The following is a 43841-nucleotide window of genomic DNA, read 5'->3' on the forward strand; positions in this document are numbered from 1 at the left end:
GAGGGTTTGCCGGTGTCGATCTGGCAGAAGTCGCAGCGCCGGGTGCATTCGGAGCCGCCGATCAGGAAGGTGGCTTCCTTGTCTTCCCAGCATTCGAAGATGTTCGGGCAGCCGGCCTCCTCACACACGGTGTGGAGGCCCTCCTTCTTCACGAGGTTTTTGAGCTGGACGAACTCCGGGCCCATCTGGACCTTGGCCTTGATCCATTCCGGCTTCCGTTCCACCGGTGTGGCCGCGTTTCGCTGCTCAATGCGCAGCATCTTCCGGCCTTCTGGTGCCAGTGTCATTAGTTCTCTTTCCTTCAGCATTCGACGACGTTGACGGCAAGGCCGCCCATGGCCGTTTCCTTGTATTTGGAGGACATGTCCTTGCCCGTTTCGCGCATGGTCACGATRACYTCGTCSAGGGAGACCCGGTGCGTGCCGTCGCCCCAGAGCGCCATYTTGGCGGCGTTGATGGCCTTGGCGGCGGCGATCGCGTTGCGTTCGATGCACGGGACCTGSACSAGCCCGCCGATCGGATCGCAGGTCAGGCCCAGGTTGTGTTCCATCGCGATTTCCGCGGCGTTCTCCACCTGCTGGGGCGTGCCGCCCATGACTTCGGCCAGGCCGGCGGCCGCCATCGAGGACGCCGAGCCCACCTCGCCCTGGCAGCCGACTTCCGCCCCGGAGATCGAGGCCTGCTCCTTGTACAGCACGCCGATGGCGCCGGCGGTCAGCAGGAACTTGACGATCGTCTCGTCCCGGTCGGCCTGGGTGGCCTGGTCCATGCCGGGGGCGAAGTGCAGCGCGTAGTAGAGCACGGCCGGGATGATGCCGGCGGCGCCGTTGGTGGGGGCGGTGACGACGCGGCCGCCCGAGGCGTTTTCCTCATTCACGGCCAGCGCGATCAGGTTGACCCATTCCTGCCAGTACTTCGGGTCCCGGTAGTCGGGGTCCTGGCCGCGGGTTTCCTTCATGAGCCGCTCGTGCCAGTCGGGCGCGCGGCGGCGGACCTTGAGCCCGCCGGGCAGCAGCCCCTCGCGCTTGAGGCTGACCTCGACGCAGCCTTCCATCACCGAGTAGATGTGCAGCAGCCCCGCACGGATCTCGGCCTCGGTCCGGCTGTCCTCTTCGTTGATCCGCATCACCTCGCTGATGCTCAGCGAGGTCTTCCGGCAGTGTTCCAGCAGTTCGGCGGCCGTGCGGAACGGCAGGGGAAGTTCCTTCTTGGATTCGTCGAGTTCCTTCAGGGCCGCGTCCTCCTCGCCCTCGCGGACAATGAAGCCGCCGCCGACGGAGAAGAACGTGGCGCGGTGGAGGACTTCGCCTTCGGCGTCGGAGACGGTGAAGGTCATGCCGTTGGTGTGCCGGGGCAGGATGGTCAGGGGGCGCAGGACCATGTCCTGGACGCCGTACGGCAGGGCGACCGAGCCGGCCAGCTGCAGGGTGCCGGTCTCGGCGATCGTGGCGAGCCGTTCCTCCACTTCCTCGGGCAGGATCTGCTCGGGGTGGAAGCCCTCGAGTCCGAGCAGAATGGCGGTCATGGTGCCGTGCCCGTGGCCGGTCGCGGCGAGGGAGCCGTAGAGGTCCACCCGGAGCGACGCCGCCTCTGCCAGCTTGCCGAGGGACTTGAGTTCTTCAGCAAACACGGCGGCGGCCCGCATGGGGCCAACGGTGTGGGAACTGGATGGCCCTATTCCGATGGAAAAGAGGTCGAAGACTCCAACTGCCATGATGCGTACCTTCCGCGGAGAAAGAGAATGATGGTCAATGACTAGAGGCGGGGCTCACCGCACCGGTCCCGGCCCCCCAATGACCCTGGACCGGTGCGATGATGCGCCCATTGAGCGCTAGGCGAGGTTAGCAACCGAGGGGTAGAGCGGGTGGGCGGCGGCGAGGGCCTGGACCCGGGTGCGGAGACCGGAGAGGTCCGCGCCGGCGTCGGCGATCAAAGCCTCGGCGATGATGTCGGCAACCTCGGTAAAGGCCGCCTCGCCGAAGCCGCGGGTCGCCAGCGCCGGGGTGCCGATCCGCAGCCCGGAGGTGACCATCGGCGGACGCGGATCGAACGGCACAGCGTTGCGGTTGACCGTGATGTCGATCGCCGCGAGCCGGTCCTCGGCTTCCTGCCCGTTCAGCTCACACTCGCGCAGGTCCACCAGGACCAGGTGCACGTCGGTGCCGCCGGAGATCACGTTGATGCCCTTGGCGGTCACGTCCGGCTGGACCAGGCGCTCGGCGAGGATCCGGGCGCCGGCCAGGACGCGCTCCTGGCGTTCCCTGAACTCCTCGGACGCGGCGATCTTGAACGCCACGGCTTTGCCGGCGATGACGTGCTCCAGCGGGCCGCCCTGCTGGCCGGGGAACACCGCGGAGTTGATCTTCTTGGCGATCTCGGCGTCGTTGGAGAGGATGATGCCGCCGCGCGGACCGGCAAGGGTCTTGTGCGTGGTGGAGGTCGTGACGTGCGCGTGCGGGACCGGGGACGGGTGCAGCCCGGCCGCGACCAGCCCGGCGAAGTGCGCCATGTCCACCATCAGGTAGGCCCCCACGGAGTCGGCGATCCGGCGGAACTCGGCGAAGTCCAGCTGCCGGGCGTACGCGGACCAGCCGGCAACGATCAGCGCCGGCTTGTGCTCCTGGGCCAGGCGCTCGACCTCGGCCATGTCGATCCGGTGGTCCTCCTCACGGACCTGGTACGGGATGACGTTGTAGAGCCGGCCGGAGAAGTTGATCTTCATGCCGTGCGTCAGGTGCCCGCCGTGCGCCAGGTTCAGGCCCATGATGGTGTCGCCCGGCCGGATCAGGGCGTGCATCACCGAGGCGTTGGCCTGCGCGCCGGAGTGCGGCTGCACGTTCGCGAACTCCGCACCGAACAGGGCCTTGACCCGGTCGATCGCGAGCTGTTCGATCACATCAACGTGCTCGCAGCCACCGTAATAGCGCTTGCCCGGGTAGCCCTCGGCATACTTGTTCGTCAGCACGGAACCCTGCGCCTGCATCACGGCTTTGGCGGTGTGGTTCTCCGAGGCGATCATCTCCAGCCCGTCCCGCTGCCGGGTCAGTTCGGCGTCGATCTTCGCGGCGATCTCCGGATCCAGCGCGGACAGGTCCGCGTCCAGGCTCGCGGAGACGACCTGCTCAAACGGGGCAATCCCCGTTGAGGGGCTCACAGCTCGCCGCCGTTCTTGGACGCGTACTCTTCAGCCGACATCAGTGGGCCTTCTTCGGTCACGGCGACCTTGAACAGCCAGCCGGCCCCGTACGGATCGCTGTTGATCAGCGCCGGATCGGAAACGACGGCGTCATTGATCTCCACCACCTCGCCGGTGACCGGCGCGTAGAGGTCCGAGACGGACTTGGTCGACTCGACCTCGCCGCAGGTCTCCCCCGCGGTCACCGCGGAACCGACCTCGGGCAGGTCCACGTAGACGATGTCGCCCAGGGCGTCGGCGGCCACGGCCGAAATCCCAATTCCTGCAGGGCCAGATCCGTCGGCAGCAACCCACTCGTGTTCAGCGGAGTACTTCAGTTCGGCTACAACTTTGCTCATTTATCTCAATCCTTAAGTTCGTATGTGGTTTCGGCAGGCTCAGCCAGCGGCGGCCGGCTACTTTTGGCGCTTGTAGAACGGCAGTGCGACGACTTCGAAAGGCTCCCTCTTGCCGCGGAGGTCAATGTCCAGGGCTGTGCCCGGTGCGGCGTGTTCGATGTCGACGTAGGCCATCGCGACCGGGTAGCCGAGGGTGGGGCTGGGCTGTCCGGAGGTCACTTCGCCGACGACGTTGCCGTCCTTGAGGACCGGGTAGTGGCTGCGGGCGGCACGGCGTCCGAGGCCCTTGAGCCCGACGAGTTTGCGGCCGGTCGTGGAGCCTGCGCCGGCTGCCTTGAGCTCGCTCAGGGCGGCCTTGCCGACGAAGTCCGACTCCTTGGCGAGCGAGACGACCGGGCCCAGGCCTGCTGCGTATGGGTTGCCTTCGCGGGAGAGTTCGTTGCCATAGAGCGGCATGCCGGCTTCCAAACGCAGCGAGTCACGGCAGGCCAGGCCGGCCGGGATGAGCCCGTGGCTGGCACCGGTTTCCAGCAGTGCTTCCCAGAGACCTGCCGCATCCTCGTTCGAGATGTAGATCTCGAAGCCGTCCTCGCCGGTGTAGCCGGTGCGGGCGAGGAGCAGATCTTGTCCGTTGATCTGAACCTCAACCGCAGCGTAGTACTTCAGCTCGGTGACCAGGACATGCTGCTCGGCCGGGACCAGCGTCAGCAGGATGGCTTCGGCGTTCGGGCCCTGGACGGCGATCAGCGAGATCTCGGCGGAAACGTCTTCCACCGTCACGTCGAACCCGCCTTCTTGGGCAGAACCGGCCCTTTCGGCCAGTGCCGCGGCCACGACCTTGGCGTTGCCTGCGTTGGGGACCACCAGGTACTTGTCCTCACCGCGGCGGTAGGAGATGAGGTCATCGATGATGCCGCCGTCTTCCTGGCAGATCAGCGAGTACTTCGCCTTGCCGACGGCCACGGCCGACAGCTTCCCGGCCAGGGCGTAGTCGAGGAACGCCGCGGCGTCCGGGCCGGTGACCCAGACTTCGCCCATGTGGGAGAGGTCGAACAGGCCCGCGGCGTTGCGGACGGCGTGGTGCTCGGCGAGTTCGGAGCTGTACTTCAGCGGCATCTGCCAGCCGCCGAAGTCCGTGAAGGAGGCGCCGGCCTTTTTGTGCTGCTCGTAGAGAGCGGTGTAGTTCTCACTCATCAGAAAATCCTTAGTTTTCGAATTCGGAAAGCGGCGGGCAGGAGCAGACCAGGTTGCGGTCTCCGGCGGCGCCGTCGATGCGTCCGACCGGCGGGAAGTACTTGTCCTGCCTGAGTGTGTGGACGGGGAATGCGGCCTGCTCACGCGGGTACTCGCGGGTCCAGTCGGTGCTGACGACGGCGGCTGCTGTGTGGGGTGCGTTGCGCAGCGGGGAGTTCTCCACCGTGAAATCGCCGTTGGAGACCTGGTCGATCTCCTGGCGGATGGTGATCATCGCCTCGATGAAGCGATCGATCTCCGCAAGGTCCTCGGACTCGGTGGGCTCCACCATGAGGGTGCCCGCCACGGGGAAGGACAGTGTGGGGGCGTGGAAGCCGAAGTCGATGAGGCGCTTGGCCACGTCCTCGGCGGTGACGCCGGTCCTGGCGGTCAGTTCACGCAAATCCAGGATGCACTCGTGGGCCACCAGGCCGCTCTCCCCCGTGTAGAGCACCGGGAAGTGCTCATCCAGCCGGGATGCGATGTAGTTCGCCGCGAGCAGCGCGGACTTGGTGGCCTCGGTGAGGCCCTGGCCGCCCATCAACTTCACGTACGCCCAGGAGATCGGCAGGACACCGGCGGATCCGTAACGTGAAGCGGAGATCGCAGCACCAGTTCCTGGTTCGATAGCGCCGGCGTCGTGCGCCTTGTTCGCGTCCCCTGGCATGAACGGCGCCAGGTGGGCTTTGGCCGCGACCGGGCCGACGCCCGGTCCGCCGCCGCCGTGCGGGATGCAGAAGGTCTTGTGCAGGTTCAGGTGCGAGACGTCACCGCCAAACTTGCCCGGCTGGGCCAGCCCGACGAGGGCGTTGAGGTTGGCGCCGTCGACGTAGACCTGCCCACCGGCCGCATGCACGGAGTCGCATACCTCGCGGACGTCTGTGTCGTACACCCCGTGGGTGGACGGGTAGGTGATCATGATGCAGGACAGCGCGTCCTTGTTGGCCTCGATCTTGGCCGTCAGGTCCGCGTGGTCGATCGTGCCGTCCGAGGCTGTGGCCACGACGACCACCTTCATGCCGGCCAGCACGGCGGAGGCGGCGTTGGTGCCGTGCGCGGAGGCCGGGATCAGGCAGACGTTGCGCTGGGCCTCCCCGCGGGAGTGGTGGTAGCCGCGGATGGCCAGCAGGCCGGCGAGCTCGCCCTGGGAGCCGGCGTTCGGCTGGATGGAGACCTGGTCATAGCCCGTGATTTCGGCGAGGTCAGCTTCGAGGCCGCTGATGAGTTCCCGCCAGCCCTCGGTCTGGGAGTCCGGCGCGAACGGGTGGATGGAGGCGAACTCCGGCCAGGAGATGGCTTCCATCTCGGCCGTGGCGTTCAGCTTCATGGTGCAGGAGCCCAGCGGGATCATGGTGCGGTCCAGGGCAAGGTCGCGGTCCGAGAGCTTGCGGATGTAGCGCAGCAGCTGGGTTTCGGAGCGGTGCGTGTTGAAGACCGGGTGCTGCAGGTAGTCGGAGGTGCGCAGCACGGTCTCGGGCAGCTCGAAGCCCTCGGCCTCCACCACAGGGCCGGCACCAAAGGCGACGACGACCGCGGAGAGGACCTCCGGCGTCGTGGTTTCATCGACGGACACGCCAACTGTGTCCGCGTCGATGAGCCGCAGGTTGATGCCCCGGGCCTCGGCGGCGGCGATGACCTTGGCGGCCTTGCCGGGCACGCGGACCGTGAGGGTGTCGAAGAAGGAGTCGCTCACCAGTTCCCGGCCGACGATCTTCAGCGTGGCGGCAAGGGCGCGGGTGTTGTTGTGGACGGTCTGGGCGATCGCCTTCAGCCCGTCGGGGCCGTGGTAGACGGCGTAGAACGAGGACACGATGGCCAGCAGTGCCTGCGCGGTGCAGATGTTGGACGTGGCCTTCTCGCGGCGGATGTGCTGCTCGCGGGTCTGCAGGGCCAGGCGGTACGCCGGGACGCCGGCGTTGTCTTTGGAGACGCCGACGATGCGGCCGGGGAGCGTGCGTTCCATGCCCTCGCGCACCGCCATGTACGCGGCGTGCGGGCCGCCGAAGAACAGCGGCACGCCCAGGCGCTGGGTGGAGCCGACGGCGATGTCCGCCCCCTGCTCGCCCGGAGGGGTGATCAGGGTCAGGGCAAGCAGATCCGCCGCCACGGTGACCAGTGCGCCGCGTTCTTTGGCCTCCGCGATCACGCCGGACTGGTCCCACACCCGGCCGGAGACGCCCGGCTGCTGGAGGACGAGACCGTTGATGTCGCCGTCGGGCAGACCGGCGGAGAGGTCAGCGACCTGCACCTCGAAGCCCAGCGCCTCCGCTCGGCCCCTGACGATGGCAATGGTCTGCGGGAGGCAGTCGGCGTCGAGGACGGTCTTGGCCCCGGCAGCGGACTTGTTTTTGTTGGCGCGGCGCATGAGAAGCACGGCCTCGGCAACCGCGGTGGCCTCGTCCAGGAGGGACGCATTGGCGACCGGGAGCGCGGTGAGGTCCTGGACCATGGTCTGGAAGTTCAGCAGCGCCTCGAGGCGTCCCTGGGAGATTTCCGGCTGGTACGGGGTGTAGGCGGTGTACCAGGCGGGGGCTTCGAGGATGTTGCGGCGGATCACCGGCGGGGTGACGGTGTCGTAGTAGCCCTGGCCGATCATCTGCACGGCCGTCTTGTTCTTGTAGGCGAGCTTGCGCAGTTCGGCCAGCACCTGGACTTCGCTGAGGGCGCTGTCCAGGGTGAGGGGCTTTTCCTGGCGGATGGAATCGGGGACCGCGTTGTCAACGAGGCCATCAACGCTGTCGTAGCCGACGGCCTTGAGCATGGTGTCGATGTCGGCCTGGCGGCGGGCGCCGATGTGGCGGTCTGCGAAGGTGGACGGGGACGATTGAACCGTCATGAGAGGAACTCCATAATTCAGGTGGCATCAAGACGCCACGATGATTCGGGTTCCTCCCCGCTCTGTATTGGACCTGAGAGTTTCCGTTTTGCCCTGCTGATAGCAGCGCGCCACTTGCACCGTCGGTGAGCCCGGTTGCCCGGACTGCTTTCCAGAGTTGCCTTGCCGCGGCGGTACGTGGGCCTGAGAGATTCCTGGGGAGGATTTGCTCCTACGGCGCCTGCTGAACGTACCGGCAGGACTCTCCCGCCGCAGATCATAAGCTGTGCCACTGGTCGGTGACACAGCTCACAATTTATCCGGTTCCCGGGCAGGATGCAAAATTTATTTCAATTGAGTCGCTGTCCCGCGGACGACGGCGGGAGCTCTTCGCCGTCGTCCGCTTGCGTGGGTGAGGCGCATGAGGGCCGTGTCGTTGATCCGGAACACGCGGTCCCAGAGGTCGTCGTCCACCTCGTGGATCGGACCCAGGGGGTTAGTCCATTCGGTGCATTATTCTGAACGGGATACTTTACATTTTCATGCGCGTCCCTCCCAGAGCGCTCATACGCAAGGAGCCTCCGTGAGCCTTCCGGATCAAGCGATGGAACAGGCAGCTCCCAGCAGACCACCAAGCAGGACTCCCGCCGGGGATGCCGCTTGGGGGTGGCTGATCGGGATCCTCGCAGGATTGCTCGGCTTGGGCCCTTGGCTGGTATCCGGCGCACAGCTCCCGTTGCAGAACTTGTGGGGCGCAGAGGTCGTTCCAGACCAGATGCCTGTGTCGTTACTGCCGCTAAGCCAGTACGAACTCACCACGATCGTAGCCCTCCTCACCGTAGGAGGTGCAGCGGCCGGACTCGCGGTGCGCATCTGGTCCCCCGCCCGACGGCGACTGGTGACGTGGTGCGCGGCAGCCGGCGTTCTTGTGGTCCAGTTCACGGCTGCCGTCCAGTCCTTCACAGTGCTCGACGGCGGCTTGGCGGGCGGAACAATGGCGAGCCTGTACTTCGCCGGGCTGCTCGCGGGCGTGACCGCATCCCTCGCTGCTGCCCTCGTGGCGCACCTGCTGCTCTGTTCAAGGACCCGGAGCCTGGCGGCATTGGGCGCCGGACTCGTGGCGGTGCCGTTCGCTTCGTGGACGGTGGAGTGGGTTGTCGGCTTCGTTGGGCACATCAACGTCCCCGTCGCAGTGCCGTCAATCGCTCACTGGATTCCCGCCATCCTCGTTGGTTGCGCCCTGGCATGGTGCGGCCTTCGTCCTGCGCGGCGGACCGCGGTGTGGGCCGTGAACCTTGCGCTGTTGTGGTTGGTTCCCGCCGTGTTCATCTCGGTCAACTACGTCCTGGGGACCCGTATCCTGGCTGGCGACCTGCAGGAGATGCTGTTAATGAGTCGGCAAATCTTGGCGGCAACACTTGGACCCGAGGGCGGAGCAGCTCCCAAAATCTTGCTGGCCCTAGTCATCGCATCGGCGGGGCTGGGTGCCAAATCCATTGCCGCTCGCCGGCGACCGGACGCGCCCACCTTCCCGTCTTCGTAAAATCCGGACTCACCCGCGACGTGTGGACGTGATTGCACCAGCGGATCCGATGGTGCAATCACGGATTTGATCCCAATCCAGCGGACGACGGCGGGACCTCCCGCCGTCGTCCGCTTGCGTGGGGTGCCGCTCCCCTACAGGGCGGACCAGCCGCCGTCGGAGGCGAGGATGGCGCCGTTGATGTTGGTGCCGTCGTCGCTGAGCAGGAAGGTGATGGAGGCGGCGAGCTGCGCGGCGGTGGCGGGCGGTGGCCTGCATCAGCGGGCCGAGGCGTTCGGCCGCGAGCTGGGATCCCCAGGTGGCCACGATGTTGGCGATGGTGGGGCCACGGCGCAGGCCCCTGGGCCCGTACATCACGGCCGAGTTCTTGGTCAGGCCGACGAGGGCGTGCTTGGACGCGGTGTAGGCGGCGCCGGCCGCGGACCCGCGCAGGCTGGCAAGCCACCCCACAACGGCCGATATTGGACGTTATGTCAAGTAAAACCGTGATTATTGCATCCGATGCAAGATCACCCCTTCTCCGCCCATTGCCACCGATACCGCGTCACTTGAAGCGGGAAAATGCCCATGACCTGAGGGAACACCGTACCGTACGACTGATGGGGCTGGGCTACTCGCCGGTCCACCAGGCAGCCCTCCAAAGCCGGAGTGCATCAAACTCGAATGGCCCTCACATCCGCGGATTTGCGCGCATTCTGCATTAATTGCATGATTCTTGCCTCCGATGCAATGGATCAGGAGGGTTCGTGGCGGTCGATCCAGCGGTGCCTCACCATTCCAAGCGGGTTCTTTGACTGGAAACTTTAGCGACGAGTTTCATCAGTGCAGGATGACTAGCCATTGCTATGACGCGCGGCTGGTCGCCAGGGGGTCCTGGCCACTGGTTTGGTGGATTGCGTCGGCTCTGACCGGTAGGACGTCGCCGGTCTGGCGGCTGGGACGGCGGCGGTTGTACCAGCCCTCGATGTAGAACATCACCGCAGTTCGGGCGGCCAGCCTGGATTCGCCTGCCACCATTGTCGGGGTAGTCTCTCCCGGTGAAGAGAATTTGGGGTGGGGCTGAACGCTGGTTGGAACGCATCGGCATACACCTCATAGCCGTCCTCTCCCTCGGCACCCTGATTTACACAACCGTTGCGAGTTACTCCCCGCAGGAAGTGCCACAACCGGGTACCCAGCAGGTTGACCCGGAACCATGGCTGTATGACCTCAGCCTTGGCCTCCTGGCCGCCTACGCCTTCAACTTCCTCGTGGTGGTCCTTCCCGCCAAGAGAAAGCAGGAGTCCCGCTTCATCACGCTCAGGACTCCATTGAGGATCATTGCGAACAACGGGATGGATGTCATCCGGGACCTGGAACGAATCGCCAAGTGCCCAGCCCGCAGGATTACCGAGGAACACCTCAAGAAGGTTCTGACAGCGATCAACGACAACCCTCACGTCAAAGCCCATATAGCCGAACGTCTCAGTCAGGCTGAGTCCGCGTACGCTGACATCATTCCCTATGCAGCCGACCTGCCTTTGGACTTGCAGGAATGCCTCCAGCACGAGAACCAGGACTTCCTGCACATGGCATTCAGCGAGCACAAGAAAACCGGCTATTCCTCAAGCGTCTCGGTTAATGAACTCAGGCAGATGAGTGGACGGCCCACCCATGCCTTCACGAGCCGCAATGAATTCACGCTCAAGCGGCAGCATCTCGCCGGCTGGACTGCATCCTTCCTGTCCTACTACAAGGCCACCGAAAGCGTTAGGGAATTGGTGGATAAGTACACGCTGCCCACACGCCAGGAACGGATGGGCAAGGATCGTCCGAGAGCCAGCCCCATCGTGTACTGGTTCGGCATTGAAGCCAATGACCCTGAGTTTCCGTACAGGGACTACCCGCCAACCGCTACGAACGATGACTATGTGCAAGAAGGCAGTAAGTAGTCGTTCCTTCCCTCCGTGCAGGTTTGTGTCCCCGTGAGGAAAAGTGAAGCCATCCCCATCCATTGCGCTCCCGACTCCTGTGCCTTCACACCGCAACAACAAACCTCTCCGAGCCAACCTCCCCTGCGGTGCTGGGCCGCTGGCCGGACCTCCGTTCCTTGGCTTCGGCGCGCGCAGCGACTCTGACGGCCTTGACGCGCCGGCTGCCCAAGGTGCTCTTGGCGGCTGCAACTCGCAACCTTCGACGCGACCGATACAAGGGGCTGACCCACAAGCTTCGAATGGGGTCCAGCGTGAATGGCCGCAACCCACCGTTGGGGACTTCACAACGCCCCTACTAAGATTTGTGGCTTCGGCAGAAGGATTTACACGATGTTGAGCCGCGCAATCAGAACGAGCTTCATGGCGAATAGCGGGCCGGAATGCACGGCAACGGCTCACGATAAAGTATCTATTGCTGCCTGCAAGCTGATGCTAGGACGTCCAGGAATAGAGCGCAGCTTTACCGCAAGCTGATTATTCCGATTTGACCAACCGTCAGAGTTGGCGTCAGCCCATGCACGGCTAAAGCTCTGCACTTTGCGCAGGCCTTCCATCGGATCACGCTCGCCGCACTTAACCAGAAAGAATGCATCTTCGACTGGCATTCGCCGGAGGGTGGGCACCGGCAAAGAACTTGCTTCCACAATCCCTTTGCTGGTAACCCACATATCAAAGCTGATTCTTCGGGCTAGACTCACGGCTACCAGTGGGGCTGCGGGGTCCTCATCGTGCAGCTGGGTCAGGGACACCCGGGAGATCAGTTGCCTCCAGTCACTAAGCGGGGTGTACCACCGGTGATAGTCGCCCCTGTGGAGGGCCGCGCCCAGTCGTAGGGCAAAGGCTGGGCGTGCCGCAAAATACGCGTCATGATTATTCACCCCTCCAATCGCCGCATCCACTAATCTGTGAAGGGACGTACCCATTTGGGCGTCCACCAGGACGTTGACGACCGAAAAGAAGGTGTGACGATCATCGGGCGGGGCGCTTATCGTGAGCTCGACAAGTTGTTCGATTGTTGACTTTTGAAAGTCATCAATAATTGCCGAACTCACAATGAGTCTCAAATGCTTTCGTAGCCACGCGTGGCATATGGAGCTGTCGATCATGTAAAGCAGCGCTGCTTCTGCAAGATCTTTTGATAATCCTCCCGCGCCTGGATTCTCAAACTGGTAGAGGAGGTCTTCGATGTCAAAATAGAAGCGCCCTTCTTCGCCCGCGAGAAAATATTGTTTCACACTAGGGGCAACGATTCCCCTAAAACCAACGTCGGTCGAGGCAGTTATGAGCTCCAAGGATGTTTTCGCTAAAGGCGACTCCTCCCGAATCGCCTGTAAGGATTCCGATAAGGTTTCCGCCGGAGCAGGAACTGGCTGTGGATGATACCTACTACTAGTCGCAGGGGCCAAGAAGTCTAAACCAACTTCAACGTCTTCGTCGTTCCGCGCCGATAACAGTGCGCTCGATCTCGCCCAAAGCACCTGGCTCAACTGCTCCCAGGCTGATTCCTCAAGTTGCGACTTCCATAGAAAAACGAGTCTGTCCCAGTCGCGGGCAGTGCGCACGATCGCTCGAACCATTCCCCCATCAGGGCGCGGTAGCGGTGGCATGCAGCACGCAAGCAGAAGCAGGTTGCAGGTATATGTGGCAAGCTTGGCGGCTCTTGTCCTGTCTGCAGGCCTATACTGCTCCTGACTGGATAAGTCGTCACCCCCTGCTTTCACTCGTGCGACCGCTAGGGAGACTAACAATTCGGACATATTGCTGTTCTCAGCTGGCTCCGCAGCCAACTCTGAAAAAAACTCCAGAATCTGAGTCCTCTGGCTTAGCGGTTCGAAAGAGAACAGTAACGAGGCCCACTGATCAGCATTACGACCCTGAGTGAATCGTGAACTCATCATACGTTCGGCCTCATCACGCACCTCACTCAAAATTTCATAAGCTAGGTGGGCAACTAGGTATTCCCCGAATGTGGAGTGGAGGAACTCATAAGCACTTTGCGAACCGTCAATTGCCTTGGATTGTGCTTGGTGAACGAAAAAAAATCGACCTAGCAGCTTTTGCACCGTATCAATTTGGGTAGTCCGGCCGGAATCGCTCGCCAGTGCCGCAAGATCCTCTGCAACTTGCTTCGTGCTCATCATCTGCACACCTCTATTGAACATGCCAAGGGCAATGTAAGAGAGCATCAATAGCTCTCGCTCGACAACCCCTTCCGCCTCGTGATCGTCCATACGAGGTTGATGCTTTAGAACTTCACGTCCGATGAAAGTTGAGAGTATTTGCCGGTAGGTGGAAGCTCTTGTTCTTGTGGCGGCGTCGCTTTGCAGGGAGTTATTCTCAGCATCAAGCAAGGCCAACAGCAGTAGCAAAAGTGGTTGACCCGCTAATTGCGCTACTTCCCTTGGCAACTCTTCAGGAAGCGGCCGTAGACCAACCCGGCAGAAATAGGCATCGTTTGAGGCGTTCCAGGTGCGAATAAAGGCTGAGATTTCCGGCATACCAAAGTCATCGATTTTCAGAACTAGCGAATCCGGGGGAATTCTAGCCTGATCGGCAACGACGGTCCTACTGGTTACGATTACAAAGGCGCCCCCGCTAGAAAGTTCCCGTTGCTGAAACGATTGGACCTGTTCGAGGTAGTCGGCCTGCTTTTCATCGCTGGCCTGTATCAACTCATCCAGTCCATCTAAGAAAATGACAGGCGTTAAAGATGTTGAGCGCCGGAACTCAGCCCACGTTGTAGTTCTGCCCAAGAGTGTAGAAAGACCCTCTTCGATTTGCACCTCGATGCCTTGCGAGGGCGTGACCCTTCGCAACTCCACGCGCACTGGCACGAAGGACGTTCCAGATATTCCAGCAGCAAGCACCCGGGTCAAAGATGACTTACCGGACCCAGGATGGCCGAGAACCAGAAGAGGCTTGGTGAAGGCAGCAGGAGTAGCGGTCAAGTAGGAACTGAAAAAGTCGTCGAGGTCGTGGCGAGCGTCAATAGACGCCCACCATGCCTCTTTGCTGACGTGTGTCTGGCTATCGCTGCTAATCACCTTGAAGGGAGGCTCGATATACAACTCAGACAGGGCCGGAATCGACGCACCTGATTCGCCCTTGAGTCGCGCTACATCCGGCGGAATTAAGGAAAGTTGTGTGACGGAGTTTATCTTGCCGACAAGATCAAATTTTCCCACAGAGGGCGTTTGTAGATCAGTAGCGAGGTGACGAAGGAAACGCTGCAACTCATCAAACTTCTCAGCTGCGCTCCTTTGCGCAAGTAGTACACGCCCGAGCTTCTCGGATGCCTCCTCACCCTGCTCACGGATCGAGCTTCTGAGACCTTGAACGGCAAGTAGGTTTAGCCATATTTCGAATTCGCGAACCTCAGTGGCGAGTTTACGCAGGGAATTCTGATAAGAGCGGAGTGCGAGCTTGGGAACCTCAAGCTCAAGATAGTCTGACACTATACGCCGCTTTCGGTCATCTAGGTCGTCCCAGAAAACGAGACCTTGACAAAACCTCGAAAGGCTGGCAGCTAAATTGACGTAAAATTCGCTCAGATGAGCCTGAAGCTCACCGCGAGCTAACTCAGGTTTAGGAAAAGGAATCTCTGTAGAGACAAGGAAATCGACTAGACCACCCATTCTTATCCCGCTTTTGTCCCTTTTCGTCATTTGAAGCTCTTCTTTACCCGTGAGTTCGACTTCAGCTTCCGCGATCTGGCCCTGTATTAGGGACGCTGCGTCGAAAAAACTGGTGATGACAATTATGGAGTGGGCAGCGATGAGTAAGTTGGTGCGATCTACACCACGGCTCTCGGAAACTTCGCTAGGGATTTTCGCCTGCAATTGTTCACATAGCTTGACAACCGCGTTCTTAGGACCCAGCAGGCTAAATGCGCCCGGATAGCCGACGACACCTGCGGTCAGAAGGGTAGCCGTTGCAATCCGATCACCAATTTCAACAGCGGGGGATGTCTTGCCCTCTAGTAACTCCACAGCGTCGCTAAACACGAACGGTCGATGATTTGCGGCATGTGGACGGTTCAAGAGTCGGGTCCAATCACTAAAGAACTTCTGCAGGTACTTCATGTGGTGCTTGGATAGTACAGCCAGGGACGCTTTCGCTGGCTTCGATACACTCCCGTTGCCGAAAACTTTATGATCTGGCCAAAGCCGCCGCACCCTCACAGGTGACCCGTGCCCGACGGACACGGGTTGAAGTGCGCCGCAGCGTCGATAGAGTCCTGGCCGGGATGGCCGGGACACGCCGCCTACGTCCGGAATGCTCGCATGCACACCGTGCCCGCGGACAACCGGTGCTTCGCCCTGTACACCGGTACCCCCAGCCCTGAGACGCTTCCGCTGAACCTTGCCCACTTCATGTTCCTTGACCCACGGTCCAAAGACTTCTTCGTCGACTGGGACGCTCTCGCCGACAACATCACCGCGGCAATGAGCACCGGATCCGGCCGCAACCCCCGGGACAGGGACCTGAACAACCTCACCGGTGACCTGACCTCCGGCAGCACAGAATTCTTCACCCGGTGGGCCCGCCACAACGTCCGCTTCCACCGGATGGCACGCAAAACCATGCGAAACCCCGCTCGTCGGGGAAATTGAACTCAACGGCGACGCGCTGGAGCTAGGAGTGGAAGACCTGGACTGGATTGGTGTTCGAGGGCTTCCAGGGTTCACGGCGCCCACCTCGAAGGGGCTCGTGGTCAGGGGCGAAGGCAAAACTCCCACGTCGCCGCGGCCCGGCTTCCTTGCCCAGCGGCAACGCCACCTCGGCATGGACTTCCGGGCCGTTCTTCACGTCGGCTCCGGGGTAGGCGGGATCGCTGTGCGGAACGCTGAAGACAACTGGTTTGCCATCGAAGCCGTCCCCCTCGGGGACGCGCTGAAGGCTACGGCGCCTGCCGTCGTGGCCTGCATCGATTGCACATGGGAAACTGTCCTGCCGGCCAGCCGGCGACGTTGAGCTGGCAGTCGTGGTCACGCCGCCGCCGTCCGACTTCAGCGAAGGGGCCGTGGGCGGCGACAGGATCCGCCTGCTCGCGAGGGCGGCCGGTTCCGCAGGCAGCGACGATATGGTGCTGGCTGACCTCGACGGCAGGCACTGGACCTTCGAAACGGCCAAGGCCTTCACTGGACGGACGTTCGGGGTCTACGCCGTTGACAGGGAAGTCCTGGTCCACACCGCTTTCCTACCGTCGCTGCGACTGAGGGCCCTAGAGCTGCAGCTTGCGGTAGGAAGCCTGCCCTGGTTTCCGATCCGGCTGGTCAGATCGAGGGAGGGCAGGCGGCCCGTCCGGATGGGATTTGGAAGTTGCAGTTGGCATGCAAAGGAGGCTCAAGACGTCGACCTAAGCACACCCCAACCTGACGTCCGGCAGGCGGCCGAAAGCTTGTCAGAATAGGGTTTCATTCGGACTTTTCTGACACTGGCCAGAGAAGGTCTCAGACTCATCCCTGACGACAGCCGACGGAGCAGCTAAGCGAACGCTGCAGTTTCTGAGGGACGCCGCCCGGCCGGCGGACAGGCTCGCCCTACCCGAAGCTCTGTTACTACGGAAGTCTCTGCCTCCGTGCCGGCGACCGATAGCGGATATTACGTAAAGTTGATTTGCGCAAGATGCTAATTGTCTCCGTCTTGAGGCCGACAGACGAATTGTTGTTTTCCCTAAACCTCCGCAACAGGAGCCGCGAACTGCGCCGCGTACAGCGCCGCATACGCCCCGCCCGCCTCCAACAATGAAGCGTGCGTCCCCTGCTCGACGATCTGCCCGGCCTCCATCACCAGGATGAGGTCGGCGTCGCGGATGGTGGAGAGGCGGTGGGCAATGACAAACGACGTCCGGTCGCTCCTCAGCGCACTCATCGCCTTCTGCACCAGCACCTCGGTCCGCGTATCTACGGAAGAAGTCGCCTCGTCCAGGATGAGCACGGACGGCCGGGCCAGGAACGCCCGGGCGATCGTGAGCAGCTGCTTCTCGCCGGCGGAGACGTTGCCGCCTTCGTCGTCGAGCACGGTGTAGTAGCCCTCCGGCAGGGACCGGACGAAGCGGTCCACGTACGTCGCCTTCGCGGCCTCCAGAATCTCGGCCTCCGAGGCGCCGGGCCGGCCGTAGGCGATGTTGTCCCGGATGGTCCCGCCGAACAGCCAGGTGTCCTGCAGCACCATGCCCATCCGCGAGCGCAGCCCGTCGCGGGTCATCGCGGTGACGTCCACGCCGTCGAGCGTGATGCGGCCGGCGTCGAGCTCGTAGAAGCGCATCATCAGGTTCACCAGGGTGGTCTTGCCCGCGCCGGTCGGACCCACAATGGCCACCGTCTGCCCCGGTTCCGCCACCAAACTCAGCGAGGAAATCAGCGGCTTGTCCGGCGAATAGGAGAAGGACACGTCCTCGAACACCAGCCGCCCCCGGCCACCAGAAGGCGCCTCAGACGGCGAAGGATCCTGCGACTGCTCGTCCGTATCCAGCAGCTCAAACACCCGTTCGGCCGAGGCCACACCGGACTGCAACAGGTTCGCCATGGACCCCAGCTGGGCCAGGGGCTGGGTGAACTGCCGGGAGTACTGGATGAACGCCTGCACATCTCCCAGCTGCATCGCCCCGGAGGCCACCTGCAGCCCGCCCACCACGGCGATCCCCACGTAGACCAGGTTCCCGATGAACGTCATGGCCGGCATGATCAGGCCCGAAATGAATTGCGCGCCGAAGCTCGCCTGGTACAACTCCACGTTCTTCTGCCGGAACCGCTCCTCCACCTCACGCTGCCGGCCGAACACCTTCACCAGTGCGTGCCCGGTGTACGTCTCCTCGATCTGCCCGTTTAGCTCGCCGGTGTGCCGCCACTGCAGCACGAACAGCTTCTGCGAGCGCTTGGCGATCACCGCCGTCGTCACGAGCGTCAGCGGTATGGTCACCAGCGCGATCAGCGCCAGCGTGGGCGAGAGCAGGATCATCATCACCAGCACGCCGGCCACAGTCAGCACCGAGGTCACCGCCTGGCTGATGGACTGCTGCAGGCTTTGGGAGATGTTGTCGACGTCGTTTGTCACCCGGCTGAGCAGCTCGCCGCGCTGCACGGAATCGAAGTAGCGCAGCGGCAGCTTATTGATCTTCGCCTCGATCCGCTCGCGCAGCCGGAAGACCGTGCGCTGCACCACGCCGTTGAGGATATAGGCCTGCATCCAGCCGAACACCGAGGCCAGCACGTACAGGACCAGCGCCCAAAGCAGCACGGTGGCCAGCGCGGTGAAGTCGATCCCGGTGCCGGGGGTCAGCGTCATGGCGCTGAGCATGTCCGCCTGCTGGTTCTGCCCGGCGGCGCGCATCTGGGCGATCACCTGGGCCTGGGTCTCCCCGGCCGGCAGCTGCTTGGCCACGACGCCGGCGAAGATCAGGTTGGTGCCCTCGCCCAGCAGCCGGGGCCCGATCACCGAGAACGTAACGCCGACGACGGCGAGCAGCAGGACCAGCACCAGCCACAGCCGTTCGGGCCGCAGCTCCCCCAGCAGCCGCCGGGCGGAGGGGCCGAAGTTCATGGCCTTCTCGGCCGGGATGTTCATCCCGGCAAACGGGCCGCCGCGGCCGGGGCCACCCGCCGGGCGGGGAATCCGCAGCGGGGTTTGCGCCGCGGGAGCCCCGGGCGCCCCGGGAGCCCCGGCAGCGGGAGCGGCTGCGGGAGCCGGCGTCGGCGCCTTGTCGGTGCGGCTCATGCTGCCTCCTCCGCCGCGAGCTGGGAGTTCACAATCTCCTGGTACGTCTCCGATGCCTCCAGCAGTTCCTCGTGCGTGCCGTGCGCTACGATCCTGCCGCGTTCGAGCACCAGGATCTGGTCCGCGTCCACAATGCTGGAGACCCGCTGGGCGATGATCACCATGGTGGCCCCGGCGGTGTGCTGCTTGAGTGCCTGCCGCAGCCGGGCGTCCGTAGCGGTGTCCAGCGAGGAGAAGGAGTCGTCAAAGATGTACAGCTCGGGCTGTTTCACCAGCGCCCGGGCAATCGCGAGCCGCTGCCGCTGGCCGCCGGAGACGTTGGTGCCGCCCTGCGAAATCGGCGCGTCCAGCCCGCCCTCCAGCTCCTCCACAAAATCCTGCGCCTGCGCAATCCTCAGGGCCCGCCAGAGCTCGTCCTCGGTGGCGTCGGGTTTGCCGTAGAGCAGGTTGCTGCGCACCGTCCCGGAGAACAGGTAGGGCTTTTGCGGGACCAGGCCGATGTGCCCCCACAGCAGGTCCGGGTGGAGCTCGCGGACGTCCACGCCGTCAATCCGGACCGAGCCGGAGGTCGCGTCGAAGAGCCGCGGCATCAGGTTCACCAAGGTGGTCTTGCCGGAGCCGGTGCTGCCGATGATCGCCGTCGTCTGCCCCGCCCGGGCGGTGAAGTTCACGTCCGACAGCACCGGCTGCTCGGCGCCCGGGTAGGCGAATCCGACGTCGCGCATCTCCAGCTCGCCACGGGCTGCCCGCCCGGCCGCGCGCGAGACCGGGCGCCGCGGGGGCCGGACGCTGGATTCGGTCCCGAGGACCTCGCCGATCCGGTCCCCGGAGACGGCGGCGCGCGGGATCATGATCGCCATGAAGGTGGCCATCATGACGGACATCAGGATCTGCATCAGGTAGCTCAGGAACGCGATCATGGTCCCCACCTGCATGGAGCCGTCCTCGATCCGGAACGCGCCGAACCAGATCACGGCTGTGCTGGAGACGTTGAGCACCAGCATCACGGTGGGGAACGCGAGCGCCATGAGCCGGCCGGCGCGCAGCGCGGTGTCCGTGACGTCCTCGTTGGCGCGGGCAAAGCGGGCCGTCTCCACGTCCTCCCGGACGAAGGCCCGCACCACGCGGATACCGGTGAGCTGCTCGCGCAGCACCCGGTTAACGGTGTCGATCCGGGCCTGCATGACCCGGAACAGCGGCACCATCCGGAAGATGATCGAACCCACCGCGGCCAGCAGAACCGGGACGCTGACGGCGATCAGCCAGGACAGCTGCAGGTCCTGCCGGATGGCCATGATCACCCCGCCAATGCAGAGCATGGGCGCCGTGACCATGAGCGTGGCGGACATCAGAACCAACTGCTGGACCTGCTGGACGTCGTTGGTGGAGCGGGTGATGAGGCTGGGCGGGCCGAACCTGGTGACTTCCTGCTCGGAGAACGCGGCGACCCGGCTGAAGATGGCGCCCCGGACGTCCCGGCCCAGCGCCATAGCGGCCTTCGCCCCGAAGTACACGGCCACCACCGTGCAGATGACCTGCAGCAGGGTAACCGCCAGCATGAGCCCGCCGATGCGCAGGATGTACTCGGTGTCCCCCTTCGCCACGCCCTGATCGATGATGTCCGCGTTCAGGGTGGGCAGGTAGAGGGATGCAATGGACGCCGCCAGCTGGAAGACGATGACGGCGAACAGCAGCCGCCGCTGCGGCCTCAGGTATTCGACGAGCAGTTTCCAGAGCATCCGGTCTCCACTTCACGCGTCACAGACTGTCTCACACAGAACGATGTGAGGGTCAGTTTACGTCCCGAACCCGGGAGTGGGCCGGGTTCCTCTGAGGGCGAATCGGGGGGGCGGGCCTGCGGCGATGCTCAAATGCGCGGTTTGCTTGCCGACCCGGGCCGCTTGCCGGGCTGCGTTTGCTTGCCGGGCCTGCGGCCCGGGTGTAGCTTGATCCGGATGCTGCGCATTGGCTCAATCGTCATCCGGGTGGACAACCTCGAACGCCAGATGAGTTTCTGGCAGGCAGCCCTGGGCTACGAGCCGCGGTACGAGCCCGACGGCGACTTCGTGATCCTCCAGCCGCCGGGCGGGGTGGGCACCTGCATCTCCCTGGACCGGGTCCCCGCGGCCGTCCAGATTCCCCCGCGCCTGCACCTGGACCTCTACACGGACACCCAGGACGCCGAGGTGCAGCGCCTGCTGGCCCTGGGCGCCACCCGGGTCGAATGGAGCAAGCGGCCCGCGGACGCCGACTACGTGATCCTGGCCGATCCGGAGGGCAACAGGTTCTGCGTGGTGGACACCGCCGGGAGCCGTTGAAACCTGTTGCTTCGCAGGGGAACGGTGTGCCAGCCTCGAAGTGATCCCGTCGCCGCGGCGACGACGGGCGACGGAGAAGGAGCACGGCATGGGACTCATCCATATCGACCTGTTCACCACCCTCGACGGCGTTGCGCAGGCGCCCGGCGGGCCGGACGAGGACCCTGCCGACGGCTTCGCGTTTGGCGGCTGGCAGGCGCCCCTCATCGACGAGGTCGTCGGCGGGCAGGTCGTCTCCGGGATGGCGGGGATGGACGCGCTGCTGCTCGGGCGCCGGACCTACGACATTTTCGCCGCGTACTGGCCGCACGCCAACGGTGACATCGCGCGGCTGTTCAACCGCATCCCGAAATATGTGGCCTCGCGCAGGACGCCTGACCTCGAGTGGGCCGACTCCACGCTCCTCGGTCCTGATACCGCCGCCGCCGTGCGCGAACTGCGCGACCGGCACGAGAACATCCACGTGATCGGCAGCCTCGACTTCGTGCAGACCCTGTTCGCCGAGCGGCTCTTCGACCGACTCACGCTCTGGGTGTATCCGATCCTTCTCGGCGGCGGAAAGAAGGTCTTCGCGGACGGGGTGGTTCCGACGAACCTCAGGCTCATCGAGCCGGTCGTCGCCTCACCGAAGGGCGCGGTGCTGCAGCGCTACGCGCTCGCCGACGGCACCCCTGGCGTCGGCGACATGTCGGCCGTAACCCAGGAGGGCTAAAGCGACACGCCCCAGCCGTTGCCCGCGCCCAACTAGCCGTTCAGCACCACGTTCGCCGGCGGCTCGCCCGCCAGCATGATCTCGATCTGCCGCTGCAGCAGCCGGCCCATACGCGGGCGCATGGCCGAGCTCGCGCCGCCCACGTGCGGGCTGATGATGACGCCCGGGGTCCGCCAGAGCGGGTGGTCCTGCGGCAGGGGTTCGGGATCAGTGACGTCCAGCGCGGCGCGGATCCGGCCGGAGGCGGTGTGCCGGACCAGGGCCTCCGTGTCCGCCACCGGGCCGCGGGCCACGTTCACCACCAGGGCGCCGTCCGGCATGGCCGCGAGGAAGGCGTCATCAATCAGGTGCCGGGTGGAGTCGCTGAGCGGAACCCCCACCACCACGATGTCGTGCTCCGGCAGGAGCGTGTGCAGCTCGGCGATGCCATGGATCCGGCCGCGGTCATCGGTCCGTTCGGTGCTGGCCACCCGGGTCACGGTGGTCTCGAACGGCAGGAGCCGGTCCTCGATCGCTTTGCCCACCCCGCCGTAGCCAACGATCAGGACGCGGCGGTCGGCCAGGCTGGCCGTGGGCCGGGCGTCCCACCGTCCTTCCTGCTGGTTCTGGATCAGGCGGGGCAGTTCGCGCTGGCTGGCGAGGATCAGGGCGAGCGCCAGCTCCGCGGTGGAGGTCTCGTGCACGCCGGACGCGTTGGCGAAGACCCGCCCGGCCGGCAGGAACTCCGCCACGCCGTCGTACCCGATCGACTGGCTCTGCACCAGGGCCGTGTCCACCGCTGCCAGGCTCCGCAGGACCTCCGGGCCGCCCATGTACGGCGGGACCACGATGTCGATCCGCGGCAGGGGCGGCTCACCGGCGAGGTCCCACTCCAGGACGGTGACGTCCGGGTGCGGCTGAAGATACTCACGCAGCGCGGCGTCCGGGAGGCTGACAGTTATTTTCCGGGTCATGAATGCCAGCGTAGTGGACCCGCATCTGGGATTTTTGTCCCACTTGGGCCGCGCCCCGCGCGCTCCGTGGACTTCGCCCCCGGCCCGGCCTAACGTCGGAGGCACCACCCAGTCGAGTCCGGAAAGGCCCACGTACATGACGAATCCGGGCCCCCGGCCCGCCGCTCCCACCCACCGCAGGAACGTGGTGCTCGTCTGGGCCGCCGCCGTGCTGGTGCTGGCCGCCGTCGTGGTCCTCGGCGCGATCCGCACCGCACCCGGCAGCGATTCCCACACCCGTGACTTCCTGACCCGCGACTTCCTGACCAGTGACGTCCTGACCGTCGCCCAGCAGCAGGAGCCGGCGGAGACCGCACCGGCAGCCCCGGCGGCCGCCGCCGTCGACCTTCCCGCCGAGATGCAGCGGATCATCGGCGCGCACCCCGACCACCGGATCGGCGTCGCCGTGCTGGACACCCGCGACGGCCAGCTGCAGAGCTACGGCGACGTGGCACCCTACACGGCGGCGAGCACCGCGAAGGTCCTGACGGCCGCCGCCTACTACCACCTCGTGGAAACCGGCGATAAGTCACTCGATGCTCCCCTGGGCGCGTTCAATGCCGCGTTCCAGCTCAAAGCCATGATCAACACCAGCAGCGACGACTCATGGCTCCTGCTGATGCGGGACATCGGCTACCCCAACCTCACCGCCTACGCCGCCACCCTCGGCATCACCTACGATCCCGAACAAAACCTGCTGGCACCGACGGACATGGCACGGCTCCTGGCGCAGCTCACCACGGGCAAGCTGCTCAACGCCGATCACACCGCGGAGCTGCTCGGCTACATGCAGCACACCAATGACGAGGACCTCATCCCGGCCGCCGTCGCCCCCGGCATCACGGTCCACCACAAGTACGGCGTGGTGCAGGGCTACGTCCACGACGCCGCCCTGCTCAGCGCCGCCGACCGCTCCTACGCGGTGGTCATCTACACGTGGGGCCCGGACGACGCCGACAGTGCGGACCGCCTGGACCTCATCCACGACCTGACTCACCAGCTCACAGGCGCGCTTTTTGGGCAATAACGGGCCGGCAGGGGCCAGCTCCTGCGAGTGAGCTGTTAACAGCCTGAAAATCAACCGATCAGAGGTGGCGCAGGCTCCATTACGGGGGCAGGATGAAAGAAGCGGGAATAGTCTCAGCCGCAGCTGCCCGATGGAACCCCACGCCGTGGGGCCGTCCTCTGGAGGAGCACCAGATGTCCATTCCTTCTGAATCAAGAACGTTCAGTCGCCCCGACGCAGGGGCCTCTTGTCCAGCGCGCGGTCCAGCACGTCCCGCCGCGCCGCCCTGACGGGTCCGCACCAGCTCAACCGCCGGCCCCACACAACGGGGCACGGGTCCGGCCCGCACTCCGGGCTGATCGAGGCTGCTGGGGCCCCGGAATTCCTCCCAGTCACATGTAGGAGACGCCGCAGTATTGGAGCAGGCCCAGGATCCCGCGAAGAGGACCGTGCAGATGCGCGGCTAGGGGAGCCTTCCGGAGCCGGGCTGTCCAGGGAGTCACCTTGACCCGCATCCTCATTGCAGAAGACGAAGAACGCATCTCCCGCTTCATCGAAAAGGGCCTGCGCGCGGCCGGCTACGTGCCCACGGTGGTCGCCGACGGCGTCACGGCCGTGGACTACGCCTCCAGCGGCGAATTTGATCTCCTGCTCCTCGACATCGGACTCCCCCGCCTGGACGGGTACGCCGTCCTCGCGGCACTGCGCCGCGGCCAGGTGGGCATCCCGGTCATCTTCCTCACGGCCCGCGGATCATCCAGCGACACCGTCGCAGCGCTGGAGGGCGGCGCCGACGACTACATCGTCAAGCCTTTCCACTTCGAGGAACTCGTGGCCCGCATCAAGGCCCGGATCCGCAAGTCGGACACCGGCGATGTGCTGGCGGGAAGCGTCATGCGCTACGGGCACTTGGAGCTGAACCTGCTCACCCACTCGGTCAGCGTCGACGGCAGGATGGTGGAACTCTCTGCCCGCGAATTCGCGTTGGTGGAAATGTTCCTGCTCCACCCCGGGCAGGTCCTGAGCCGGCAGCAACTGCTCAGCCATGTCTGGGGCTACGACTTCGACGGCACGTCCAACGTGGTGGATGTGTACGTGCGCCAGTTGCGGATGAAACTCGGCGCGGACCGGATCCTCACCACCCGCGGCGCCGGGTACCGCCTCAGCTAGGCATAGCAAGCTGATCCGCGCAGGAAGGGAACAGAGTGGCCACCTTGGATGAACATCCCAGTGAAGACGGCCAGGCCGCGCCGGCGGTTGCCTTCCCTGAGGCGGAAACCCAGGACCCGTCCGGCTGGGGCGCAAAGATCCACTCGGTGCGTTTCCGGGTGGTGGCCGCCATGCTGGGCATGATGCTCGCCGGGGTGGTCACAGCCGGGATGGTCACGTTCGTGGTCCAGTTCCAGGACTCTGATGCCAGGACCGACCAGGCGGTTCTCGACAAGGCGAATGCCGTGGTCAAGGTCGTCCAGACAAAGAAGAAAACGTCCGGTGACTACGCCAACAGGACGTACGTCAGCGCCCTTCACGAGGCCGCGGAGGATATCGAGCCGCGCAGCAACGAGGTCATGGCAGGGATAGTGGATGGGCATGTGGCATGGACCGTTGAAGGTAACGGAGACAGCAACCTCCTGAACAACAGCATGTTGGCCGATGCTGCCCAGCTCAGCAACCCGGCCGGCGCGTCCTTCGGCGAGCTGAACTCGGACGGCCGTCCACTCAGGACAGTGGTGGTGCCCATGAAGGGCGCCCCCGGGACATTCTTCCTGGTCGGCCGGGACGCCGGCGATCAACGCGAGCACAACGCCAGCTCGGTGCGGACGTATTCGCTGGTGGCCCTCGGCATGCTTCTGGCTGCAGCGGTGATCGGCAGCGTGGTTGCGGGCCGGCTGCTCGATCCACTCCGCCGTATGCGCGAGACGTCCCGGGCGGTGGGCCCGGAGGACCTCACGCAAAGGGTGACGGTGCGCAAGGGCGAGGACGACGTCACCCTGCTTGCCAAGACCTTCAACACCATGCTGGAAAGACTCGATGAGGGCGCCCAGCAACAGCAGCAGTTCCTGGACGACGCCGGCCATGAGCTGCGGACCCCGCTGACCATTCTCCGCGGGCACCTCGAGCTCGTGACGGTCGATGATCCGGACGATGTCATTGCCACCAGGGACGTGCTGCTGGACGAGGTGGACCGGATGCAGCGCCTGGTGGACGACCTCCTGCTGCTCGCCAACTCCGGCGAGATCGGCTTCATCCAGCGTGAACCCGTCCGGGTCCCGGAGCTCCTGGATCAGGTCATGGAGAAGGTGCACGTCCTGGCCGACCGGCACTGGCAGATCGATGAAAGAGCTGACTACGTGGTGGAGGCGGATCCGCAGCGCCTCACCCAGGCACTGGTCCAGCTCGCCGCGAACGCCGTCAAGTACACCGGGCCGTCCTCCACAATCGCGCTCGGCTCCCGGATTGAGCGCCCGACGGCGAACGACGGCACCTCGCTGCCCCCGCAGGACACCCTCGTGCTGTGGGTGCGCGATGACGGGATCGGCATCGCCGCCGAGGACCAGCAACGGATCTTCGAACGGTTCGGCCGGGCGCACACCGGCCGCGGCGTGGAGGGCTCGGGACTGGGCCTTGCCATTGTCGCGGCCATCGCCCAGGCACACGGGGGCGTGGCCACGGTGGAATCCGAATACGGCCACGGGGCCACCTTCCTGATCCGGATCCCCCTGCAGACCTCCGGCGTCCGCGTCTGACCTGCCCCGCCGTCTGACCTGCCCCCGCCCTCTGGCCCGCGCCTCCCCTCTGAACCGCACCCGCTGGTGCCCGTGCCTAAGCGCGGCGCCGCAAAAGCGGGCCCTTGGATGAGGAATCCTTCATCTTCCCCTCATCCCACCCTCACTCTCGGGGCGCACGCTGATGCTTATCATCAGACAGCACCTGCCCGGACACAGTCGCGACCGCGGCCTTGTCCGGGGGCACCGGGGGCGGGGGAGGATTGTTGTGGAGCCACTGCGGATAGTGCTGTACTCACATGATTCAGTGGGCCTGGGACATGTGCGTCGGAATCTGGCACTGGCCCACGCACTGAACAATCAGCTTCCCGGGCTGATCGGCCGCCCCGTCACCGGAATCCTCATCACGGGCACAGCCCTCGCACCGGCGTTCCGGTTGCCCGAGAGGTGGGACTGGGTGCTCCTTCCCGGTGTGGCGAAGGGTTCCGCGGGCTACCTGCCGCGGAACCTGACCCTGCCCATGGGGGAGCTCGTGCCATTGCGGGCCAGGCTGCTGCAGGCAACGCTGGCCGGCTTCTCCCCCCACCTCGTGGTGGTCGACCGGCACGCCACGGGCGTTCATGGCGAACTCGAAACAGCCTTGCGCCATGCCCGCACCGCCGGGCCCGTGCGCGTGGTGCTGGGCCTCCGCGAGGTCCTCGACTCGCCCGCAGCGGCCCTCGCCGAATGGGCCAGGGTGGGCGGTCCCCGCGTGGTGAAGGACCTGTTCGACGCCATCTGGGTCTACGGCGATCCCGCCGTCCACGATCCCGTGGCCGCCGGCGAAATACCGTTCGCCCTCCGAAAGCTCATCCGGTACACGGGCTACCTGGCCGTGGGGCGCCCTCCGGCCTCCGGCACCAGCTGCATGCCCGGGCGGTACTGCATGACGACGGTCGGCGGCGGCTCGGACGGCTATGCCCTGGCCCGCATCGCCGTCGCCACGCCGGTCCCGGACGGGCTGGGACACCTCGTGGTCGCCGGGCCCCAGATGCCCGCCGAGCAGCTCAATGACCTCCGGCAGCGGGCCCGCCCCGGCGTCAAAGTGGTCGCCGCAGTCGATGACATCGTGTTCCACATCCGGCACGCCGGCGCCGTCGTGGCCATGGGCGGCTACAACACGGTGTGCGAAATCATGAGCACCCCTGTCCCGGCCCTGATCGTGCCCCGCACTCAGTCGCGCGCCGAGCAGCGGATCCGGGCCGAGTCCCTCGCCGCGGCCGGGTACCTGGAGCAACACGAGATTGGCACGCTGACGCCGGAGATCCTGGCGGCCTGGCTGGCCGCCCGGTTCGGCACCACCGTGGACCGCCGTCGTGCGGTGCTGGACGGCCTGATCCGGGTTCCGCAGCTGGCCGCCGAGCTGCTGCGGCCGCTGGCCACTACCGAGCTGGCCCAAGCGGACCGGGACAGTGCCGATCAGGTCACCACCGAACGGGCCAGTGCCGAACAATTCAGCGCGGACGAAAGCGAGGCCGCAGCGAGCGTGAAAGGTGCCAGCCGTGTCGCCGTTTGAACCCGGGACGGCGTACGTCCTGAAGATGTACCCGCGGTTCTCCGAAACGTTCATCGTTTCGGAGATCCTGGCCCGCGAGGCCGCCGGGGACCGGATCGAAATCTTCTCGCTCCGTCCCACCGACGACCCCCGGTTCCACCCCGAGCTCGCCCGGGTCCAGGCACCGGTGACGTACATTGACCGCCCCATCAAGACTGTGGCCCTGTGGGAGAGCCTCCGGATGGCCGACGCGGCCGGGCTCACAGCCGCCGTCGGCCGGAATTTGGGCGAACTCGCCGCCGCCTCGGCAGACGACGCCGTGCAGGCCATCAATCTGGCCACCGCGCTGCAGAACCGCAACATCCGGCACATGCACGTCCACTTCGCCTCGGGATCAACCACCGTGGCCCGGCTGACGTCCCTCATCACCGGCATCCCGTTCTCGTTCACCGCGCACGCGGTGGATATCTTCCATGAATCGGTCCAGGACGAGGACCTGCGGCTCAAGCTCGAGCAGGCCCACCACGCCGTGACCATCAGCCAGTACAACATGCGCTACCTGCGCCGCCGCTTCCCGTCCTCGACAGCCCGGCTCCATCTGGTGCGCAACGGCCTGGAGCTGGAGCGCTTCCCGTACCGGGAGCCCCGGCCGCTCGAAGCCACCCTCCGGATCGCCGCCGTCGGGCGCCTGGTGGAGAAAAAAGGCTTCCAGTATCTGTTGCCCGCGGCCGCCGAACTGCTGGACCAAGGAGTCAAACTGGACCTCCGGATCGCCGGGACCGGGCTCATGGCCGAAGAACTGGAGGCCGGCATCGGCCAGCTCCGACTCGACGCCCATGTCCGCCTCCTCGGCCCGCAGACCCAGGACCAGGTCCACGAGCTGCTCCACTCCTCCGATGTCTTCGTGGCGCCCTGCGTGGTCGGCGCCGACGGCAACGCGGACGGCATGCCCACGGTCCTGCTCGAGGCCATGGCCACGGGCGTCCCCTGCGTCAGCACATCCGTCACCGGGATCCCCGAAGTAGTCCGGAACGGCTCCACCGGGGTCCTGGTCCGGCCGGGCAACCCGCACGCCCTGGCCCGCGGCATCTGCACGCTCGGCTCCCCGGCCACGGACAGGCTAGCCATGTCCCGCAACGCCCGCGCCCTGATCGAGGAGGACTACGACGTCCACCGCCAGGCCGAGCTCCTGAGGTCCCTCTCCCGTTCTGAAAGGAGAGTCGCATGACCCGCGTGGCCTATCTCTGCGCCGACCCCGGCGTTCCTGTCTTCGGCACCAAGGGCTCCTCCGTCCATGTCCAGGAAATCGTCCGGGCGTGGCGCGGCACCGGCGCCGCCGTCACCGTCTACTGCACCCTGCTCGGCACCGAGCGGCCCAGCGACCTTGCCGATCTCGACGTCGTCGAAGTCAAGCCGGAATCCGTCCCCGCCTCCGCGCGGGAACGGGCGGTCCAGGACGCCGCGCTGGGCCTGGCGGACGAGGTCCTGCGCAACGGCTGCGGGCTGTTCTACGAGCGCTATTCGCTGTTCAGCCCGGCGCTGTCCGTGGTGGCCCGCATCCTGGACGTGCCGTCCGTGCTGGAGGTCAATGCGCCGCTGATCGAGGAGCAGCAGCGGTACCGCCAGCTGCTCGACGTGAAGAAGGCTGAGACGGTCTTCCGCCGCAACGCCGCGACGGCCGACGTCGTGGCCTGCGTCTCGGATCCCGTGGTCCGCTGGGTGCGGGCGCGGGTGCCGACCGCCAGGACCGTGCTGGCGCCTAACGGAGTGAACGTCGAACGGATCACGGCCCGCCGCCCCGGCCGCCGGAATCCGGACCACCTCACCGTCGGGTTCGTCGGAACCTTGAAGCCCTGGCACGGTGTCCCCGGCTTGCTGCACGGTGTCGCCCTGGCCAACCAGCAGACCGCCGACCCGGGCCTGCGCTGGCAGCTCCATGTGGTGGGTGACGGCCCCGGCCGGCAGGACCTCGAACGCCTCGCCGAATCCCTCGGCGTGCCGACCGTTTTCTCGGGCCCCGTCGCGCCGGCTGCGGTGCCCGGCCTCCTGGCAGAATTCGACGCCGCCGCCGCACCCTATCCCCCGGACGGACCTGGCCAGGACGATTACTTCTCGCCGCTGAAGGTTTTTGAGTACATGGCGGCCGGGTTGCCTGTGATCGCGAGCGCCGTGGGCCAGATCCCGTCCATCATCCAGGACGGCCGCACCGGGATCCTCGTCCCGCCCGGGGACCCCGCCGCGCTCGCGGACGCCCTCCTCCGGCTCGGCCAAGACCCGAATTTGCGGGAAAGGCTGGGGCTCGAGGCCCGCACCGACGCCGTGCAGCGGTTCAGCTGGAGCGGGGTGCTGTCCCGGATCACCGAGGCGCTGCCGCCTGCACGCAGACTGGCCAGGCAATGACCACTACTGCCAGGCATTCGCACCCCCGCAGCTGGCGGACCTTGTGGCGACGGACCCGCACCAGCGCACCGGCTGAACTCTCACCGCTGCGGCGGACCTTGCGGTGCGTCCGCCCGCATTTGCGCGGGCACAGGCTGCTCATCACTTGGGGATTCATTGCTATGGCCGTGGAAATCCTCTTCCGGCTTCTTGAGCCGTGGCCGGTGAAAATCGTCCTGGACTCCGTCTCACACTCACTCGGCGCCAATCTGCGCAGGTCCCCGCTCAGCGTGGAGGCGAGCGCGGAGGTGTTGATCCTCTGCGCCGGCGCGGTGGTTGTCATCTGCCTGATCCGGGCCGTGGCCGGCTACGTGTCCGCGATTTCGTTTGCCCTGGTGGGTACCCGGATTTCCTCCGAATTGCGCGCCCGAACCTTCCGCCACCTCCAGGGCCTGTCGATGCGCCACCACAGCCGCGCCTCCACCGGCGACACTGTCCAGCGGCTCGTCGGAGACGTGTCCCGGCTGCAGGATGTGGCCGTCACTGCGGGGCTCCCCCTCATCGGCAATTTCGTGTCGCTGATAGCAATGATGTTCATTATGCTTTGGCTCGATCCTTTGATCGCACTGGTGACGTTCCTGTCCATCGGGATATTCGTTTTGGTGTCCCGCAAGAACTCGGGATCGATTACTACCGCGGCCCGCAAGTCACGCAAGGGTGAAAGCGCCCTGGCCACCACCGCCGCCCAGACGTTGGGCGCAATGCGCGAAGTCCAGGCGTATGGACTCGAAGACACCCTCAGCTCGGGCTTCAGTAAGAGCAACCAGTCGGCACTTGGCTCCGGCGTGGTCACGCTGCGGCTGGCCGCCAGCCTGCAACGGAAGACCGACGTCCTGACGGGAATCGCGACGGCGGTGGTCCTGGCTGCCGGCGGATGGAGGGTGATGCAGCACGTGATGACCCCGGGTGATCTGGTCGTCTTCCTCACTTACCTGAAAACCGGGCTGAGGCCACTCAAGGATGTGGCCAGGTACACGAGCCGCATCGCCCGCGCGACGGCCTCCGGGGAACGGGTTGCGGACCTGCTTGAGGCCCAGAGTGACGTGCCCGAGTCACCGCACGCCGTCGCCCTCAGGAACCCGCACCCGGACATTGTGTTCGAGGACGTCTGGGCCGGCCATTTCGAGGAAACCGCGGTGCTCAAGGGAATCACCCTGACCATACCGGCAGGTCAGCACTGCGCCGTGCTGGGGCCCTCCGGGGCCGGAAAGTCCACGCTGGCAAGCATGATCCTCCGGATGGTGGACCCGTGGAAGGGGAGTGTCAGCCTCGGCGGCGAGGACCTGCGGGACCTCAAGATCGCTTCCGTCCGCGCCCACGTCTCCATCCTGCTCCAGGACTCCGTGCTGTTCGGAACTTCCGTCCGGGAGAACATCAGGTTCGGCCGCCTCGATGCCACCGATGAGGAGATCGAAGCCGTGGCGGCCCTCGCACAGGCCGACGGTTTCATCCGCGCGCTGCCCCAGGGCTACGAAACCGTCCTTGGCGAGGCGGCCAACAATCTTTCCGGGGGCCAGCGTCAACGGCTGGCCGTCGCCCGTGCCATGCTCCGCAAGGCCCCGATCGTGATCCTGGACGAGGCGACCGCCGGGCTCGATCCGGCATCCCGGGATTCGGTCCTCAGCGCCCTGGACACACTCACCGAGGGCCGGACCTCCATCACGATCACCCACGACGTCAACTCGGCCCAATCGTGCGACCGGGTGATCTGGCTCGAAGACGGCCAAATCCTGGAAGACGGGCCGCCGCAGTCATTGCTGGCCGATCCGGATTCCCGCTTTGCCGGCTGGGTCCACAGGCAGCAGACCCCCGAGCCGGGTGAACTGTTCAAGGTGCCGACATGAGCACCCCGCAGGGACAAAGACTGCAGGAACAGTGGCTGCAGGCGCAGCGGCGCGACGCTGACCGTGCCCTGGCGGCCCGTGACCCCCGGATCCCGGCCCTGAACTGGGTGCTCGACGACGAGCTGCTCTCCGAGCTACTGGGCGAAAGTGTCCGGATCATCAGGACCCGCTACAAACCGCACACCTCCGCCCTCGTCGCCTTCCGCCGGACCGGCAACGGCAGCTACGGCAACGGCAGTTATCCCAGCGGCGCCGGCAGCTACGGCTGGGCATTGACCACAACACCGGAGCACGTCGGGAAACTGCAGCAGCGGGCAGATAGCTCGCAAAAGCGCGACGGCGGCATCCGGCTTGTCCAGCCCGACCGTCCGCACGGTGACGTCGTCGTGGCTGTCGGCCCCATCGAAGAGGACTGGCCGCTGCGCCCCAACCTGCGGTGGCTCCGGGACCAAGGACTCCGTCGGCTCGGAGCGCTCCCCGCGGCAGGGCGCTTCCTGGACCCCCCGGTCAGCGTGCTGAGATACAACCCGGAGCGCAGGCTCGTTGTCAGGATCCCATCGGCGACACTGCCCGTCGTCGTCAAGACCGCCGTCCAAGCTGACGAAGCTGCCGAAGGCCTCCGCCTGCGGCAGCGGCTTCAGAGCCACGGCATCCCGGTCCTGCCCGAACTCGCCGACCCGGAATGCGCCGCGCACGGCATCAGCGCCTCCCCGGACTGGGGCCACGGAGACCTGGGCGGCGTCGACAACGATCCGGCCGCCTACCGGGCCGGCCAAGCCCTGGCGGCGATCCATGGAATGGACGCGGGAACCGGAGCGGACCCGATGGCGGACATGGAGGACCTTGTACGCCAGCTCATGGCCACGCGGTCCATGATCACTTGCCTGCTCCCCGGGCTCGAGGCTCCGGTGGACGCGCTCACCGGCCGGCTCCTGGCAGCTGTCGGCGCCGCCGGCCCTCGAAGGCAACAGCCGGTGATGGTCCACGGTGACTTTTCGGCGGACCAGGTACTGGTGGACGGCCCGGCCGTCCGCATCATCGATTTCGACCGAGTCAGGACCTCCGACCCGGCCAGAGACCTTGGGTCCTTTGCCGCGGTGGAGGACATCGCAGACCCCGCCGGCGTCGGGCCCGTCGCCGGCGGCCGCAAGACGGCCCAGCTGATCGACGGTTACCGCGAGGCCGGCGGGCACGTATCGCAGGCCAGGGTGGAGACCTGGGCGGCCTTCCGGTTGTTCCTGAACAGCGTCGACCCGTTCAGGAACCGGGCCAGCGACTGGCCGGCCGACACGAGCTGGCATATCCGCCGGGCCCTGGAGTTGATCGCATGAGCTGGCACCCGCCGCTTTGGAAATACACCGACGACGCCGGCACGGCGTGGCGCGTCCACAACGCGTGGCCCGGTAAAGAACCCGGAGAATACCTGCTTGAGGTCCGGACTGCAGAACGGCCCGGCGTTCGGGGAGCACATCTGAGCCATGGCCACTTTGAGATCCTGCCGGAGGACGATCCCGAACTGCCGGCCCTTCGGACCGAAAGACAGCGCGGGGAAATCATTTCCCACTGGCCCTACACGCGGGCGATCATCCGGGCGGAGGGATGCTACATCAAAGTCTTCCGGCCCGGCAGGGCCGCGGTCCCGGCCGAACGGTACGCCCAGATGGACCTCCTGCTGGACGCCGGCGCCTTTACGGCGCCCGAGGTGCTTCAGAGCTCCCCGGACACCCTCGTTTTGAGCGCCCTCTCCGGACCGACGCTCGGCGAAATCGGCGAGGACTACGTCACGATCGGCGACAAGGAGTTTGCCGGCGCATGGGAAGAATGGTCCAGCGCCTGGCTCGCCCAGCTGAGCGCGGCGTCTGACGTCAGCAGACAAACCGTTCTGGGCGCCCTGCCGGTCCATTCACCGGAGGTGGAAGCGAGGGGCGTGGCCCGTTGGTTGAAACTATGGCTGCGCCACACAGAGAATGTTCCGGAATTGTCCACCCAACGTGGCACCTTGATCGCCATGGCAGATTACGTCACGGCGAACCTGCTCGGCTCGGTACCGGACGCGCTGGTATGGGCCCACGGAGACCTGCATGACCGGCAGATCATCGCTGGCGACGGCCGGTCCCCGTTCGGGCTGCTGGACTTCGACGATACTGCCCGGGCCGAGGCCGCCCGCGACCTCGCCTACCTGGATTTCCATCTGGAGCGGCGCATGTGGCGCAGTAACCTGACGCCGGCGCGATACCTTAAGGCCCACACAAAGGTGCTGGCCGTGGCCGAGCAATTGCAGGTCAACCCGGATCGGTTCGATGCCTACTCGGACGCACGCTGGCTGCGACTGGCCTGTTCTTCGCTCCCTTCGGGCTCATCGCTGGCGACCCGCGTTCTCGAGGACCGGGTAAGGCATCGTCAGTCCTTCGGATCCACCGTCCTGGCCAGCAGCCGGCCCCTCGGATCCCGGAGCTGATCCCCATGGGCTGGCACCCGCCCGTCCCGGCCGCCATCCTGGATGCTGACAACACCGAATGGCAGGTCATCCGCTCCTGGCCCGACGACTCCGCGGAGGACTACGTCCTGGAGTTGGGGGTTCCCGGCCGGGCAGGGGTCCGGGCAGCCCACCTCCGGGCGGGCCAGCTGGAGCTCCTGCGGGACGGCCGCGACCGGCGTCTCCCCGCCCTGAAGCGCGCGTCGCCGCTGGGGGTGGTGGTGGTGCACCGGGCCCACAAGCGTGCCGTGGTCAGAGCCGGGGAGCACCACCTCAAGCTCTTCCGGGCCCGCCAGTCCGACGAAGCGGTGGGCAGGCACGAACGGATGAACGAGCTCCTCGGCGCAGGGGACTTCCTCACCCCGGAAATTGTTTCCTCCACCCCTGGCTGCCTCACCCTCATGACGCTGCCCGGCCGTTCCCTGTTCGAGCTGGGAATCGACCCCGCGGTCAGCGATGTGGTCTTTGAAAATGCCTGGCAAAAATGGTCCCGGGCCTGGGTCCGGCAGCATTCCCTGGCCTTGGCGCCCGCGCACCGCCCCACTCTCCAGGCGCTCCCTGTCCGGACGGCCGCCGTCGAACTGGCGAGACTGCAACACACGGTGCACCTGTGGCTGGTGCACGCCGGGGACATTCCGGCGGCGCAAGCCGAGCGCGCGGCCGTCCGCGGGGCCGCGGGGCAGGCCGCCCAAAAGCTGCTCCGGACCGATCCGGATCCGCTGGTGTGGTCGCACGGGGACCTTCACGACAAGCAGATCTTCACCCTGGATCCCGGCGCTCCCCTGGGTCTGCTGGACTTCGATGAAGCCTGCCGCGCCGAGGCCGCCGCCGACCTCGGCAACATCGCCGTGCACCTTCAGCTGCGCCTGCACCAACACCGCCTGACCGCCGAAAGGTACCAAACCGCCCGCCGCCACGTCATCGCCACGGCCAAGGAACTGCATGTCACCCCGGCGCGCTTCGACGCTTACGCCGCCGCGACCCGCCTGCGGCTCGGCTGCCTGTATTCCTTCCGGCCGCAGTGGGCCGACCTGGCGGAGGACTTCCTCATTCCGGATGGTGAACAGGCCCTGGCGGCGGGAGTTCCGGCCGCTAAAGTGGAGCCCACGTACTGACTGCACACCAGATCGAAACCGCCCCACATCGAACCGCCCCACACCGAACCACCGAACCACCGCGCATTGCGCCGAACCGGGAGGACCGCTGGCATGGCTTACATCAAGGTTGGAACCGAAAACAGCACAGACGTTGAGCTCTACTACGAGGACCACGGATCCGGCCAGGCCGTGGTCCTTATCCATGGCTACCCGCTGGACGGCTCGTCGTGGGAAAAGCAGACCGCGGCGCTTCTCGGCGCGGGCTACCGTGTGATCACCTACGACCGGCGCGGCTTCGGACAGTCCAGCAAACCCACCGAGGGCTACGACTACGACACGTTCGCGGCGGACCTCAACACCCTCCTGACCACCCTCGACCTGAACGACGCCGTGCTGGTGGGCTTCTCCATGGGCACCGGCGAAGTGGGCCGCTACCTCGGAACCTACGGGTCCGCCCGGGTCTCGAAAGCGGTGTTCCTGGCCTCGCTGGAGCCGTACGTGCTGCAGGCCGAGGACAACCCCGACGGTGTCCCGCAGTCGGTGTTCGACGGGCTGATGGAGGCCGTGACGGCGGACCGGTACGCCTTCTTCACCCAATTCTTCAAGAACTTCTACAACAGCGACACTTTCCTGGGCACTCCCCGGCTCAGCCAGGAGGTCCTGAACGCGGGCTGGAACCTCGCCACCGGGGGTGGGCCCATGGCGTCGTCGGCGGCGCAGCCAACCTGGCTCACGGACTTCCGAGCCGACATCCCCAAGATCGATGTCCCGGCCCTCATTGTGCACGGCACGGCGGACAACATCCTGCCGATCGACGTCGCCGGCCGCCAATTCGCCAAGGCGCTGCCGAGTGCCGAGTACGTGGAGATCGACGGCGCCCCGCACGGCATGCTGTGGACCCACGCCGCGGAGATCAACGAGGTTCTGCTGCGGTTCCTGGCGAGCTGACCGGGGCCGCCGCGGAGCCGCCCTGGTTGACACAGCTCAGACGGGTACGGTTCAATCTTTTGCATATGCTGAAATAACAGTTCCACGATACGAATATTTTGTCCGTATAGCCCTACACCGTGGATGCCAGCATTGACACTAAGGATCTGGCACATGCTGTTGGACGACTTTAATGCCGCCGGACGCGCGGAGGCCGCCGCCGCCCTGCGCCCCTGTCTGGACATCGAGCGATGGATTGAGGAGATCGTCGGCTTGAGGCCCTTCGACAGTACGGAAATCCTCCTCCAAACCGCCGGCCGCGCGGCGGAACCGTTCACCGAGGCGGAGGTGGAAGCCGCGCTGGCCCACCATCCCCGCATCGGCGAACGGGCCGCAGGAAACGGCGTGGAGGCCCGGCTCTCCCAATCGGAGCAGGCGAGCCTGGGCGCTCCGGATCCGGCCGTCGCCGCAGCCATCGACGCCGGGAACCGGAGCTATGAAGAGAAATTCGGCCAGGTCTTCCTGATCCGCGCGGCCGGCCGGAGCCGCGAGGAGATCCTGGCGGCCCTCAACGCCCGGCTCGCCCACACTCCCGAAGAAGAACAAGTGATCGTCGGCCAGCAGCTGCGCGAAATCGCGGTACTCCGACTCGAAGGACTGATAGGCGCATGAGCACTTCCCACGTCACTACCCACGTTCTGGACACGGGCTCGGGCAAGCCCGCCGCGGGCGTCGCAGTCACCTTGGACAGGCTCGACGGCGAACGCTGGGTCAGGATCGCGGCCGGCGCCACGGACGATGACGGCCGCGTGAAGTCGCTCGGCCCCGACAGCCTGGGCTCCGGCACCTACCGCCTGGGCTTCGACACCGGAGCCTATTACGAGGCCGCCGGGACCGAGACCTTCTTCCCCGAAGTCACACTGACCTTTGCGGTGTCCGAAGCGCAGGCCCACTACCACGTCCCGCTTCTGCTGAGCCCCTTCGCCTACTCCACCTACCGGGGCAGCTAAGCCCGGAGCAGCCAAGACCGGCTGCCAGCACCACGTCACACCCCTACCGGCCCCGGCACCGCTCCGGGAACAGGCCTCCCTGCCTGGTGGCCGGCGCAGCCATGTTCCGGCGCAGCCATGTTCCGGCGCAGCCCGCCCCCAGGGCCAGTCACAAACGACATTTTCGCGGCGAACCGGCCCAGCCGGCCCATGACCCTTGACAGTGGCCCACGTCACTCCTAATCTGAATTTTGGGATCCCAAATCGGGATCCCAAAACAAGAAAGCTTACCGGGCCCCGCCCTCCCAGATTCTGCACCTGATCCGAACCTGATGTCAGCGCTGACATCAGCCCTATCAACCGCTGCGATCGACACACGGCCCGCGCACAGGACGCCCCACACTCCGGCATCCTGACCCTCAAACAAATCCCCCATCACCTGCCGGCATGTTTACTCTCTATCAAGGAGAAGTTGTGTCTCTTCCAAATACCGAAACAGCAGTACAGCCCGATGACCTCACAAGCTCCAAGGACGGCGTGCAACGGCGCACGAATGTCCGATGGAAAATGTTCCTACTCCTGCTGGTCCTCGTGTCCGTGAACTACATCGACCGGGGATCCATCTCTGTTGCCCTGCCCATCATCCAGAAGGAATTCAACATGGCCCCGGAGCTCGTGGGCCTCCTGCTCTCAGCCTTCTTCTGGACCTACGCCCTCATGCAGATCCCGGTCGGCTGGCTGATCGACAAGTTCGGCCCCCGCAAGGTGATGACCGCGTCCTGCGTCGGCTGGGGCGCCGCAACGGCGGCCTCCGGCCTGGCCGGAGGCTTTGTCAGCATGTTCATCGCCCGCCTGGGCATCGGCGTCACCGAGGCCGGGGTCATGCCGGCCGGCGGAAAACTGAATGCCATCTGGATGCACAAATCGGAACGCGGCCGCGGCGCCACCATCCTTGACGCCGGAGCCCCTTTGGGCGCCGGGCTCGGCGGCATCCTCATCGCAGGCCTGATCGCCTCGACGGGCAGCTGGCGGAGCTCCTTCATCATCGCCGGCGCCGCCACCGTCCTCATGGGCCTCGCCGTCTGGTGGTACGTCCGGGACAACCCCCGCCAGCACCGCGGAGTCAACGACGCCGAGGCCGAGTACATCGAGGCCTCCCACGCCGCCGAGGACGCCGAAGCCGAGCTCGACGGCAGCAAGGGCAAGCGCGCCCTGCTCCCCTACCTGAAGTTCCGTTCCTTCTGGGCCATGTGCTTCGGCTGGCTGGGCTTCAACGGCGTCTTCTACGGCCTGCTCACCTGGGGCCCGCTCTACCTGGCCCAGGCCAAGGGCTTTGACCTGAAGACCATCGGCTGGTCCACGTTCGTGATCTTCGGCGCCGGTTTCGTCGGCGAAATCCTCGGCGGCACCATCGCCGACAAATGGCGGGCATCTGGCGCCTCGGCCAACCGCGTCATGCGCACCCTCCTGGGCACCTCAAGCGTCGTAGTGATCGGCGGCCTTGTCGGTGTCACCGTCGTTGCCGACCCGACGACGGCGGTAGTCCTGCTCTCCGTCGTCATGTTCTTCCTTCGCTGGGTGGGCCTCTTCTGGAGCATCCCCTCGATCCTGGGTGGCCGGACCAACGCCGGCGTCCTGGGCGGCGCGATGAACTTCAGCGGCAACATCTCCGGCTTCGTCACCCCGATCGCGGTCGGCCTGATCGTCGGTGCCACCGGCTCATACACCTGGGCGCTGCTGTACTTCGTGGGATCCGCGATCATCATGGGCGCATCCGTGCTGACCCTGAACTACAACAAGCGGCTCCCTGTCTAAGCTAGGCCACGAAACACCAGTTCCCGAAGCCGGGAACGCAGTGCCATAAAGAACCCGAAATGGAGCACCATGCTTACCGCAGAAGAAACCCAGGACAAGGAACGCCCCCTCCGGGAGGCTGTCCGGGACACCCTCCGCAACAGGATCTTTGAAGGGCACTACGTTCCCGGCACCAGGCTGGTGGAGCGCGACCTCGCCGCCGAATTCAACGTCTCCCGCCTCCCGGTCCGCGAGGCGCTGCGAATGCTGCGCCAGGAAGGCCTGGTCAGCGACCGCGGCGCTCGCGGGGCCGAAGTCAGCTCGCTCAGCCCCAAAGACGTGGAGGATCTCTTCGACGTCCGCCAGTCGCTCGAAGTGCTGGCCTGCAGGCTGGCCGCGGCCCGCGCCACACCGGAGGACCTCAGTGCGCTGGAAGCCTTGTTGGACGTGGCCGAGCTCTCTCTAGCCAAGGGCGCCATTATGGACGCCCACCGGGCCAACAGCGAATTCCACGATGCCATCACCCGGATCGCCAACAACGGCTTCCTCAAATCGGCGCTCGAACCCCTCCAGGGCCGGATGCACTGGCTGTTCCGGCATGTGAGCGACCTCCCCGAACTCATCGAAGAACATCGGGCGCTCTACACCGCGATCGCCAGCGGTGACCCTGACCGGGCGGCTGCCCAGTCGGCGTCGCACATCGACAAATACCGGGAACAGTTTCCGGAGAATTTCCGCCGGACGGAACCCGACCTTCATCGGAAGAAGTAATGAAACTCCTTGTCATCAACCCCAACATCAGCAACGATGTCACTTCGCTGATCGAATCCGAAGCCCGGCGTTCAGCCTCGCCCGGAACCGAACTGGTAGTCCGGACCGCCGGCCACGGCGTCGAATACATCGAAACCCGCTTTGAATCGCTGATCGCCGCCGGTGCCGTCGCCGAAATCATCGCAGAGTACACTCGCGACGGCGCCAGCGTCGACGGCGTGGTGGTCGCCGCATTCGGCGACCCAGGGATGCCGGCGCTGAAGGAACTCGCCGACGTCCCCGTCATCGGAATTACCGAGGCGGCACTTTGCGCCGCCGCCCTGCAGGGGCACCGGTTCTCGATCATCGCCATCTCGGACCGCATCCGGCCCTGGTATCTGGACTGCGTTGAACGGTTCGGGCTCGCCGGCCGGCTGGCCTCGATCCGCTCCATCAACGAGAGCCTCAACGGCATCGGTTCCGTGCAGCAGGACTTCAAGGAGACCCTGCTGGCGCTCAGCCGCCAGGCCGTCGCCGAGGACGGGGCCGACGTCGTGATCCTCGCCGGCGCGCCGCTCGCCGGACTTGCCCGCGAGCTTGCAGGCCAGATCCCCGTTCCCGTGGTGGACGGCATTTCCGCTGGCATCCAGATGGCCCAGTCCGTAGTCAACCTCCAGTCCGGTCCGCACCGGGCCGGCGCCTTCGCGCCGCCACCGGTCAAGGCCCGCAAGGGGCTTTCGAAAAACCTCGATGCCGCCCTCACGACGGCGCAGCACGCCACCCGGCTGCCCGCACCGTCCCACTAATTTTCTTTCTCGAAGGAGGACAACGATGTCCCACACCCCAGACCTTGTCATTGCCAACGGCACCGTGGTCAACAGTTTCGGCCGCCAGAATGTGCACGTCGTGGTGCACGGCAGGACGATCGTCCAGCTCGTGGACGCTTCTGAGCCGGTCCCCGCTGCCGCCAGGACCATCGACGCCGCCGGCCAGCTGGTGATTCCGGGTGGCGTGGACGGCCACTGCCATGTCGCCCAGGTAACCGGACGGTTCCGTACCCTGGACGACTACCGGACAACATCCACCGCTGCCCTCTGGGGCGGCACCACCACCATTATCGACTTCGGCATCCCCCGCGACGCCCGCGAGACCCCGCTGGCCGCGGTGTTGCACAAGAAGGAACTGGCACGCGAGTCCCGCTGCGACGTCGCCCTGCACGGCTCGGTGGTCCAGTGGGACGAGACTGTGCCGTGGCAGCTCGAACAGCTCGCCGCCGAAGGTGTCCGTTCGGTCAAGATGTACACCACGAACCGGGGCACCACCATGGCCGACGGGGACACCATCCTGAAGGTCATGCGCGAGATGGTCCGGCTCGACGGCCTTACCTACATCCACGCCGAACACGATCCCATCATTGCCGACTGCACCCAGCAGCATGCGGACGACGGCCGCATCGGCATCGAACACCTGCACCGGACCCGGCCCGAACTCGCGGAGGAGATCTCGGTCAAGGAGACCCTGGCGATGGCCGAGTACACCAACGCTCCCGTCTACTTTGTGCACCAGTCCACGCCGGGGGCCGTAGACCTCGTCGCCGGGGCCCGCAGCCACGGAATGGACGCCTTCTCGGAAACGTGCCCGCACTACCTCACCCTGGACGACACCGTCTACGGCACGTCCTTCCCCGAGTGGTACGCCTGCTGCCCGCCGATGCGCAGCCCCGAGACCGTCGCCGCGCTGCGGGACCGGCTTGCCGCCGGAGCCATCCACACGGTGGCCTCGGACCACTCCTGCTACGACCTCACGCAAAAACGCGAGCGATCCGATGACATCCGCGCCATGCCGCACGGCCTGCCGGGAGTGGAAACCCGCATGCCTGTCACCTTCACCGCCATGATGGACGCCACCGGCGGGGCAGCCCGGGTGGAGGATTTCGTGGAAGTGTTCGCCGCCGGTCCGGCCCGGATCAACGCCCTGCCGGGCAAGGGAACGATCGCAGCAGGGTACGACGCCGACCTCGTCGTCTTCGATCCCGCACAGGAACTCACCGTTGACGGCGCTGCCCTGCACATGGGAACGGATTTCTCGCCGTTCGACGGCAGGACGCTCACCGGCTGGCCCGCCGTCGTGGTGTCCGCCGGACGCGTCGTGCTGGACGCCGGCGGCTTCCATGACCCCGGCCCCGTGGGCCAGTTTGTGGCCCGAAACGGTTTCCGCGAGCACCAGGCGGCCGCGGCCGCGGCCACCGCCCCCGTCAGCGCCACCCCCGCCCCCGCCGCTGTCTACCCCGCTGCCCGCTAGGAGCACCCATGCCTTCCGCAACCCGCCCCACCCGTATCGGCATGATCGTGCCGTCCTCCAACACCTGCCTTGAGCCGCAAAGCTACCGGATCCTCGGCGACCGCGACGACGTGACAATCCACTTCGCCAGGATCCAGGTCACGCGGATCGCCCTCGACGATTCCTCCGACCGGCAATTTGATGCCCCGGCAATGCGGGCTGCCGCCGAGATCCTGGCGACCGCCGACGTCGACGTCATCGCGTGGAACGGCACTTCAGGATCGTGGCTCGGCGCCGATCACGACCGCGAACTCGTCAAGGGAATACAGGACGCCACCGGCATTCCCGCCACCACCTCCACACTGGCCTACATGGAGGCCTTCCGGTCCTTCGGCACCGAGCGGATCGGGCTGTTCACCCCGTACACGGAGGACGTCAACGAACGGATCGTGGCGTCCTACGAACGGGACGGGATCAAAACACTTGACCACCGTTTCCTCGGCCTGAGCGACAACGAATCATTCGCCCGGGTCTCCGACGCCGAGATGCGGCCCGGATCCCTGGAACTCGCGGCACAGAACCCGGACGCGCTCGTGTACCTCTGCACCAATCTCTACGGTGCCAACATCGCGGAGGAAATCGAGGCGGCCATGGGCGTTCCCGTGCTCGATTCGGTGGCCGTGACCCTGTGGCACTGCCTCAAAATAGCCGGCGCCCCGCTGCTCTCCCCGCGGTGGGGCAGGCTGCTCACCTCAGCCTGACCGCCAAGGCAACGCGGGGTCAGATACGGCCGATGCCGGGCGGCTTTATGGGCCGTATCTGACCCCGCGTTGCCTTGTGTACCGACCTTTCAACCGATTGTGACTGCCGGGCCGCGGTGATGCGCCGCTGATGTTGACGCGTCCCAGCCTCTCTCGATAATCTCGAAATGCAAGAAAGTTTTTCCACATAATGAAAAATATTGATCACCATTCAACGATGAAGAGTGAGGTGGACGTGGCTGCAGGAGAAGATACCTCCCATATCCTCAGCGGGTTGACAAACCAGCTGCCTGATCGTGATCCGGAAGAGACCGCCGAATGGCTGGAGTCCCTGGATACCCTGATTCAGGAACAAGGCACCGAACGTGCCCAGTACATT

The 43841-nt window shown here is 65.6% G+C and carries 34 protein-coding genes, 2 pseudogenes and 2 riboswitches; of the genes and pseudogenes, 25 read left to right on the forward strand and 11 right to left on the reverse strand.

Going from position 1 to position 43841, the window contains the following annotated elements:
- The 6 genes and pseudogenes from AC1DBX_RS19605 to gcvP all read right to left on the reverse strand — a co-directional run.
- A pseudogene (locus tag AC1DBX_RS19605) lies at positions 1-287 on the reverse strand (lipoyl synthase); the annotation flags it as partial.
- A 14-nt stretch (positions 288-301) separates the two neighbouring features.
- Positions 302-1714, reverse strand: coding sequence for an L-serine ammonia-lyase (locus AC1DBX_RS19610; protein WP_476932538.1), 1413 nt, complete (start codon positions 1712-1714; stop codon positions 302-304).
- Between the two features lie 117 nt (positions 1715-1831).
- Positions 1832-3154: a serine hydroxymethyltransferase gene (glyA, locus tag AC1DBX_RS19615; protein ID WP_476932539.1), complete on the reverse strand. Its 1323-nt coding sequence runs from the start codon at positions 3152-3154 to the stop codon at positions 1832-1834.
- Entirely contained in the window at positions 3151-3534 is a 384-nt protein-coding gene (gene gcvH, locus AC1DBX_RS19620; protein ID WP_223913460.1) for a glycine cleavage system protein GcvH, read from the reverse strand. Before gcvH ends, glyA begins: the two co-directional genes overlap by 4 nt.
- A 57-nt stretch (positions 3535-3591) precedes the next feature.
- Complete coding sequence (gene gcvT, locus AC1DBX_RS19625) at positions 3592-4728, reverse strand: glycine cleavage system aminomethyltransferase GcvT (protein WP_476932540.1); 1137 nt, start codon at positions 4726-4728, stop codon at positions 3592-3594.
- Between the two features lie 10 nt (positions 4729-4738).
- A complete protein-coding gene (gene gcvP / locus AC1DBX_RS19630; protein ID WP_476932541.1) occupies positions 4739-7603 on the reverse strand; it encodes an aminomethyl-transferring glycine dehydrogenase in 2865 nt (954 codons plus the stop codon).
- A gap of 52 nt (positions 7604-7655) precedes the next feature.
- Positions 7656-7763: riboswitch (glycine riboswitch) on the reverse strand.
- Between the two features lies 1 nt (position 7764).
- Positions 7765-7862, reverse strand: a riboswitch (glycine riboswitch).
- Between the two features lie 495 nt (positions 7863-8357).
- Here gcvP and AC1DBX_RS19635 point away from each other — a divergent pair.
- Complete coding sequence (locus AC1DBX_RS19635) at positions 8358-9125, forward strand: hypothetical protein (protein WP_476932542.1); 768 nt, start codon at positions 8358-8360, stop codon at positions 9123-9125.
- Between the two features lie 134 nt (positions 9126-9259).
- Here AC1DBX_RS19635 and AC1DBX_RS19640 read toward each other — a convergent pair.
- Positions 9260-9563, reverse strand: a pseudogene (locus AC1DBX_RS19640) (SDR family oxidoreductase); the annotation flags it as partial.
- Between the two features lie 599 nt (positions 9564-10162).
- Between AC1DBX_RS19640 and AC1DBX_RS19645 the strand changes: the two are divergent.
- Positions 10163-11056, forward strand: a complete 894-nt coding sequence (locus AC1DBX_RS19645; protein WP_476932543.1) for a hypothetical protein — start codon at positions 10163-10165, stop codon at positions 11054-11056.
- 437 nt (positions 11057-11493) lie between these two features.
- Here the strand turns inward: AC1DBX_RS19645 and AC1DBX_RS19650 are convergent, their stop codons facing one another.
- Complete coding sequence (locus AC1DBX_RS19650) at positions 11494-15180, reverse strand: NACHT domain-containing protein (protein WP_476932544.1); 3687 nt, start codon at positions 15178-15180, stop codon at positions 11494-11496.
- Positions 15181-15381: 201 nt separating this feature from the next.
- Between AC1DBX_RS19650 and AC1DBX_RS19655 the strand changes: the two genes are divergently transcribed.
- Both AC1DBX_RS19655 and AC1DBX_RS19660 read left to right on the forward strand, forming a co-directional pair.
- Positions 15382-15711: an MmyB family transcriptional regulator gene (locus AC1DBX_RS19655; RefSeq protein WP_476932545.1), complete on the forward strand. Its 330-nt coding sequence runs from the start codon at positions 15382-15384 to the stop codon at positions 15709-15711.
- 28 nt (positions 15712-15739) lie between these two features.
- A complete protein-coding gene (locus AC1DBX_RS19660) occupies positions 15740-16072 on the forward strand; it encodes a hypothetical protein (RefSeq protein ID WP_476932546.1) in 333 nt (110 codons plus the stop codon).
- Between the two features lie 702 nt (positions 16073-16774).
- Here the strand turns inward: AC1DBX_RS19660 and AC1DBX_RS19665 are convergent.
- Both AC1DBX_RS19665 and AC1DBX_RS19670 read right to left on the reverse strand, forming a co-directional pair.
- Positions 16775-18817: an ABC transporter ATP-binding protein gene (locus AC1DBX_RS19665; RefSeq protein WP_476932547.1), complete on the reverse strand. Its 2043-nt coding sequence runs from the start codon at positions 18815-18817 to the stop codon at positions 16775-16777.
- Positions 18814-20556: an ABC transporter ATP-binding protein gene (locus AC1DBX_RS19670; RefSeq protein ID WP_476932548.1), complete on the reverse strand. Its 1743-nt coding sequence runs from the start codon at positions 20554-20556 to the stop codon at positions 18814-18816. Before AC1DBX_RS19670 ends, AC1DBX_RS19665 begins: the two co-directional genes overlap by 4 nt.
- A gap of 216 nt (positions 20557-20772) precedes the next feature.
- On the opposite strand from AC1DBX_RS19670, the gene AC1DBX_RS19675 reads away from it, so the two are divergent.
- Both AC1DBX_RS19675 and AC1DBX_RS19680 read left to right on the forward strand, forming a co-directional pair.
- A complete protein-coding gene (locus AC1DBX_RS19675; RefSeq protein ID WP_476888172.1) occupies positions 20773-21135 on the forward strand; it encodes a VOC family protein in 363 nt (120 codons plus the stop codon).
- A gap of 88 nt (positions 21136-21223) precedes the next feature.
- Positions 21224-21847: a dihydrofolate reductase family protein gene (locus AC1DBX_RS19680; protein ID WP_476932549.1), complete on the forward strand. Its 624-nt coding sequence runs from the start codon at positions 21224-21226 to the stop codon at positions 21845-21847.
- A gap of 32 nt (positions 21848-21879) precedes the next feature.
- On the opposite strand, the gene AC1DBX_RS19685 is transcribed toward AC1DBX_RS19680, so the two are convergent.
- Positions 21880-22800 (reverse strand): 2-hydroxyacid dehydrogenase, encoded by a 921-nt coding sequence (locus AC1DBX_RS19685; protein ID WP_476932550.1) that lies wholly within the window; start codon positions 22798-22800, stop codon positions 21880-21882.
- 136 nt (positions 22801-22936) lie between these two features.
- Between AC1DBX_RS19685 and AC1DBX_RS19690 the strand changes: the two genes are divergently transcribed.
- The 19 genes from AC1DBX_RS19690 to AC1DBX_RS19780 all read left to right on the forward strand — a co-directional run.
- Positions 22937-23866, forward strand: a complete 930-nt coding sequence (locus tag AC1DBX_RS19690; protein ID WP_476932551.1) for a serine hydrolase — start codon at positions 22937-22939, stop codon at positions 23864-23866.
- Between the two features lie 483 nt (positions 23867-24349).
- Complete coding sequence (locus tag AC1DBX_RS19695) at positions 24350-25015, forward strand: response regulator transcription factor (protein WP_223913445.1); 666 nt, start codon at positions 24350-24352, stop codon at positions 25013-25015.
- Between the two features lie 44 nt (positions 25016-25059).
- A complete protein-coding gene (locus AC1DBX_RS19700; RefSeq protein ID WP_476860490.1) occupies positions 25060-26592 on the forward strand; it encodes a sensor histidine kinase in 1533 nt (510 codons plus the stop codon).
- Positions 26593-26893: 301 nt separating this feature from the next.
- Positions 26894-28126, forward strand: a complete 1233-nt coding sequence (locus AC1DBX_RS19705; RefSeq protein WP_476932552.1) for a glycosyltransferase family protein — start codon at positions 26894-26896, stop codon at positions 28124-28126.
- A complete protein-coding gene (locus AC1DBX_RS19710) occupies positions 28113-29333 on the forward strand; it encodes a glycosyltransferase (RefSeq protein ID WP_476932553.1) in 1221 nt (406 codons plus the stop codon). The genes AC1DBX_RS19705 and AC1DBX_RS19710 overlap by 14 nt, the downstream gene beginning before the upstream one ends.
- Positions 29330-30505 (forward strand): glycosyltransferase, encoded by a 1176-nt coding sequence (locus AC1DBX_RS19715; protein ID WP_476932554.1) that lies wholly within the window; start codon positions 29330-29332, stop codon positions 30503-30505. The genes AC1DBX_RS19710 and AC1DBX_RS19715 overlap by 4 nt, the downstream gene beginning before the upstream one ends.
- Positions 30502-32388 (forward strand): ABC transporter ATP-binding protein, encoded by a 1887-nt coding sequence (locus tag AC1DBX_RS19720; protein ID WP_476932555.1) that lies wholly within the window; start codon positions 30502-30504, stop codon positions 32386-32388. Before AC1DBX_RS19715 ends, AC1DBX_RS19720 begins: the two co-directional genes overlap by 4 nt.
- On the forward strand, positions 32385-33719 hold the full coding sequence (locus tag AC1DBX_RS19725) for a phosphotransferase family protein (RefSeq protein ID WP_476932556.1): 1335 nt from the start codon (positions 32385-32387) through the stop codon (positions 33717-33719). Before AC1DBX_RS19720 ends, AC1DBX_RS19725 begins: the two co-directional genes overlap by 4 nt.
- Complete coding sequence (locus AC1DBX_RS19730; protein ID WP_476932557.1) at positions 33716-34846, forward strand: phosphotransferase; 1131 nt, start codon at positions 33716-33718, stop codon at positions 34844-34846. The genes AC1DBX_RS19725 and AC1DBX_RS19730 overlap by 4 nt, the downstream gene beginning before the upstream one ends.
- Before the next feature lie 5 nt (positions 34847-34851).
- Complete coding sequence (locus tag AC1DBX_RS19735; protein ID WP_476932558.1) at positions 34852-35979, forward strand: phosphotransferase; 1128 nt, start codon at positions 34852-34854, stop codon at positions 35977-35979.
- Positions 35980-36072: 93 nt separating this feature from the next.
- Positions 36073-36909, forward strand: a complete 837-nt coding sequence (locus AC1DBX_RS19740; protein WP_476932559.1) for an alpha/beta fold hydrolase — start codon at positions 36073-36075, stop codon at positions 36907-36909.
- 153 nt (positions 36910-37062) lie between these two features.
- Positions 37063-37560, forward strand: a complete 498-nt coding sequence (gene uraD, locus AC1DBX_RS19745; protein ID WP_476932560.1) for a 2-oxo-4-hydroxy-4-carboxy-5-ureidoimidazoline decarboxylase — start codon at positions 37063-37065, stop codon at positions 37558-37560.
- Positions 37557-37898 carry a hydroxyisourate hydrolase gene (uraH, locus tag AC1DBX_RS19750; protein WP_476932561.1) on the forward strand — a complete coding sequence of 114 codons (342 nt, stop codon included), beginning with the start codon at positions 37557-37559 and terminating at the stop codon, positions 37896-37898. The genes uraD and uraH overlap by 4 nt, the downstream gene beginning before the upstream one ends.
- Before the next feature lie 453 nt (positions 37899-38351).
- The gene (locus AC1DBX_RS19755; protein WP_476858189.1) at positions 38352-39692 is read left to right on the forward strand and encodes an MFS transporter; all 1341 of its coding nucleotides are present in this window, start codon (positions 38352-38354) and stop codon (positions 39690-39692) included.
- A 69-nt stretch (positions 39693-39761) separates the two neighbouring features.
- Entirely contained in the window at positions 39762-40442 is a 681-nt protein-coding gene (locus tag AC1DBX_RS19760) for a GntR family transcriptional regulator (RefSeq protein WP_476858188.1), read from the forward strand.
- A complete protein-coding gene (locus tag AC1DBX_RS19765) occupies positions 40442-41227 on the forward strand; it encodes an aspartate/glutamate racemase family protein (RefSeq protein ID WP_230009168.1) in 786 nt (261 codons plus the stop codon). The genes AC1DBX_RS19760 and AC1DBX_RS19765 overlap by 1 nt, the downstream gene beginning before the upstream one ends.
- A 25-nt stretch (positions 41228-41252) precedes the next feature.
- Complete coding sequence (locus tag AC1DBX_RS19770) at positions 41253-42722, forward strand: amidohydrolase family protein (RefSeq protein ID WP_476932562.1); 1470 nt, start codon at positions 41253-41255, stop codon at positions 42720-42722.
- A gap of 8 nt (positions 42723-42730) precedes the next feature.
- Positions 42731-43462 (forward strand): maleate cis-trans isomerase family protein, encoded by a 732-nt coding sequence (locus tag AC1DBX_RS19775; RefSeq protein WP_476932563.1) that lies wholly within the window; start codon positions 42731-42733, stop codon positions 43460-43462.
- A gap of 190 nt (positions 43463-43652) precedes the next feature.
- The coding region (locus AC1DBX_RS19780) for a hypothetical protein (protein ID WP_476863771.1) at positions 43653-43841 on the forward strand (189 nt) is incomplete at its 3' end.

The sequence above is a fragment of the Arthrobacter sp. 10N44_2 genome, assembly GCF_056394385.1.

Excerpts from the sequence above, each read along its gene's own strand:
- AC1DBX_RS19760 (WP_476858188.1), top strand. The coding sequence starts at position 39,762 with ATGCTTACCGCAGAAGAAACCCAGGACAAGGAACGCCCCCTCCGGGAG.
- AC1DBX_RS19690 (WP_476932551.1), top strand. The coding sequence starts at position 22,937 with ATGACGAATCCGGGCCCCCGGCCCGCCGCTCCCACCCACCGCAGGAAC.
- AC1DBX_RS19680 (WP_476932549.1), top strand. The coding sequence starts at position 21,224 with ATGGGACTCATCCATATCGACCTGTTCACCACCCTCGACGGCGTTGCG.
- AC1DBX_RS19735 (WP_476932558.1), top strand. The coding sequence starts at position 34,852 with ATGGGCTGGCACCCGCCCGTCCCGGCCGCCATCCTGGATGCTGACAAC.
- AC1DBX_RS19770 (WP_476932562.1), top strand. The coding sequence starts at position 41,253 with ATGTCCCACACCCCAGACCTTGTCATTGCCAACGGCACCGTGGTCAAC.
- gcvT (WP_476932540.1), bottom strand. The coding sequence starts at position 4,728 with ATGAGTGAGAACTACACCGCTCTCTACGAGCAGCACAAAAAGGCCGGC.
- AC1DBX_RS19740 (WP_476932559.1), top strand. The coding sequence starts at position 36,073 with ATGGCTTACATCAAGGTTGGAACCGAAAACAGCACAGACGTTGAGCTC.
- AC1DBX_RS19670 (WP_476932548.1), bottom strand. The coding sequence starts at position 20,556 with ATGCTCTGGAAACTGCTCGTCGAATACCTGAGGCCGCAGCGGCGGCTG.
- AC1DBX_RS19650 (WP_476932544.1), bottom strand. The coding sequence starts at position 15,180 with ATGAAGTACCTGCAGAAGTTCTTTAGTGATTGGACCCGACTCTTGAAC.
- AC1DBX_RS19685 (WP_476932550.1), bottom strand. The coding sequence starts at position 22,800 with ATGACCCGGAAAATAACTGTCAGCCTCCCGGACGCCGCGCTGCGTGAG.
- AC1DBX_RS19665 (WP_476932547.1), bottom strand. The coding sequence starts at position 18,817 with ATGAGCCGCACCGACAAGGCGCCGACGCCGGCTCCCGCAGCCGCTCCC.
- AC1DBX_RS19675 (WP_476888172.1), top strand. The coding sequence starts at position 20,773 with ATGCTGCGCATTGGCTCAATCGTCATCCGGGTGGACAACCTCGAACGC.
- AC1DBX_RS19765 (WP_230009168.1), top strand. The coding sequence starts at position 40,442 with ATGAAACTCCTTGTCATCAACCCCAACATCAGCAACGATGTCACTTCG.
- AC1DBX_RS19775 (WP_476932563.1), top strand. The coding sequence starts at position 42,731 with ATGCCTTCCGCAACCCGCCCCACCCGTATCGGCATGATCGTGCCGTCC.
- AC1DBX_RS19720 (WP_476932555.1), top strand. The coding sequence starts at position 30,502 with ATGACCACTACTGCCAGGCATTCGCACCCCCGCAGCTGGCGGACCTTG.
- gcvP (WP_476932541.1), bottom strand. The coding sequence starts at position 7,603 with ATGACGGTTCAATCGTCCCCGTCCACCTTCGCAGACCGCCACATCGGC.
- AC1DBX_RS19725 (WP_476932556.1), top strand. The coding sequence starts at position 32,385 with ATGAGCACCCCGCAGGGACAAAGACTGCAGGAACAGTGGCTGCAGGCG.
- AC1DBX_RS19635 (WP_476932542.1), top strand. The coding sequence starts at position 8,358 with ATGCCTGTGTCGTTACTGCCGCTAAGCCAGTACGAACTCACCACGATC.
- AC1DBX_RS19730 (WP_476932557.1), top strand. The coding sequence starts at position 33,716 with ATGAGCTGGCACCCGCCGCTTTGGAAATACACCGACGACGCCGGCACG.
- AC1DBX_RS19715 (WP_476932554.1), top strand. The coding sequence starts at position 29,330 with ATGACCCGCGTGGCCTATCTCTGCGCCGACCCCGGCGTTCCTGTCTTC.
- AC1DBX_RS19655 (WP_476932545.1), top strand. The coding sequence starts at position 15,382 with ATGCACACCGTGCCCGCGGACAACCGGTGCTTCGCCCTGTACACCGGT.
- uraH (WP_476932561.1), top strand. The coding sequence starts at position 37,557 with ATGAGCACTTCCCACGTCACTACCCACGTTCTGGACACGGGCTCGGGC.
- uraD (WP_476932560.1), top strand. The coding sequence starts at position 37,063 with ATGCTGTTGGACGACTTTAATGCCGCCGGACGCGCGGAGGCCGCCGCC.
- gcvH (WP_223913460.1), bottom strand. The coding sequence starts at position 3,534 with ATGAGCAAAGTTGTAGCCGAACTGAAGTACTCCGCTGAACACGAGTGG.